We start from the raw sequence: 57,671 nt of genomic DNA, 5'->3' as shown, positions 1-57,671 counted from the left end.
ATCACCGTCGGTACGTCGTATTGCCAGAGAGTTCGGTGTAGACCTTACCCTTGTAAACGGCTCAGGTCCGAAGAACCGCATTCTTAAAGAAGATGTTCAGGCTTATGTGAAAGCAGAACTCGCTAAACCTAAGAGCAGTGGTGCAAGTGCGCCGGCAGGCGACAATGTGTTGCAAATTGTGCCGGTAAAACCTGTTGATCACAGCAAGTTTGGCGAAGTGGAAGAGCAAAAACTCTCGCGTATTCAGAAGATATCAGGTCCGTTCTTACACCGTAACTGGGCAACTATCCCCCACGTTACTCAATTTGACGAAGCCGATATCACTGACGTTGAAGCTTTCCGTAAAGAGCAAAACGCTTACCACGCGAAAGTTAAGTCTGGTCTTAAGATCACGCCGCTCGTTTTCATTATGAAAGCCGTTGCCAAAGCGTTAGAAAAATACGAAGTATTTAACTCGTCACTGTCTGATGATGGCGAAAGCTTAATCATTAAGAAATTTATCAACATTGGTATTGCGGTGGAAACCCCAGGCGGCCTTGTTGTTCCTGTTATTCGTGACGTGAATAAGAAAGGTATTGAACAGTTATCACAAGAGCTAATCGACACGTCTAAGAAAGCCCGTGAAGGCAAGCTTAAAGCAGCTGATATGCAAGGTGGTACATTCACTATTTCTAGCCTTGGCGGTATTGGCGGTACAGCGTTTACGCCTATTGTAAATGCGCCAGAAGTCGCCATATTAGGTGTGTCTAAGTCTGAGATGAAGCCTAAGTGGAATGGTAAGGAATTTGAGCCCCGCTTGATGGTGCCACTGAGCCTGTCATATGACCACCGTGTTATCGATGGTGCAGTAGGTGCAAGATTCTCTACAGAGGTTGCGGCAAACCTAACTGACTTACGCAGAATCATACTTTAAGTAAAAGGTCGAAAAAGTTTACAATATCAGTAACATTTTCGACGATTTTATCGGCCCATTTAGCGGCATTTAGGTTATGCTATTGCGCATAAGTAATAGCATAACCCTACAAGAACAGGATTGAGGTTCACAATGAGCGAAATAAAAACGCAATTGGTGGTACTGGGCGGTGGCCCTGGCGGTTATTCAGCAGCTTTCCGTGCAGCTGATTTAGGTATTGAGGCAGTAATCGTAGATTCTCGTGACACCCTAGGTGGCGTTTGTCTAAACGTTGGCTGTATTCCTTCTAAAGCCCTTCTTCACGTTGCTAAGGTAATGAAAGAAGCGAAGCACCTTGCAAGCCACGGTGTATCGTTTGGCGAGCCTACCATCGACTTAGACAAAATTCGTGAATACAAAGACAGTGTGGTTAAGCAACTAACCAATGGTCTTGGCGGCATGTCTAAAATGCGTAAAACCAAGCATGTAAAAGGTTACGGTAAATTTACTGGCAGCAACACGCTTGAAGTAAAAAATGGTGACGACGTTACTACTATTACTTTTGAGAAGGCCATTATTGCTGCTGGCTCTGAGCCGGTAAGCCTTCCGTTTATCCCAGAAGATGAGCGTGTAATCGACTCAACTGGCGCACTGGAAATGAAAGACATTCCAGAAAAAATGCTAGTACTAGGCGGTGGTATCATCGGTCTAGAAATGGGTACAGTTTACGAAGCATTAGGTTCAAAAATTGACGTAGTTGAATTCTTAGATCAGCTTATTCCAGCTGCTGACAAAGACATCATGAAAGTATTCATGAAAGACTACAAAGACAAGTTTAACATCATGCTTGAAACCAAGGTAACGGCGGTTGAAGCAAAAGACGACGGCTTGTATGTTACCTTCGAAGGTAAAAAAGCACCTTCTGAGCCAGTGCGTTACGACAAAGTATTGGTTGCTGTAGGTCGTAAGCCTAACGGCAAAGTTATTGGCGCAGATAAAGCTGGCGTAAACGTAGATGAGCGTGGTTTCATTAACGTTGATAAGCAAATGCGTACTAACGTTGATCACATCTTCGCTATTGGCGATTTGGTAGGTCAACCTATGCTTGCGCACAAAGCGGTGCATGAAGGTCACGTTGCGGCGGAAGTTATTGCCGGACAGAAACACTACTTCGACCCACGCGCTATTCCTTCTGTTGCCTATACTGAGCCAGAAGTCGCTTGGGTTGGTTTAACCGAGAAAGAAGCGAAAGAGCAAGGCGTAAGCTACGAAACTGCAACTTTCCCTTGGGCAGCCTCTGGCCGTGCTATTGCATCTGATGCAACTAACGGTATGACTAAGATGATCTTTGATAAAGACACTGGCCGCGTTATTGGTGGTGCAATGGTTGGAACCAACGCTGGCGAAATGCTCGGTGAAATTGGTTTAGCTATTGAAATGGGTGCTGATGCAGAAGATGTGGCATTAACTATCCATGCTCACCCAACGCTTAATGAGTCTATTGGTCTTGCTTCAGAAATATTTGAAGGTAGCATTACCGACATGCCAAATCCAAAGGCGAAGAAAAAGAAATAAGTTAGCCGTGTAGGTTAATTTGTCCAAAAAGGCCTGCTTATATAAGCAGGCCTTTTTTTATTTTCAGAATATAGGCTTAGAAGCGAATCGATAAGTGTGATGATTGTGCTTACTGCTACGCCGTTATTTTCGCTTCGCCTTCGTGCTCGCGTAGCGGTTTTTCTGATTGTATATTAGCCGGGGTAAATTCACTCGCCTCTATCGTTCTTTGGGCTATTAAGCGTTTAACTGTATCTGGGCAGTAGGCTTTTCTGCAACACTGAGATAGCAGCATATCGTGGCGTTGTACCCGTTCACGAATAAACTTCACCACTAAGCCCCGCAACCACTGCAACCCGGCATCTTGGTCTTGGCGCTTGTGCCACATAACTGATAAGGGTGAGGTAACAATTTCCACGGGTGTTTCAAACACGGCAAGTTCACCGGAAAATATCTCTTTTTCCATTACAAGTGAGGGCGCTACTGCAATTAAGTCTGTTTCTTTTAATAGAGCAATGGCATTGTGAAACTGATTAACAGACATGGCTACACGCCGTTTAAGGCCTAAGTTTGCCAACGCTTGGTCGGTAGGGCCTGTTACATCGCCGGTAACCGAAACCAAGAGATGATCGGCAGCAAGAAAGTTGTCTAAGCTGAGCCGCTGTTTCGCTAATGGGTGGTTAGGGCGCATCACTACAACCCATTTCGCATCAAGTACGTGCTCTGCCCGAATAACAGTTCCGGGCTCTTGGTACTTTGAAAAGGTAAGTTCGGCTTCGGCATCCTTTAAAATTTTATCCGTGGTCATGTCGTAATTAGGGATAGCATGTATGTTGATACCCGGTGCTTCGCTTTCTATTACTTTACGTAGCGGCCCCCAAACCATAGAAACGATGCTGTCATTCGCGGCAATTCTAAACGTGCGCTTTGCGGTAGCAGGATTAAATTCGGTAGGGTTCACCGCTACTTCAAGCTCACCTAATGGCCCTTGAATTTGGCTCCATAGGTTTTTAGCAAAGGAGGTGGGTTGAATTCCGCGACCATCTTTCACAAAAAGCTCGTCGTTCCAAGCAGTACGCATGCGCGATAGGGCATTAGATACCGCTGGCTGGGTCATTGACAGTCTATCTGCGGCACGTGTAATTGCGCCCTCTGTCATGATGGCATCGAATATCATAAGCAAATTCAAATCATGTGGACGCATCTTCGTCTCCTACTTGTTGGCTTTACGGACAATCGGTGAGGCCGTTAGGCGAAATTGCTTCGTAAACACGCCGTAAACCCATCAATAGAGGCTCTTCTACCGCGTCCATGCGGTAGAAGGTTTACTTCGCGCTTGCGCCCATCTCCCTCTCTATTAGCAGCATAATCATCTGTATTGCTAACAGCGATGGTTTCGGGTTGCCGCATTGTAAAGCGTGATTGCCATAAACCGTCGGTTGTTCAAAACATGGATAATTAATCTGCTTCTTAATATATAACATCATGTGATGTGTTGCATATGAAAAGATAATTATTTTTATTGTTTTGAGGTGGGCATAATGCGCGCCATCAAACTTTAAATCAATTTTAAGAGTATCTTGCAATGAAAACTTTTACCCGTTTAATGGCACTGGTAATTCTTACTGCACTCGTCGCTGCATGCGGTGTTGATGAGCAGGATCCTAGTCAGTCAATGCAGGCGAATACTGGCGTACCTGTAGATGTGGCTACGGTATTATCTCAACGTTTGACCGAATGGGATAACTTCACTGGCCGTTTAGAGTCGCCGCAAATTGTTGCATTACGCCCGCGCGTTTCTGGTTATATCGATCTTGTAGCCTTTGATGAAGGCGAATATGTTAAGCAGGGGCAAACCTTGTTTCTTATTGATAACCGAACCTTTAAAGCAGAAGTTGCTCGTTTAACAGCACAACTTGAAGAAGCGAAAAGCCGTGTTCAACTTGCCGAGCAAAACTATAATCGTGCGTTTAAACTTCGTAAAACCCACGCGGTTTCAGAAGAAGTGCTAGACGCCCGTTTAGCGGAAAAGAATCAGGCCTTAGCGAGCTTAAATCAAACCCAAGCTGAACTAGATGTTGCGCGGTTAAATCGTAGTTTTGCCCGTGTTGAAGCGCCTATTTCAGGGCGTATTTCGCGCGCGAATATTACCGAAGGTAACTTTGTTAGCGCAGGGCAAACCGAACTTACCCGTATAGTATCAACAGACAGCTTATACGCGTATTTTGATATCGATGAACAAACCTACCTTAATTATTTGTCGGTAAAAAATGACACGTCAACGGCGGTTAGTGAGCAACCTGTGGCTATGCGCTTAGCGAACGAGTCTGACTACAACCACTGGGGACAAATCGATTTTATCGATAACCAAGTGAATAGCAGCACAGGTACGCTTCGTGTACGAGCGGTGTTTAACAACGCCGAAGGGCGTTTAATTCCAGGATTGTTCGCTCACTTAAAGTTAGCCGGCGATACCAATGAAGAAACTATTCTCATAAAAGAAAAAGCCATAGGTACAGATTTAAATAATAAGTTTGTTCTTGTGGTAAATGAAGAAAACAAAGTGGAATACCGCGCAGTAACCTTAGGCGATAAGGTGGGTAGTATGCGTATTATTAAACGTGGTTTAAACGCTAACGATACCATTGTAGTTGACGGTTTACAGCGTGTTCGCCCCGGTGCGGTAGTGGCAGCAAACGAAGTGTCTATGGGTGATGAAGACGCCTTGGCTAATTTGTCTAACTGGCAGTCTCGTGTAGATGGTGCCACTCAGTTTTCCCAAAATATGACACAGTTTGATGACGTATTAGCAGGTGGTTCGGTTTCAGCGCCTACGGTTACGGCAGGTCTTAAGTAATGAACATTTCGCAATTCTTCATTAGCCGCCCGATATTTGCGGGTGTACTGTCGTTGCTTATTTTTATCGGCGGGGCCATTGCTGTGTGGCAATTGCCCATTACAGAATACCCTGAAGTGGTACCGCCCACCGTTGTTGTGACGGCAAGTTACCCTGGTGCCAACCCTGAGGTTATCGCAGCTACCGTTGCAACGCCGTTAGAGCAAGAGATTAACGGTGTGGAAGATATGTTGTATATGTCGTCGCAGGCAACCAGCGATGGCACTATGACGCTTACCATCACCTTTGCTATCGGCACCGATCCTGATGATGCCACTACGCTCGTTCAAAACCGTGTGAACCGCGCCACGCCCCGCTTGCCTGAAGAGGTACAGCGCTTAGGTGTTGTCACTGAAAAATCATCGCCAGATTTAACCATGGTGGTGCATTTAACCTCGCCAGATAACCGTTACGACATGCTGTATTTGTCTAACTATGCTGATCAGTTTGTAAAAGACGAGCTTGCCCGTATCAATGGGGTGGGGCAAGTGCGTCTATTCGGCGCTGGGGAATTTAGCATGCGCGTGTGGCTAGACCCTAACAAGTTGGCTGCATTACAACTAAATCCTGGCGATGTAGCCGCGGCTATTGCCGATCAAAACCAGCAGGCGGCCGCAGGAAGTTTAGGCTCTCAGCCTACGGGCAAAAGCGAATTTCAGTTACTGATTAACGTTCGCGGGCGTTTAAAAGATGAAACCGAATTTGAAAATATTATTGTCAAAACGGGCGGAAACGGCGAAATAACCCGTCTTAAGGACGTGGCCCGTGTGGAATTAGGGGCAGACAACTATTCGCTGCGTTCACTATTAAATAACAAACCGGCTGCGGCTGTGCCTATATTTCAAGCGCCGGGTTCAAATGCTATTCAAATTTCAGACGATGTTCGTACCCGTATGGCCGAGCTATCGCAAACATTTCCTGATGGTTTGGAATACGACATCGTTTACGACCCCACGGTGTTTGTTCGAGGCTCTATCAAAGCCGTAGTCGACACCTTGCTGGAAGCCGTATTGCTGGTTGTATTAGTGGTAGTGCTGTTTTTACAAACCTGGCGTGCGTCTATCATTCCTCTTGTTGCAGTGCCTATTTCATTAGTGGGAACCTTTGCGTTCATGCAGCTTATGGGCTTTTCACTTAACGCTTTATCATTGTTTGGTTTGGTGTTGGCAATAGGTATTGTGGTAGATGACGCTATTGTGGTGGTGGAAAACGTAGAACGGAACATTGCAGAGGGTAAGTCTCCTTTTAATGCCACCGTGCAAGCCATGAAAGAGGTGACTGGCCCTATTATTGCCACAACCTTAGTGCTTGCCGCGGTATTTATTCCTACTGCATTTATGAGTGGCTTAACCGGGCAATTCTATAAGCAGTTTGCCCTTACTATCACTATATCCACCGTCATATCTGCGATTAACTCGTTAACCCTTAGCCCGGCACTGTCTGCGCTATTGCTTAAGCCTCATGGTAAAGCCAATGATTGGTTAACCCGTGGCATGGACAAAGTGTTTGGCCGTTTCGTGTTTGCCCCGTTTAACCGCGTATTCGAGCGAGGCTCAAAAAAATACACCGGCGCTGTGGGTGGGTTAATTCGTAAAAGCGGTATTGTATTGGTGTTGTATGCAGGTTTAATTGCGCTTACCTATAACCAATTTGCGTCTACGCCCACCGGTTATGTGCCAGGGCAAGACAAGCAATATTTGGTGGCGTTTGCACAGTTACCTAATGCGGCAAGCTTAGACAGAACCGAAGAGGTCATTCGTGAAATGTCACGGATTGCCATAGCGCACCCAGGTGTGTCTGACGCCGTGGCGTTTCCCGGGCTTAATATCAACGGTTTCACTAACAGTCCAAGCTCAGGTATTTTGTTTACACCACTTAAACCCTTTAATGAACGCCAGTCACCCGAGTTATCAGCAGGGGCCATTGCAGCAAAGTTAAATCAGCAATTTGGCGCAATCAAAGGGGCTTACGTGGCTATATTTCCGCCTCCGCCAGTGATGGGGCTTGGGACTATTGGCGGCTTTAGACTGCAAATTGAAGACAGAGCCAATCTTGGCTTTCAAGAACTAGAGCGGGTCACTCAGGAAGTGATTGGCAAAGCGTGGGCCCACCCAGCCTTAACTGGGTCGTTCACCAGCTTTACCGTGGCGGTGCCTCAGCTTGATGTAGACGTAGACCGCGAAAAAGCGGTAAGCCAAGGAGTAAACATAGACACCTTGTTTACTACTATGCAGGCGTACCTAGGTTCGCTGTATGTTAACGACTTCAATCTGTTTGGCAGAACATACCAGGTGAACGTGCAGGCCGATGCGCAATATCGACAGGAAATTGGCGATATTACGCAATTTAAAGTGCGTAATTCACAAGGCGAGATGATCCCCTTAGGCTCATTTTTAAATGTTGAGCACAGTGCCGGCCCAGACCGTGTTATGCACTACAACGGGTACGTGACGGCGGAAGTGAATGGCGCACCAGCAGCGGGCTATTCTTCTGATCAAGCCAAAGCGGCCATTGAAGAAATTTTGGCAGAAACCCTACCACTGGGTATGACCTACGAATGGACCGAACTAACCTACCAGCAAATACTGGCGGGTAATGCCTCAGCCTTTGTTTTCCCGTTGGTGGTGCTGTTGGTGTTCTTGGTGTTAGCGGCGCAGTATGAAAGCCTACGCTTGCCATTGGCTATTATTCTCATTGTGCCTATGACCCTGTTAAGTGCTCTTATTGGTGTGCAAATTTATGGCGGTGACAACAATATCTTTACCCAAATAGGGCTGATTGTATTAGTTGGTCTTGCCACCAAAAACGCCATTCTTATTGTGGAATTTGCCAAAGAGCTACAAGACAGTGGTATGGATGCTCTGTCGGCGATTAAAGAAGCCAGTCGCTTGCGTTTACGCCCTATTTTGATGACCTCTATTGCCTTTATTATGGGGGTATTGCCAATGGTTCTCTCAACCGGTGCGGGTGCAGAAATGCGTCAAGCCATGGGGGTTGCCGTATTCTCCGGCATGATAGGTGTGACCTTCTTTGGTTTAATTCTTACACCGGTCTTTTACTACTTGCTAAAACGCAAAGGTTAACTCTCCCGTCTACCCAAGCGTTGCCCTCTTAAGGGGCACTTTTAGGCCACTCAATTGAGTGGCCTTTTTTTTGCCATTATTCACGCATATTTCATCGTTAAATGGCTATACCTAACGCCTTCTTATCATTTAGAGTGTGATCGTATCAGTACAGTACGTTTATTAATGATGCTTTCGCTTTAGGGAAAAACCATGAAAACACTAGCTTCCGCCATACTCGCCACCGGTATTATCGCTGGCCTCGCTTTATTTGGCTTTCAAATTAGCCAAGCGTTAAGCGACATGAAAACGTGGGATAGGGTAGTAACGGTAAAGGGCTTATCAGAACGAGAATATCTTGCCGACCAAGTTATCTGGCCTATTCAGTTTGTCGACGCGGGCAACGATTTGGTTAGTTTATACGATGATATTCAAGACAATAGTACTGCGGTGGTGGAGTTTCTAACCAGCAAGGGTATTTCCTCAGATAATGTAACCATCGGTAAGCCACAAATTACCGATAAGCTAGCCCAACAGTATGGCGGCTCTGAACGAGCGAAATACCGATATACTGCCACTCAAACAATTACCGTATACTCTGATAATGTAGAAAAAGTACGTGAAATTATGCAAAAAATTGGTAGTTTGGTTAAGCAGGGTATCGTACTTTCAGATCAACGTTATCAAGCTCAACCCGACTATGTATTTACCCGCTTAAATGAAGTAAAACCAGAAATGATTGAAGAGGCTACGTTAAATGCACGGGAAGTGGCACTAAAGTTTGCGAAAGACTCGCAAAGCACATTGGGCAAAATTAAACGTGCCAACCAAGGACGCTTTTCAATTAGTAGCCGTGACACTCATCACCCACACATTAAAAAGGTTAGGGTGGTATCCACCATCGACTATACACTAGTAGACTAGCGATAGCGTTTGGCAAGTATGAAGATATTCACCTATGGTTACAGCATATAAAAAGCAGTTTCTGTCTATATTTTCTGGCAGTAACAGGCGCTATAAGGTTTAATTGTGCTATCAGCGTTCCATATTTGACATTAGGGTACAATGGCAGATCACTATCGACAGGGGCAACAGCTAGAATTTTTTGATATTCCTAGCCCCTGCATTGGTGTATGTGAATCTGGCCCAAAGGGCTATTGCAAAGGCTGCTTTAGAAGCCGTGAAGAACGTTTGTATTGGTTAAAAGTAGACGACGCAACACGCCGAAAAATAAACGTAGCATGCCAGCGACGTAAACGTGCTGCGCTTATTAGGCAGCGCCGTCTTGAAATTGAAAGTAGTAATACTACGGCGGATAGTCAGCAATTAGGTATGTTTGAAACACCTGATGAGAAGAAAGCTAACGCTAAGGACTAAGCGAGGCTTGCCCGTGGTATATTCAAAAAGGAATAAAGAGTTACATGTTGTCGTTAAATAAGTACGTGGCCTTTGCGGCTAAATCATTTTCTATGCCTGATATTTGTTTGCGTCTTCGCAAACTTATTGACGATCCTCGTTCAAATGCAGCAGATATTGCTCGGTTAATTTGTATCGATCCTTCACTTACCGCTAAAGTGCTAAGACTTGCAAACAGTTCGCTATTTCGTTTTCCTTCAGAAGTAGAGTCTATTGAAAAAGCCGTGAATATTATTGGCGGTGAAGCTTTATATAACCTGGTAGTAGCCGAAACCACAAATAGTGCTTTTAGTTGTTTCAACAGTGAGTTAGTAGCGTTAGATGAGCACTGGTACAAATCTGTTTACTGTGGGATGGTGGCTAAATCGTTGGCGCGCCATTTACAACTGCGCGGCAGTGGGCGCTTTTTTGTTATGGGTATATTATTAAATTTAAGTGAGTTGGTGGTGGCCAAGTGCTCGCCACAGGAGTATCTGGTCTACCGAGACAAAGAGAGTTCAATGCCAACCCATGAAAGACAGCGGGAACATTTTGGTTTTACCTTTTCTTACTGTAGCGGTACCATATTGTCTAATTGGAAATTGCCGCTAGTCATTTATTATCCTGTAATGAATGTAGACGATAAGAAAAAACAATTAATCGATGTGGACGTTGGCCTTTTAGCTCTCGCTTCGCGCATTACAGAACTGCGGCATGACAAAAAATATAATAACGAAATTGAACTTTTCTGTAAGGAAATACCCAATAGTGTAAATGCAGACATGGACGCTATCGCGAATGCTATTACTTTTGCTGAAAAGGAAACTGCGAAGGTGTCGCAACTTATTCACTAAGCAGTATAGTGGTTCTTTCCAGGGATTGGCGTATTAGAATGTTGGTGGGGAAACCTACAAACGTAAAATAAAATAAACTATAAACCTGAATAGTACTATGCTTACTCTTTTAACGCGTATGGCGTTGTGCAGTGCACTGTTGTGCGCGGCGTGCGGTGCTAAAGCCACCGACCGCGACCTTATCCAAACCTTGTATCACGCTGACTTTACGCAAAGTGTTGATGACGAGATCCCGCGATTTAACCTCGACGGTGAACTTGGTGTACTGGTGAATACCGGTAATACCTCTGCAGCTAGCCTCAAAGCAGGCATTAATGCCGATCATGAAACCGAAAATTGGAGTAGCCTCTATTTTGCTGAAATGCTGTACAAAGAAAGCACAGTAGATAGTGGCGAGAGAGAAGTTACCGCTCAGCGTTTCTATGGTAGTGCCCAATTCGACTATAAGTTAAATATGCCCAATCGCCGGGTATTTATGTATGGCGACTACGAAAACGATAATTTTAACGGTTATGACCATCGTGCTTCATTAGCCGCAGGTTGGTCGCAGCGCGTGTGGCGAGACGAAGAAAGTGAGTTTCGTTACAGCATTGGGCCGGGCTACTCGTTTGTAGAAGCTGAAGACGACATCACTGGCGCGGTGAATAATGGTGTTATAGTGCGCGCGTCGGCTGAATATAAATATAACTGGGCATCAGGCGCAAAGTTACGTCAGTTTGTAAGTACTGAGTCGGGCGCAGAGAATACTAAATCGCGTTCTGAAACCTCACTATCGGCGAATGTTTTCGGCTCTTTGGCTATGAAGTTATCGTTTATTTTAAGTCATGAAAGTGACTCTACCGAGAACGCTGAGCCCCTTAGTACGGAAACAACTGTCGCCCTAGTATATCAGTTCTTTTAACTTGCCATGCTAAGTCGAAATTGGTCGGTACTTTTCAAAAAGCTAGAGTGTAACGGCTATTTACACCAAGAATATGGGTTATTGTTTAAATAATAGATAAGCTTTATTGACTGAAAGAGTGAGGTAGGTAGTATTGCGCTCAGAAATTTAGAGCCATGCGAGTGCTGTAATCGGCGCATGGAAAAGGAATGACCATTATTAGGATTGCTAATGAAAAAACACCTTCTTGCATCACTTGTTATACTATCTGCTTCTTCAAGTGCGCTAGCACAAGACGACGTTAAACCTTTTACTATGGAAGGTGAGCTTGGTTTTATCGCTACTACCGGTAATACCGAAACCACATCTATTAGTGCTGGTATCACGGCGCATCAAGAGCTTGCAATGTGGAGTAACGACTACGCCATTGAAGGTTTGTATAAAGAGGAAACCGTAGAAAACGACGGTATTGAGGAAGAATACACCTCGGCGCAAAAGTTCTTCGCGTCAGCCCAGGGTAACTATAAATTAGAAAACCCAGACAATCGTCTTTTCGGTTTCGCATCATATGAAGATGACAAGCTAAGTAACTTTGAATACCAAGCCACCGTTGCTGCTGGTTGGAACCAAAAGGTACTAGAGAACCAACGTCATACTTTAGAATACTCAATCGGTCCTGGTTATTCATTTGCTGAAACCCAAGAGGGTGAAGAGCAAAACAGCATGATTGTTCGTGCGTCTAGTGCCTATTCATGGAAAATTTCAGATACGGCTAAATTCACGCAAACGGTAAGTACCGAAGTGGGTTCTGACAATACTAAATCCCGTGCAGAATCTGCACTTACCGCCACGATTAGCGGCAACCTGTCTATGCGTTTGTCGTTTAAACTCGACCACAACAGCAATGTGTCTGACGGTGTAGAAAAGCTAGATACTGAAACTGCAGTAAGCTTGGTATACAACTTCTTCTAAACGCATAATATTGTGTGATAAGTAATAAAAAAAACGCTGCCGAGGCAGCGTTTTTTTGTGGCTAATGAAAACCTACTTACCGCACCATTAGTGCAAGATACGGGTTTTAATTGTACCGTCAATTTGTTGCAACTGTGCCAAGGCGTCGTACGCTCTGTCTTGTTGCACGTCTACCACTACGTAACCAATATCAGCGCTGGTCTGAAGATACTGCGCTTCAATGTTTATGCCTTTTTCGGCAAATGCTTGGTTAATTTGCGTTAATACACCAGGCTGGTTTTTATGGATATGCAGTAGGCGAGAGCGACTAATATGCTCTGGTAGCGATACTTCAGGGAAGTTAACCGCAGATAGCGTTGAACCATTATCACTGTACTTCGCAAGCTTGCCGGCAACCTCGATACCAATGTTGGCCTGCGCTTCTTGCGTGCTTCCACCTACGTGAGGCGTCAAAATTACATTATCGAACTTGCGTAAAGGCGATTGAAATTCTTCTTTGTTTGATTTTGGCTCTACCGGGAACACATCAATAGCCGCGCCGTTTAAATGACCACTTTCTAGTGCGTCAGCAAGCGCATCAATATCAACCACGGTGCCCCTTGAGGCGTTGATCAATACACTGCCTTTTTTCATTTGAGCAATTTGTTCACGGCCAAACATATTTTGTGTTTGCGCTGTTTCAGGTACGTGTAGCGACACTACATCGGCGTTGTTAAGTAAGGTTTCTAAAGACTTAACTTGTGTTGAGTTGCCCAGTACCAGTTTATCTTCAATATCAAAAAACTGAACGCGCATACCTAAATGTTCAGCTAAGATACTAAGCTGAGTACCGATGTGCCCGTAGCCTATAATGCCCAGTGTTTTACCGCGAGCTTCATAAGAGCCGTTAGCCGTTTTTTCCCATTCGCCGCGATGTGCTTTGGCGTTTTTACTTGGCACTTGGCGAAGCAATAATATAATTTGTCCAAGCACTAATTCTGCCACCGAGCGTGTATTAGAGAAGGGGGCGTTAAATACGGGGATACCACGGCGCTGACAAGCGGCCAAATCTACCTGGTTGGTACCAATACAAAAGCAACCTACAGCAACAAGTTTCTTAGCCGCATCCACTACTTTTTCAGTAATCTGGGTACGAGAACGAAGTCCAACAAAATGGGCATCTTTGATTTTCTCAATTAGCTCATCTTCGGGAAGCGATGTTTTGAGATATTCTATGTTTGTATAACCGTTATTTTTTAAGGTTTCTAGAGCGCTTTGGTGAACACCCTCTAACAGTAAAATACGGATCTTATCCTTCTCAAGTGAAACTTTACTCATGGATTTGCTATCTCTCGCTGTAGTAAACTTTTTAAGTACGCTAAGTTGGCAACAGTCGCAGGGGCAAACGGTATTCACCAACACATGGTCACCGTTTTCCTTGGGCACTTTACCACCACATCTATGCGATGAAGCGTTTGCTTCGGCCCTTCTCCCTGCCACTGCCCCGCTATATATAATATCTAACGTGGGCTACCCTATCGAATCAAAGGTTGAAGCCCGTTTGAAACGAAGAGACTACACCCGTCTAGCACCGGCCTTAATTATCTTAAAGGCCATCTAGACGTCTAAACGGAAATCTAACAGAAATCACCGTAACTTGAAAGCTATTATTTAAAGGTATCAACACCTGTTTCGGTTGCTGATAGCACGATATCGGCGCCACGTAATGCGAAAATGCCGTTCGTCACGACTCCTGGAATATTATTGATGGTTTGCTCAAGTTCGCGGGGGTTTAGTATCTCAAGATTATGAACATCTAAGATAACGTTTTTATTGTCAGTCACTACGCCTTGACGATATTCTGGATCGCCACCAAGCTTTACTAATTCCCGGGCAACAAATGAACGGGCCATGGGGATCACTTCAACAGGTAGGGGGAAGCGCCCAAGTACCGGAACGCGTTTGCTTTCATCTACAATACACACAAAGGTTTTTGCAGCGCCGGCCACTATTTTCTCACGGGTAAGGGCCGCACCGCCGCCTTTAATCATATGTTTGTGTTCAGTGACTTCGTCGGCCCCGTCGATATAAACCGAAAGGTTGCTCACTTCGTTAAGTTCGAACACCTCAATGCCTAAGGCTTTAAGTTGCTTAGTTGAGGCTTCAGAGCTTGAGACTGCGCCTTCAATTTTATCTTTAATTTTGCCGAGTTCTTCAATGAAAAAGTTTACCGTAGAGCCAGTTCCAACCCCTACAATGCTGTCGTTTTCAACGTATTGAATAGCGGCTTTCGCTACGGCTTGTTTTTTTGCGTTTTGATCCATGGGTTCTCTCCTATCAAGATTACCTCAGTCTAACAAAAAAGCACCGATTGCACCTAAGGTTGCATGGCACAAAGTGTTATTTAAATTGCGAGGTGAAAGGCAAAACGCGAGTAGGGGTAACTATAGCGTCTAAAGGCACGTCCCAGCGCTGGATTGGTAGACTAGCAACCTGTTGGCAATCGTGCGCAATACCTACAAGTAAAGGACGCACGCGGTAATCGTGAATAGACGCTAATGTTCTGTCATAAAAGCCGCCGCCCATGCCAAGGCGATTTCCTTGGCTATCAAAGCCCACTAATGGCATAAGAATAACGTGGTGTTGGCGCGTGGGTATGACATCGGGGCAACGCAATACCGGTTCAGGTATGCCAAACGTATTGTTATTCATCTGCGTTTTAGCGTGGTATTGCAAAAACAACAAGTGCCCTTTACATACAGGGTGTAATACGGGGAGAGAAAGCGTAGGGTGCGCCTCTGTGGCTGCAGCTTGCCAACAGAAGTCAATAAACGGGGTAAGGCTTACCTCACCATCGTTGGGGAGGTAGCAGGCGACATGGCTTGCCTGTGTTATTTGCGGTAATAGTTGAAGCTGGTTATACACCTGCTGGGCGGCCTTTTGCTGCTCGGTTGGGCTTAGTGATTGGCGTTTAAGCCGTAGCTCTTTTCGAAGTGTTTGGCGTAGTGTGCTGCTAACCATGTTTAAAGGGTATCTTATTTTAGCGGGTTAAATATTTATTAAGTGTGTGTACAAGCACTTGCCTGTCAATGGGTTTGTTTAGTGCATCATCAAAGCCATCGTCTACTAACGACGCTTTAACCGCAATTGCATCGGCGGTAAGTGCCACCACGGGCAAGTGTGGGTATAACGTCTTTATGCGCTTGGTAGCCTCTTTGCCATCTATACCCGGTAAGTTTAAATCCATTAACACTAAATCTACCTCATGGGCGTTTATATAGTCTATACCGTCTTCCCCTGTGCCCGCGATAATAACGGTTAAATTTAGCCTTTCGAGAACCTTTTTAATAATAACTTGGTTAATATAATGATCTTCAACCACTAAAATATTGGCCTTAGTAGTAACCATGGCCGTGGTGCTAGTTTCATTCTCATTTGGTTTTAGTTGAGAGGCATTAGGGGAGGTTGAATTAGCATGCCAAGGTTTTTTGCTCCGGGGTATCTGCACTGGTATTTGAACCACCACATGGGTACCTGCATTCAACTGGCTATTCACTTTTATATTGCCATGTAACAGCTCAACCAACTGTTTAGTGATGTTAAGCCCTAAGCCGGTTCCTTTAAATGTAGTGGCGTTGTCCATGCGTTCAAAGGGCGAAAATAGCTTATATTGCTCGTCTTCGCTTATGCCTATACCTTCATCTTTTACGCTTAAAACAAGGTGCTTTTGTCTGTATTTTACTTTTACTGAAACCGTCTTGTCAGGGCAGGTAAATTTAATGGCGTTGGATATTAGATTAAGGGCAATTTGCGACACTTTTGTATCATCAAGTTCTAGCTTTTCTGGTACTGACTTATCTACTGTGGCGTGAAAGAGAACACCGCTATCTTCTGCGCGAATATTTGAAAGTGCGAACAAATGCGCGAAAAAATCTTCACTGTCCACAGAGCGGGTTACCACTTTCATTTTTCCCGCTTCAATAGTATTGATATCTAGCACAGAATCGACAATTTCAAGCAAACGTTCACCACTGGTTTTTATGTGTCCTAGTGGTTCGGTAAACGCCTTGGTTAGCTCTTCTTTTTTGGCGTCTTCCACCAGTAGCTTACTGAAGGTATTTATGGCGTTTAGAGGTGTACGTATTTCGTGGCTTATATAAGATAAAAAGTCAGATTTATACTTACTAGTGCGAGCAAGGGCGTTATTCTTTCGCTTTAGCTCTAAGTGGGCCATTACCGAATTACTCAGTGTTTGGAGTGCTTCTCGCTGCTGGTCGGTTAATTTTTTGGGCTTATCGCCAATAGCGCAAACTGTGCCAATAGCTTGGCCAGAAGGAGTGAGTAAAGGTGCGGCTGCATAGAAACGAATATTGGGGCTGCCGGTCACCAGTGGGTTGTCTGCGAAACGTTCGTCTTTTAAGGCATTGGGAACTTCAAAGACTTCTTGCTGCAAAATAGCATGAGCGCAAAAAGCAATATTACGGGAGGTTTGTTCAGCATCTATGCCAACACGAGACTTAAACCATTGACGATCAGTATCAATTAAACTAACTAGTGCGATAGGCGTGTCGCAAATTTGCGAAGCAAGCTGGGTTAAGTCATCAAATAATTTTTCAGCTTCAGTATCAAGTACATCATACCCAAATAACGCTTCAAGTCGTTGCTTTTCATCATTGGGGAGCGGCGCTGATTTCATCTAGGGTTTGTCCTACTGCTAACGATAAAGCTAAGAGCGGTGCAAAACACCGCTCTTAAGTGTTTATAGAGCGTAGGTGTTTATAAACAGTTGTTCCAGTTTTGCGTGGTCAACTTTGGTAGCAACGTTAATGGTATTGGCTTCATTCCATAATGGGCTAGGTGTAGTTCCCATTGGCGCCACCACAGTTTGCCCGCGGTCTAAGGGCCCTGTACCCACACGTACATGGCCTTCAGTCAGTTCAAATAACTCAGGGTGAGTTAGATGCGCAATCGGAAACGCATCATGGAAGAAACAGACTCTGTCTTCGCGGTTCTGCGAGTAGAAATCCATGTAGAACTGTGCCGTTTCCTGAACAAAACCACCGAGCTTGGCATTCTTTTCTGCTAATACATCAACAAAAGAAGGGGCAAAAGGCACATCGTTGGTAACATCGAGGCCAAACATCGTTAGGTTCCAATCGGCTGCAAATACAATTTCTGCCGCAAAGGCATCATTCCAAATATTTGCTTCTGCTACTGGGGTTACGTTACCACGAACAAACGCCGCGCCACCCATTATGCTCACGCCCTTCACAAGCTTAGGTAGCTCGGGTTCAAGACGCAGAGCTAAGGCTAAGTTGCCAAGCGGGCCAATTGCTACTAGGGTAATTTCACCTGGGTATTTACGCGCCATATCAACAATGAATTGCGCAGAGCTACGTGGGTCAAGCTCACCTTTAGGCGGCTCTGGCTTAATGTGGCCAAAACCATAGTCACCGTGAACAAAATGGGCATACGTAGATTCTGCACCTACCCAAGGTCTACCTACCCCTTTAGTAACTGGAATATCTTTACCCGCCATTTCGCACAGCGTAAGCGCATTTTGCGCAGACATGCTAACAGGCACGTTGCCAAACACAGTGGTAAGCCCTAATACTTCAATATCAGGAGACTGAAAGGCGAAAAATATTGCCATTGCATCATCGATGCCCGGATCTGTATCTAAAATAATTTTGTGTGTCATTTCACTCGTACTCTTTGCGTCGTGCTATTTGCTGTTTTTCGCCAAAAAACGATCCACTTCTTTTTGAGATGGAATACTTTGCGCGGCACCTTCGCGGGTAACGGCAATTGCAGAAGCCGCACAGCCGCGTGTTAATGCCCGCTTAGCATCGGTATGACTGCTATAAGCTGACAAGAAGTAGCCAATAAAGGTATCACCTGCAGCAGTAGTATCAACCGCATCAACACTAAATGCGCTAACTTCTATACATTCCTCGCCTTTGAGCATCATAACCCCGGCTTTGCCTAGCGTAATGATAACCTCGCAGTTGGACCAGTGCTGTTTAAATTCAGCCACAATCTCATCAAGGGTGTCTTTTTTAGTTAGTGCAGCGGCTTCAGTTTCATTCACAATAAGCAAATCGATACAGTCAAGAGGAAGTCTGTGTACCGAGTCGCTCATAGGCGCAGGGTTAAAGGCTACCTTTAACTGCTTTTCTTTTGCTTGTCGAAGTACTTCGTCAATGCTGCTGGTTTCGTTTTGCGTAAGTACCCAATCGGATGAAGATGCATCGTCCAAGGCCTTTGCAACCGTTTTTGGGGTGATGGTTTGATTCGCGCCACCAAATAACACAATGGCATTTTCGCCACTTGGGGTAACTTGAATAATTGCATGCCCTGAGGGAGTTTCAGAGCAGTGAACACCACGGCAGTCCACGCCTTTTTTAATTAGCGCTTGCTTAAACGTTGCGTCGTTTTCGTGAATGCTACCTACGTGGCGAACGTCTGCACCTGCTTGGGCAAGCGCAATAGACTGATTTGCACCTTTACCACCTAACAGTTGGTTATAGTGGGTAGACGCAATGGTTTCGCCAGGTTGCACGAAGTGGTCGACCTGATAAACGTGGTCGATATTGATAGAGCCAAAATTTATTATTGCCATTTCTACTTCCGTCGAAAGAGGGCGTCTCCCAGAATGCCGCTGTTCATCGTTCGCCCGTGAACCGAAAAGTTCAGGGCGGAAGAATCACAATAGCCGTAGGCTTCTCGATACGAGCCGAGCTTGCGCAATAGCTATCGTTTCAACTTCCTAGGTTTAAAGCATCGGCCAGGGACAAGAGTGAACTGGCGAACATCCCAGGAGACATTGTTATTGTGTAACGCAACAGGGTATATCAAACGCGCTAATTCGTGAAGTGGATCACCGAACCGGCTACTATACTTTTGCGTAGTGAATTAACATTGCTAAGAGAAGGGTATTCCTAATCTTGACCAGTTGGTCAGCAATTATACACGCATATGATGGAAGCTCAATGATCATACTGTTGCAAAGGAAAATCCGTATTCCTTAAGTCCGATCATAGAGCAATTGACTTCAGGTTGCCAGCATAAACCTACGTGATACTGGCTGTTCGGATAGTGATTGAACAATTCGCGAAAAGTAGGCTTTAAAGCATGAATTTGCTAGTATGAGGTATCACCTTAAAAGGAACTCTATTTGTGGAAAAACAGCTCGATTATGACAGCGTAAGCAACAAATTATCGCAACAAGGTATTATTGTTGATGGCGCTGAAGTTCATGGCATCTTGGTCGGCATGTTGTGTGGCGGTATGTCGTTAACCGATCAGAAGTGGCTAACGATACTGAGTGAAACCATTAACCAAGGCGATAATTTTAATGACGCCACTACGTTTTTGCTAACCAACTTATTTAATCAAGTTAGCCAACAGTTATTAGAACCAGAATTTGCCTTGCAATTATTGGTGCCAGATGACCAAACCCCTATTAACGACCGTGGAATGGCGCTAATAAACTGGGTACAAGGGTTTATGTTAGGGTTTGGTTTGCATCAACAAGACTTAATGCAGTGCTCAGTTGATGTGAAAGAAGCGTTAGAAGACTTTGCCGACATAGCGCGTATGGAAGAGCCTATGGATGCTGACGAAGAGTCTGAAAAAGCCCTTTTTGAGGTTATGGAATATGTGAAAATTTCAGCGATCTTATGCTTTAGCGAACTGGGACAGTCGTTACTTGACGACCAACAAGAAAACCCGTCAATTCACTAATATAAAAGGCCGACGAAATGATTAGTGCGCAGGAGTTTATTGCTCGCCAAGACAGGCTACTGGCTCAATGCCTAGAAAACAGTGTATGTCTTATTCCCGCCGCTTCAATGGTAACGAGAAGCCGAGATACCGAATACCTGTTTCGACAAAATAGCGATTTTTGGTATTTAACAGGGTTTAATGAACCTGATGCGTGGCTAATATTATCGAACCACCCCCGTTATGGCGCGAGTTACCGCGCCATGGTGGTACAAGCGAAAGACGAGCAAGCGGAGATATGGCAAGGCAGACGTTTAGGTGCGGAAGCAGCGCTAGCCCAATTTAGTTTAGATGAGGCATTTGAGTTATCAGAACTTGAGGAAGCCTTAATGGAAACCCTGCAAAATCACGACAACGTGTATTTTGCATTGGGGGAGAACAACGCGCAGGATAGCCTGCTAACAGGGGCGCTCGATGCGCTTCGCCAAGCGCCTAAAGCATCTCTTGCACCCCATGCCATTCAAGACGTGCGACCTATACTGCACGAAATGCGCGTATTTAAGTCGGCCTGCGAAGTGGCCGTAATGAAAGCCGCCGGGGAAATTTCAGCCCACGCGCATAAACGCGCCATGCAATTTGCTAACCCCGGTTGTTTTGAATACCACATTGAAGCCGAATTACATCATGCCTTTGCAATGGAGGGCGCACGCTCTCCCGCCTACAGTACTATTGTAGGAAGTGGCGAAAATGCCTGCATTTTGCACTACACAGAAAACAGCGCCCAAGTTAAAGATGGCGACTTAATTTTGGTGGATGCTGGGTGTGAATACCAAGGCTATGCCGCAGATATTACCCGTACATTTCCCGCAAATGGCACGTTCACTGAGGCTCAGCGAGAAATTTATGCGCTAGTACTTAAAGCGCAAGAAAGCGTATTGACCACCTTAGGGCCGGGCAGCACGTTAAACGACGCTATGATGCAAAGTGCAGAAGTGATAACCGAAGGGTTAGTATCGTTAGGAATACTATCGGGTACCCTGGCAGATAATTTAGCACAACAGACCTGGCGCGATTTTTATATGCACGGTGTGGGACATTTTCTTGGGTTAGACGTACATGATGTAGGTGACTACAAAATTAATGGTGAAGATCGGCCGCTTAAACCCGGCATGGCTCTCACGATAGAGCCCGGCATTTACATTGCTTCTCACCATAATGTAGAAGACAAATACAAAGGCATAGGCGTACGTATCGAAGATAACGTGGTAATTACCGCCACCGGCGTTGAGGTATTAACCTCTGATGTACCAAAAACAATTGACGACATTGAAGCATTAATGAAAGGCGCATAGGTAGTGAAACAAGCAGACGTACTGATAGTGGGGGGCGGGATTGTAGGCTCGGTATTGGCAAAAGGCTTAATCGAACTTACCTCACTGTCGGTGGTGCTAGTAGATGCACAAGCGCAAACCAATCAACAAGGGGTTAATCCGCGAGAAGACAAGCGGGTAATTGCACTGGCGAAGCGTACCGTAAATGAACTTACAGCTATGGGGGTGCCGCTTCAAACACTGGCGGAGCAAAACCCAGGTAAAATTGAACATATTGAAGTAAGTGATAAAGGCTGGCTTGGAATGACCTTGCTTGATTGTGCCACGTTTAATTTAGACTCTTTTGGGCAAGTTGTGTCGCTAGCGGCACTTACCCAGCAGGTGGAAGCGCAAACAGCTAACGACAAAGTGACCCACATTGCACCTGCCTGTGTTACTGAAATACACAGAACCGCGGATCATGTAGACGTAAGGTTAGATACTGGCGATTTATGGCGAACCAAACTGATTATATTAGCCGATGGTGGTCATTCTCCCTTAGCCGAGCAGGTAGGTATTTACCGGCAAAAAGAAAGCTATGAGCAAGTAGCTATAGTGGCCAATGTACATACACAAAAGCCGCACAATAACCGCGCATACGAACGTTTTACCCCTAATGGCCCCTTAGCGTTTTTACCCTTCGATAGTGATATCGCTGGTAAAAAAGCGAAAGGTAATGGCTTCTCAGTGGTTTGGACGGTTACACCAAAAACCGCACAATCGTTGTTGGCGCTGCCACAAGATGAGTTTATGGCGCAACTGCAGCAAAGCTTTGGCTATCGGCAAGGTGTTATTACTTCAGTGAGCGATGTAGTAAGTTATCCATTGTCATTAAGCTACACCGACAGTGTGTACGCCCATCGAACACTCGTAGTAGGGAACGCCGCGCAAACTTTGCACCCTATTGCGGGGCAGGGGTTTAACCTAGCACTACGCGATATTGTTACCGTGGTTAATCAACTCAAAGGCAGTGCCGACCCAGGAAACTATTCTATATTACGGGAATACGGCAAGCTGCGTGATGCTGATAGAAAGAATACAATAGCGTTAACGGATACCTTAGTACGTACGTTTTCAAATAGTCATTTTCCCTTGGTGTTAGCACGCAATTGCGGGTTATTAGCGCTTAATATAGTGCCGAACGTTAAGCGCGCCTTTGTTAAACAAACTACGGGTTTTGCAAGTAAAACCGCTAACGCTGCTGGGTAAATGCGACGGGATAAAGCCACGTGGCTAAAAAGCTTACTGCCTAGTTAGGTTGAAAATAACCCTATCTGTACTTAACGAGCCGTTGATTTAAACGCAAGATGTAATTAATAAAAAAGCGAGAAAGCCTTTATGCAACAAGTTGATATCGCAATTGTGGGCGGCGGGATAGTAGGCCTTACTCTTGCGTCAGCGTTAAAAGATGCGCCCTGTACTATAGCTGTGGTGGATAAGTCTGACCTATTTGTGCCATTAAGCGATAAGCCAAGCCCACGGGTTAGCGCTATTAATCAGGCGAATATTGATGCGCTAAAATCGTTAGGTGTATGGCGCTTTATTAATAACGAAAGAGTAAACCCGTACGTTGCTATGCATGTATGGGATAAAGACAGCTTTGGCGACATTCACTTTAATTGCGATGATATGGGCAGCGAGTCGCTTGGTGTTATTGCTGAGAACGCTGCCTTGGTAAATGCGTTGGCACAAAGTGTTATGCAACAAGCAAATGTAACCGTTGTAAGCAGTAAAATTGAGCGCCTTTTATTGGGCCCGCAGCAAAGTATGCTGATGCTTGAAAATAACGATGCTTTATCGTGCAAGTTGTTAGTAGGCGCCGATGGTGCGCAGTCTAAAGTGCGCCAACAAGCAAACTTGCCTATTACGTTTCGCGATTATGAACATACCGCGATTGTTGCCAATATAAAGACCCAGCTTCCCCATGACAATGTAGCGCGCCAAGCCTTTACCCCTAGCGGCCCGCTAGCGTTATTGCCAATGGCAGAGCCAGACGTTTGCTCAATTGTATGGTCGCAAACGCCCGACGAAGCCAGCGCTTTACAACAGTTAAATGATGAAGACTTTTGCCATGCACTTGCCGTGGCAAGCGATATGAAATTGGGTACGATAAGTTTAGAAACACGTCGGTATGCGTTTCCGTTGACCATGCGCTATGCACGAGAATGGGCAAAAGACGGCGTGGTTTTAGTTGGTGATGCCGCACATACCATTCACCCACTGGCAGGGCAGGGCGCAAACCTAGGAATGCAGGACGCGCTGCACTTAGCCGATAATCTTTCGCAGCTTTTAGAGCAAAACAAAGACATTGCTCAACATCGCTATTTACGCCCTTATGAGCGCGCACGAAAAACAGAAGCCATGAAAATGATAGCCGCTATGGACGGATTTAAGTTTTTGTTTGATGGCAACGACCCAGTTAAAAAGTTTGTTCGCGGTATAGGTTTAGCCGCCACCGACAAAGTAACTACTGTAAAGCAAGCGTTTGTGGCCCATGCAATGGGCCTGTAGCGGGCTATTTATAGTTTCTAACATAACCGTGCATTGCAAAAAAGGAGAGTATGTTGAGTTGGGTGCTATTCACCTTAGGCGCGGTGTTTTTGCAAACAGGGCGCAATGCACTACAAAGTAGATTAAGCGCCCATGTAGATACGCTAGGGGTAACCCTGTCTCGGTTTTTATTTGCCCCTCCGATTGCACTGGCCTATCTGCTTATTCATTCTTTGTTTATTAGCAATAGCCACACGGCTATGGGAGACCACAGCCTTACACTGCCATCATTCCCGCTGCGTTTTATAACGCTGGTGGTACTGGCTGCTGTGCTACAAATTGCCGCAACCTCGTTTATGGTAACGCTGTTTAAACAACGCAACTTCGCAATAGGCGCCGGGTTGGCGAAAAGTGAAGCGTTGGTTGCGGGCATATTAGGCACTTTGTTTTTTGGCAGTTATTTGTCGGTAGTGGGGTGGCTTGGCATCGTACTTGGCGGCGTAGCCGTATTTATTTTAAGTATTGGTAAAACCCTACAAACGGGGAAAACCGCCCGCATAAACCCTAAAACCTTGGCTATTGGCTTAGCCAGTGGCGGGTGCTTTGCATTAACGTCTTTATTTGTGCGCGAAGCTTCTCATACGTTAACGCTTCCTCTTACCCAAAGTGCCGCATGGGTATTGCTATGGGTGCTTGGCATTCAGGCCACTGGGCTTAGCCTTTATATTGCATTAGTAAAACCAATTATTTTTAAACAGCTTATGCGTCATATTCGCACCGTAGTGTTAATTAGTACGGTAAGTTGTTTGGGGTCGGTGTGTTGGTTTACCGCAATGGCGCTTCAGCATGTGGCCTACGTTAAAACCCTAGGGCAAATAGAGGTATTGCTTACCTTAGTACTCGCCCATTTTTGGTTAAACGATAAAGTGACGACCCGTGAGATAGTAGGCCTTATACTTATAGGTGTAGCCGCTACTATGGTGATGTGGGCCTAACAATTTAAGCGTATAAAACGGCTTAGCCAATAGCGAAAATAAAATAAATAAAGGCGTAGCACGCCATAATTCGACAGAGAATAACCATGAATAAACGCGAATTTTTAAAGATAACCGGCGCAGGTTTAGCGCTTTCTCCTTTGGCAGCCTTAGCGGCGGGCAGCAACAGCAAACAGGCAGAAGACTCTAGCCTTGACGGGCTAAGTGCTATTACATTAAACGTTTCTGCTATTAGTGTACAAGAGCGACAAGCACGAATAGAAAAAGCCCAAGCGCTAATGAAGCAGCATGGTATGGCGGCTATGCTCATTGAACCAGGCGCAGCCATGGACTATTTTTCGGGTATACAATGGTGGCGTAGCGAGCGGTTAACGGCGCTTATTATTCCCCAGCAAAGGGGATGTAGCGGTTGTAACCCCTTTTTTTGAAAAGCCCAGTGTACTTGAAAGTTTAAAAGTGGGCGACGATGTGCGGGTATGGCAAGAGCACGAAAGCCCGTTTGAGGTAGTATCGGCAATATTAAAATCTCGCGGTATAACAAGCGGTAACATTGGTTTTGAAAGTAGCGTACGCTACTTTGTGGTTACGGGGATCGCAAACGCATTGCCCAATATGAACATTGTGCCCGCTGAGCCTGTAACCCTAGGCTGTAGAATGTACAAAACCGCCGCCGAATTAACCCTAATGCATAAAGCAAATGAAGTAACGCTGCGCGCCTATGAGTATGTGTTCAGCCAGCTTAAAGAAGGCATGAGCCAAGCTGATGTAAAAGGCTTAATGAATGCGGCGCAACGAAAATTAGGCGGCAGTGGCACCTGGTGTTTAGCGTTATTTAATGACGCAAGTGCCTATCCCCACGGCACGAATGCTAAGCAAACTATAAAACAAGGATCGGTAGTGCTGCTAGATAGTGGTTGTAGCGTGCACGGTTACCAAAGTGATATAAGCCGAACATTCGTATTTGGACAGCCATCGCAGCAGGTACAAGATGTATGGGCCACAGTGCGAGAAGGCCAAAACGTAGCGTTTGCCGCCGCTAAAGTGGGGGCGCCGGCTGGCCAAGTAGACGATGCAGTGCGTGCCTATTATGTGGCTAAAGGTTTTGACAAAGACTATGCGCTACCGGGGTTAAGTCACCGCACTGGGCACGGAATAGGTATGGAAGGGCATGAAAGCGTAAACTTTGTACGCGGCGAAACGACGCCACTTAACAAAGGCATGTGCTTTTCTAATGAACCGGGATTGTATATTCCAGGTAAATTTGGCGTACGCCTAGAAGACTGTTTATATATGCGTGAAAGCGGCCCGCGCTATTTTACCGAGCCACCAGAGAGTTTAGCTAAGCCATTAGGTAAGCTTATTCCTTTAAAGGTGTAGTAGCTGGGTAAAGCGGTGAAAAGCGTAAAGAGGCAAAGAGATAATCGCATCTTTTTGCCTTTTTGTGCGCTACGCCTTAGCTTGATTTTAAACGAGAAACAAAAAACTCCGCCAGCGTTTTGCTTATTATGGGGTGTTGCGTATCTTGGTTAAACAAGCAGATATTTACCTTACCTAATTTAGGCAGGTGCGGGTGATTTAATAGTGTTAGGCTACGAGGCAAACTAGAACGCGCCAGTGCAGTTACGCCTAAACCTTGCTGAATAGCCGCCGTTAGCCCGCCCAAATCGGCATTGGTATAGGTAATTTTCCAAGCAAAAGTTTGCTGTTTCAGCTGGTCGATAACGCGGCTTCGGTACATGCAGCCATCGGGAGCCAACACCAAAGGAATACTGCTGCCAACTAAAGGGTGAGCACTGTCGCCAACCCATACCACATCATCTTCAAGCACTACTTCCCCTTCGGTTTGTTGTTCAGGATTTACCAATGCCAAAATAAGATCAAAATGGTCGCGCTGACCGGGATGCAACAAATCTCGACTAAGCGCAGAGGTAACTTCAAGTGAAACATCCGGATAGCGTTTTGAAAACTCACCAATTAAGCCAGGAAGCAGGGTAGAGGCAAATTCATTAGGAATACCTAAACGCAAGCGGCCACTTAATGGGGCAGGGGTGAGGCTTTTAAAAATATTATCGTTAAGTTCGAGCAGCTCTTTCGCTTTAGGGTATAACCAATTACCGTCGGCGCTAGGCAAATGACGCTGGCCTACTTTAGTAAACAACTTTCTATCTAGCTGCGACTCTAACTTCTTTATTTGTAAGCTAATAGCTGGCTGAGAACGGCCCAAAAAGTCGCCCGCTTTTGCATAGCCACCCAGTTCGATAACGCTAACGAAGGTGCGTAAATTATCTAAAGAAAGCTGCTTCATGTAGATTTGCATTCCTAATGTAGTTAAGCGCATACATTATAATCTTAAATGTATTGATAAGAAATTCCAATTTGTTACCTGTGGGCTCGCTTACTATACTCATTGGCGTTTTCTATCTTTATAACAGAGAAAAGTGGAATGACTAGTACCACCGCCCTACACGCTAAACACCTGGAAGCAGGTGCCAAAATGGTCGATTTCTTCGGCTGGGAAATGCCTATCAATTATGGCTCTCAAATTGAAGAGCATCACGCAGTGCGCCAAGACGCAGGCATGTTCGACGTATCGCACATGACTATTGTTGATATTAAAGGCCCACAAGCTAAAGCCTACTTACAATATTTATTAGCCAATGATGTTGCCAAGTTAAAAGATAAAGGCAAAGCGCTTTATAGCGGTATGCTAAATGAAGAAGGCGGCGTGGTTGATGATCTTATCGTGTATCACTTCGACGAAACCAATTACCGCTTAGTAGTGAACTCAGCTACCCGTGAGAAAGACATGGATTGGCTAAACGGCTGCGCCGAAGGCTTTGACGTTACTATTACAGAACGTTCAGAGTTTGCCATGATTGCGGTTCAAGGCCCTAATGCAAAAGAGAAAGCGGCCACCCTTTTTAGTGCAGCACAAAAAGAAGCGGTTTCCGGCATGAAGCCATTTTTTGGCGTACAAGCAGAAGACTTGTTCATTGCCACTACGGGCTATACCGGTGAAGCAGGCTATGAAATTATGGTGCCAACAGCACAAGCGGAAAGCTTCTGGCAAAGCCTATTAGACGCAGGCGTAACACCCTGTGGCCTAGGTGCACGAGATACGCTTCGCTTAGAAGCGGGCATGAACTTGTATGGCCAAGATATGGATGAAACCGTATCTCCTTTAGCGGCCAATATGGGCTGGACAATTTCTTGGGAACCAGCAGAACGTAATTTTGTTGGCCGCAAAGCATTAGAAGCCCAGCGCGAAGCTGGCACCGACAAGTTAGTTGGGTTAGTGATGACGGAGAAAGGCGTATTACGCCACGGCTTAAAAGTAAAAACGGCTAACGGCGAAGGGGTTATCACCTCAGGTACCTTTTCACCAACATTAGGCCACTCAATTGCGATGGCACGTGTACCTCGCGATGTAGGTGATACCGTGGAAGTGGAAATGCGCAAAAAGTGGGTTACAGTAAAAGTGGTTAAGCCCTCCTTTGTTCGCAATGGAAAAAGTGTTTTATAGGCTATCAGGCCCAAGTTAACAGAGACTAACAGGAACGATTATGAGCAATATCCCAACTGATTTACGCTACGCCGCTACCCACGAATGGGTTCGCCCTGAAGGAGACGGTGTATTTACCGTAGGTATTTCTGAGCATGCACAAGGTTTGCTTGGCGATATGGTTTTTGTTGAGCTGCCAGATGTAGGCGATGCAGTTAGCACAGGTGACGATATTTGTGTTGCTGAGTCGGTTAAAGCTGCCTCTGACGTTTATGCGCCAATTTCAGGTGAAATTGTAGCGGTAAACGAAGAACTAGAAGACTCTCCAGAACTTGTAAACTCAGACCCTTTTGGCGACGGTTGGTTATTTAAAATTAAGGCCGACGACGCAGAAGAAGTAGAAGGTTTACTTGACGCAGAAGGTTATGAAAACAGCATCGACGAAGACTAATTCGTATCGCTGTAAGATAGTTTCATAGTGAAAAGGGGCCTACGTATTAGTGCCCCTTTTTAACTTTAAGATTTAACGATGCCCTTGCGGCAAAAAAATACGAGTGCTTATCAACGTTATGTCGAATACCTCTTTAACATTGGCTCAGCTAGAGCAAAAAGATACATTTATTCGTCGCCATATTGGCCCGGGTAAAGGTGAAATTGAAGAAATGCTGTCTGCAGTAGGTGCAAGCTCATTAGATGATTTAATTGAGCAAACCGTACCGGCAGGTATTGCGCTACCAGAGCCATTAAAATGTGGTGAAGGGGCGACAGAAGTTGAAGCATTAAATGACCTTAAAGCCGTTGCGCAAAAGAACAAAATCAATCGTTCTTTCATTGGTATGGGTTACTACGATACCCACGTACCAAACGTTATTCTTCGCAACGTGCTAGAAAACCCAGGTTGGTATACCGCGTACACTCCTTATCAACCAGAAATTGCCCAAGGCCGTTTGGAAGCTATCCTTAACTTCCAACAGGTAACTATCGACTTAACTGGCCTAGAGCTAGCATCAGCATCACTGCTAGATGAAGGTACAGCAGCGGCCGAAGCTATGGGCCTTGCCAAACGAGTATCGAAAAACAAAAAAGCCAATATCTTCTTTGTGGCTAACGATGTTCACCCGCAAACCCTTGATGTTGTAGCAACCCGCGCTGAAATGTTTGGTTTTGAAATTGTTACCGGCCCAGCAGAAGAAGCGGCCGAGCACGACTTGTTCGGTGCGTTGCTACAGTACCCCTCATCTACTGGGGAAGTGAAAGACATCAGCGACATTATTGCTGCGGTACAAGCGAAGAAAGGCATAGTGGCGGTAGCGGCAGACCTAATGAGCTTAGTTATGCTTAAATCGCCAGGCGAGCTAGGTGCTGATGTGGCACTAGGCAGTGCGCAGCGCTTTGGTGTACCTATGGGGTACGGCGGCCCCCACGCGGCATTCTTTGCAACACGCGACAGCTACAAGCGTTCACTACCAGGGCGTATTATTGGGGTAAGTAAAGACACCCGCGGACGCCCAGCACTTCGCATGGCGCTACAAACCCGTGAACAACACATTCGCCGTGAAAAAGCCAACTCGAACATTTGTACTGCGCAGGTATTACTTGCCAACATGGCAAGCTTCTATGCCGTTTACCACGGCCCGCAAGGCTTAAAAACTATTGCTGAGCGCATTCACCGCTTCGCCGACATTTTGGCTACAGGGTTAACCCAAAAAGGGTTAGCACTTAAACATAGCACCTACTTCGACACCTTAACCATTATGGTTGACGATAAAGAAGCGGTACTAAACAAGGCCTACGAACAGGGCTTAAACTTACGTGCCGACCTTGAAGGCGCGGTAGGTGTGGCGTTAGATGAAACCACCACCCGTGAAGATATTCACGCACTATTCGATGTGCTTCTAGGTGAAGAGCACGGCCTAACGGTTGAAGATTTAGACGCTGAAGTAACCACACAAGGCGTTAAGTCTATTCCTGATACGCTAGTTCGCACCAGCGACATTTTAACTCATGAAGTGTTCAACAAGTACCACTCTGAAACAGAGATGCTTCGCTATATTAAGAGCTTAGAAAACAAAGACTTGGCGCTTAACCACTCGATGATTTCATTGGGTTCGTGCACCATGAAGCTAAACGCAACGGCTGAGATGATACCGGTAACTTGGGCTGAATTCGGCCAGCTTCATCCATTTGCACCACTAAACCAAGCACAAGGCTATCAAGAAATGATTGCCGAGCTGGCAGAATGGCTCATTAACGTAACAGGTTACGACAACCTTTCAATGCAGCCGAACTCAGGTGCACAAGGTGAATACGCCGGCCTATTGGCCATTCAGCGTTACCATGAAAGCCGCGGCGAAGGCCACAGAAACGTGTGCCTTATTCCAAGCTCGGCACATGGTACTAACCCTGCCTCTGCGCAAATGGTTAGCTTAAAAGTGGTAGTGGTAGCCTGTGACGCCAACGGTAACATAGACCTTGACGACCTTCGCAAGAAGGCTGAAGAAGTGGGTGAGAACCTATCGTGCGCCATGATCACGTACCCGTCTACCCACGGTGTATACGAAGAAACAATACGCGAAATTTGCGACATTATTCACGATCACGGCGGCCAGGTTTACATGGACGGCGCTAACATGAACGCGCAGGTGGGCATTACATCACCGGGCTTCATTGGTTCAGACGTATCGCACCTTAACTTACACAAAACCTTCTGTATTCCACATGGTGGCGGCGGCCCAGGTATGGGCCCCATTGGTGTTAAATCGCACCTAGCGCCATTCTTACCAAACCATACTGTGGTGAATATTGAAACCGCTGGCAAAGATTGCGGCGCCGTTTCAGCCGCGCCATGGGGCAGTGCGTCTATTCTTCCTATTAGCTACATGTACATTAAAATGATGGGCAGCGCTGGTTTACGCAAAGCAACTGAAGTAGCAATTCTAAATGCCAACTATGTAGCTAAGCAGCTAGAAGGGCACTTCCCTGTGCTTTATAAAGGCAACAACGGCCGCGTAGCACACGAATGTATTATTGACCTTCGCCCGCTTAAAGAAGCAAGCGGCGTTACCGAGCTAGATATTGCGAAACGCCTTAACGACTACGGCTTCCATGCGCCAACCATGAGCTTCCCAGTAGCGGGCACGCTTATGATTGAGCCAACCGAGTCGGAAGCCAAGTACGAGCTAGACCGCTTTATTAGTGCCATGATTAGCATTCGTGAAGAAGTGGCCAAAGTAGAAAGCGGCGAGTGGGATGCCACAGACAACCCGTTACACAATGCACCACACACACTAGCTGACATCTGTGATAGCGATTGGAACCGCAGCTACGACCGCATGCTAGCGGCGTACCCAGCGCCAGAAGTGCACAGAAACAAGTTCTGGCCAACGGTTAACCGTATTGATGACGTTTACGGCGACCGTAACCTTATCTGTTCTTGCCCTAGCATTGAGAGCTATGTTGAGGAGTAGGTTGGTTGTGTGATCATGTAATTAAGTGGGTTAACGCTTTAATTAAGATGGTTAACTTATTTAAGTTGGTTAACACAACTTTCAAAAGGTGAGCATTTTGCTCACCTTTTTTGTTTTGACTATTAGATATATTATTCTTTACTTCAATGTAGTTGGTTCGAGTTCACGGCAGAAGTAAAAAAGCACGTTTGGTGCCAATTAGTTTGCGAAGATGAGAGTGGTTAGCTTTCTACATTGGTAAGATTCGCCCAATGTTTGCTTTCATCGGATCTGGAAAGGCACAGTATGTGAAACTAGCAGGATTTGGCCGTACTGGCGCGTGCCATTTATACCGTCACAACAACGCGATCACGATGTTAGATAATGTCGAAGATCTTCGTCCCATCCAAGAAATGCTAGGCCATGACAGTATTCTCACCACATAACTTTGTACTCATGCTAGCCCTAAAAAGTTGTCTGAAGTTTATGGAGCTACTCACACTTCTGCTGAAGGTGGTAGCGGGTTGTTTTAATCCATAGATATCAGCAACCAAACTTTAAAGAATACAAGACATCTATCAAAGAGATACATGCTAATAAGTATTTGTAATAAAAGTATAAAATCGATACCTTAGTAAAGGGATAATGATACGAAATTACAAGGTTAATGTTTGTTATGAACAAGCCAGATAGAGATAGGGTTGTATTTCACTCGATACACGACATGTCGAGTGGTCATTACTTATCAAAAGCAGAGCTGTTATTGAATAGCGAAATAGCAAACGATTTAGACGATATAAACGATATACTTGAACTGTACAATATATCGCTGTTTTTCGAAAACGGCATATACCTTAAAAGTTGGTCAGATACAGATATTGTTGCTTACAAAGAAAAAGTTAATACGTTTAAAAATTTAATTAGGAAATTCATAACAAATATTGATGATAGTAACTTTCAGTCATATTTTGAAAATATAGATTACGGTTACTATGATAGTTTCTGGTTATTAATAAATAACTATCAACAATATAAAAAGATATCGCCTTCTCAAATAGAAGAAGTTTTAAATAACTCCCCCCATCAAGTGAGGCACTTGTTGAGCCATAAAAATTTGGTGGATAAATATAAGCTTGTTCTCTGTGAGTTTTTAAAAAGTGACCAGCAAAGTGCAGAGATCCTGCTTTCTATATATGAAGTCGAAAATAGTTTTAATAAAACGAAGTTGTACCTACCTAGTTGTTTAACTATTCAAGATAAAGAAAGCATAATTGTTTCGTACATCGACTCAGAGCATTGCAATACTAACTACCTGCCAATAATACAAAATGCTAAAAAACATAGTGACTTCCGAATCTCAGATAAAACTAAATTAGCAGCTAAGAGAAAATACCAACAGTCTGTTAAAGAGTTTTTCGATAGTGGTTCTAGTTCATCATTTAAATACGGGGTAGCTATCAGTTATCCCGAAAATGCTTCTAAAATTAAACATGCTTGGATTGAACAGGGTACAGTCCATTATGAATTTAGCTTAGATTACATTAAAGAAAATAATCACCCAAATATTCTGTACAGAAACTTCGAGACACTTTTTGAGTACGTGGATGAACAGAATATTGTAGCTCTAACCAGCAAAGAAAATCAGCTTGGAGTTTTAGAAAGAACTTTAGGTGTTAGATCAAAAACTGAATACGTTTTTGGTGTAGCGTTCACACAATTAGAAATGGCATCTATGGGCCAAATTTACACATATTCCAACGTACTAAAAGGGCTTGGGTATTCATTAGAAGATATTCTAAAAACAGTTTTCACTAATACTCTACCGGAATTATTTGACTTACCTAGTAACGCCAATTTTACAATTCCTACTCAAAATGCTTCTGCTTTAGAGAAAATAAGAACAATCGCACCTGAGTTCGAGTCGATATTGAAGCAATACAAATTATTTGTAGAAAATGGACATATTGATTTTGAACTTCTACAAATGTCATCTGGCCCTACGGCCATCAAAGACATTCCAAGCTTAAATAGCAATAAGTACATATATATCAATAAGGGTGACCAAGGAGTTAATTTTCTAACTTATCTGCTATTTTCGGATCAAACTCTGTTGACTTATGTTGACCCGTTCAAAGACAAGCAATATAGAAACTTTGTTGATTTATTGGTGAATGAAGAAGAAATCAATTTCGGAAATTATGAAGAACATCAGCATGAGCATTTAAATTATTTAATAGATAACAATTATATATCTGTAGATGAAAATAATTGCGTTCAAGTTACAAATTGGAACCGAATTTTAATTTTAAGAGATGTTTTTGAAAATGAGGTCGCCTCGTTACATCATTATCCAGCCGATATTCAAGACGAGGTTATGCATATGAGTAATGATGGAATAGTGTTTTTTGGAAGTTCACTTTTCGCAATACCTGAGCAAAATTACTTCAATTACTATTTAAACAAAAGTGAGTTTACAAACGGGCACGACTTAAGAAATAGCTATTTACATGGCACACAGGCAAATCCAACAGAAATTCATCTACATGAAAATTCCTATTTACTTTACTTAAAGCTTTTAATCTTAGTTATTTTTAAAATAGAAGATGATCTGTTTATTTATAAAAAGCTTAAGGCGGAAGAAGAATAACAGTTAGGAAGGATTGTAGTTCGTACTAATTTATATGTAGGCACGACACTATGATCCAGAGATAGGTCGTTTCTATTCGAAATTCGTCATTGTGCAACCACTCACATGCTTGAGGGCAGAGCCGAGATTTGCCAAATCTAAGAATATTTAGGTCATGCCGACATCTCGACTAGGATGATTTATACCCACGTAACCAACCATAAACTTGAACGCGCTTACGAGTAATCGACCCCTGCTGCTAGATAACATCAATGCAAATTTAATGCTTGCTTTAACGGTATATTTTTTAAGTAAAATATAGGAAGATAACGAGCAAAATAATAAATTTAAATTTGGACGATTCATATATAGATGGAACTAGAAAACGAGATCCCCTCCCCAAAAAGTGCAAATGCTCCCTTGTCGGCAGTATCCGCTTTAGCTGGCGAAGTCATATCGCCATTAAAGCGGTTACAGCATATGGACGAAGGCGATTGGGAAGAATTTACTTGCGAACTAGCAACGTATTGGAAAAAAAAGTATTTGCGAGTCAATCGGGTTGGGGGAGCTGGCGATATGGGGCGTGATGTTATTGCTTACACTCCAGATGGAAGTTGGGAAAACTTTCAGTGTAAATATTACAGCTCACCATTGAATTTGACAGATGTTCTTTTAGAAATTGGAAAGCTTTGCTACCACTCACATCAAGGGCATTTTTCTATGCCTGCAAAATATTACTTTGTTGCTAAGAGTGGCTTAAATGGCGTTAGCCTTAATGCCCTTAAAGATTCAAATAAGCTGAAAGCAGAACTCATTTCTGGTTGGGATAAAAAGTGCAAAGACAAAATCACCAAGAAAAAGAGTGTAAGCTTAGAAGGCGATTTTCTTAAGTTTGTTGAGCATGATATTGATTTTACAATATTTGATCAAATTCCACAGTTGAAGCTTATCGAATTACATAAAAATCATACTCCTTATTACATAAGAAGATTTGGAGCATTAGAGTTTGATCGACCAGCCCCTGCAACACCTCCAAATGATATTCAAAGCAATGAATTGAAATATATTGCAGAGTTACTAAAAGCAATAGAATCTATAGAATCTCAGGTGAGTTCTGTTGATGATTTAGAAGCCTTTCCTGAGTTTTTGACGGAACTAAAAAGTGCGCGTAAAAACTTCTATTCAGCAGAAAGCTTAGAAAAGTTTTCCAGAGACTCAATGCCTCCTGATACATACGAAAATTTGCTCGAAGATTGTTATGAAGCCATTTCTAGCCTCGTTCTGATGGTTCACAACAATGGCTGGGATAAATATTTGGTTATCTCGAATCACGTAACACTAGTTTCATTTTCATCGCATCCATTAAATCTATACATGAGTAATCGTGATAAGAAAGGCGCTTGCCACCAATTGGTGAATAAAGGATCTTTAAAATGGAACAAGTAAAACTTAAAGTCCCTCAGATATTTAATAGTGATGTTGAATTGGCAACTAGAGCCGCACTGATACTGTCGAGTATGGAAGGGGAGAAATTCGACATAGATGAATTGGTCTTATTAGATTACGCGCTATTGTATTCAAGCGAATTTAATGGGCCATCAAACCTTCATCCTGCTGTCCCAAATCATTTGGCAGAAATTGCACAACGGAGAGAGCTGCTACCTCAGTCGCTTTTGTTTTTTATTAAAAAAGGGCTAATTGATGTTCACTATGATGAAAATGGAAAATCTTTTTGTGCGAATGAAAATACAAATAGCTTTGTTAGCTGCTTAAATTCAAGCTATTTCATCAAAATTTGGGAACGATTAAGTTGGTTGTCTGAGCATTACAATCGGATTATCCAGATACCAATAATGGAGTTAAGAAAAGGAGTATCGAGTTCGGTATGATTATCAAAAGAATATCCGTAATAGGAAAAGGTAAACCGAAGGCTGAACTTTGCTTCGATAAAGGACTCAATGTTGTTGCTGGTGCATCTGATACTGGTAAGTCGTATGTCATAAAGTGTTTTCAGTATATTTTTGGTGGTGAAGAGCCTCCAAAAAATATTGACGAAGCTAAAGGCTACAATACCGTTGAAACAGAAATTCAAGTTGACGAAAATGAAAGCTTTATTCTTCGAAGGGAGATATCGGCTACCAAACCTAAAGTTACTCTAATTGAACTTGAGCCAGATGGTAGAGAATCAGAAACAATTGTTTTAAATCCAAGCCACAAAGGAAAAAATAATCTATCGGCACATATACTCGGAAAATTGGGCTTAAACGACAAAGTATTAGTAAACGGTGTACAGAGTTTAAAAACCTCTTCTTTGACATTACGCGTACTGAGTAAATTATTTTTGGTCGATGAAGGACGGATAATTACCGAATCTTCACCTCTAGGAGAAGGCCAGCGAGAGTATACTCAAGAAACATCACTACTTAAAACTTTACTCACTGGTGCAGATGATTCAGTGGTTAAAGAATTGAAGCAACAACAAGATACAGAAGGAGCTGTAGAATCGCGTGTCAAAGCTTTGGAGGAATATGTTGCCAAGAAATTTTCTAACCATGAAGAAGTAAAGTCTACAACAGAAAAGCTAGACTCAGAACTGAATGAGTTAGAGGAATCTTTATCTAAGGCGCAAGACGAACTAACCGCACTGGTTGAAGCCAATAGTGAACTTGATTATAAAAGAAACAAATTCAGAGGGGAGCTAAGTAAATTACGTGAAACAGAAAAAGAAAACCTTCTACTACAGGGGAGGTTTAGCCTTTTAATTGATAAATATAACTCAGATTTGGAAAGGTTAGAGGCAGGAGCTGAAGCCGCTTCTTTTGTTGAGCTATACGAGATGGCGAATTGCCCTACTTGCGGACAAGAGTTTGAACAAGAAAAAGGTGTAAAAGAGCTAAAGCAATTAGTGCAAAGCACTGAGGCGGAAATTAATAAAAATAAATTTCAAGTTAAAGGGTTAACTGATTCAATTGAGGATCTAAAGCAAGAGTATCAAATGCTTGCAAAAGAGGTAGTTCAAAAAGAAGCAGCAGTTAAAGAGCTATCAGAAATCATCGAAGGGAATATATCTTCGAAGCTTAAGGACTATAACGTAGCTATTCGGCTATTAAATAGTAAAAAGAATGAATTTTTGAAACAAAGAGCCATAGTGGATTCTCGTGAAAGCTTGTTAAAAGAAATTGGTGAATTGCGTGTCCAGCTTGAAGACAGAACTGAAAAATACGTCTTTCCTGATTTTAGTGCCGAATTAACAGCCTTGTGTAAGAACATTAGTGCAATCTTACAGCGTTGGTCATTCCCCGGAAATGAAGACGTGTCTTTTGATATGAAAAGTAGGGATTTAGTAATTGGTGGCAAGCCAAGGTCCCATTTTGGTAAAGGATACCGAGCAATTTCGTATGCAGCTTTTTCACTAGGCTTAATGGAATACTTGTCTAAGTTTGAACGCCATCCAAAATTTGTAATTCTAGATTCTCCTTTGACCACTTATCGAGCTGGTGACAATGACGAGAATGATGATGAGGTTCAACTACAAAAAGATATGATTTTTGCTTTCTACATTGATCTATGTGATTCGTTTAAAGATAAGCAAATAATCGTGTTTGAGAACCAAGAGCCAGATGAAGATTTGAAACCAAAAATGACTTACTACCACTTTTCTAAGAACAAGGAAATTGGTCGATATGGCTTCTTTCCAGTAGCATAATTTAAGGATCGTAAATCCGCTGTATCCATATGAACGGTCGGATCTACGATCCAATGCTGGTAGGTTCTTGCAAGCAGATCCGTTTATACAGGCTCCGACTAACTGCTTATCATACATAACAGCAACAATGTTCCAATCTTTTAACGTAGTGTTCATAAGCCACCTTAGCTTTTTGCTTGATTACTTATGGTAGATAAATATGGATATGAAAACATATCTAATGCGTGGGTCTCATCTTGAAGTTTTTCAGGTTAAATGCGCCACTATGATACTCGGCATGAGTAGATCGTGATACGAAATGTATTTATTTAATCAATATTTGATCTTTAATCGATAACTACGAGAAATATGCATATTTGTATACTCAAAAAATATCACAAAATATTTTATGTTTTTTCAGTTGTTTATGGGGTCTAAATAATTAATAGAAAATTATAATATTTATTTTTATAAATATTAATTCCTTACTTTTCAGTGTGTTATGCATATTTGCAAGTTGAATTGATCAAAATTGAGATCTACGATCACATTCGTGTTTAAACGAATTTGAGTAGACAAAATGATAAACATCAAACTTCCAACTCTAAGTTATTTCATTCGCCAAATTTATATTTCCCAAGCTAGCAGATGTACGTGGGTAAGGCGGAATGAATGCTTTTAAAATTTAATAAGGCCCTTAAAACGCTGGATAAATGGCATGATGCGTTAGACAAGAAGCAATACGAGCCTCTAATCAAAGTGTGGAGCGGTCCTAAGGGGACAAGAAGACATTTGTACAAAGGTGCTAAGAGCAAACGCAATCACCATTTCTTGAGCGATGGTGAAAGACGCTTAGGCATCATAAGAGATTCCTTGCCTGAAACCGTTAATTACTTTGAGCAATATCCATTGTGGGACTTGGAGCTATGTGTTCGTATCGCAATCGATATGGGTATAAAGTATCCGTGCGATGAAGAAGGCGAAGCCTATGTGCTCAGTACTGACTTCTATTGTCTAGAGACGGATTTAGCCGACAACAACCTCGCAACAAAAAAGGTCGCCAGAACATATAAAACGCTGGATTCGCTGGATAGAGAAATCAAGCACCCTGTATCGGTTACGCGTACTTTGCAAAAGCTTGAGCTGGAAAGACGATACTATGAAGAGAAACGGATACAGTTTGTTTTAGAAACTGACCACAACGTCAGCGTTAACTGTGCATACAATTTAAAGTGGTCCAAGGGGTGCTTGAAATACATTCACGAGATTAAGCACCATCAACAGCCATTTTTTATGGCGTTTGTTGAGATGGCAAGCCTGTACTTTGAAACACCGTTACAAGAGGTTATTCAGCGTGTCAGTCATCATTTGGGACTCAGTTACGACGATGGCTTCGGCCTGTTCCAGTGGGGCGTATGGTCTCATCAATTACCGATTGATTTAGATATAAAAATTAATGTGTTTAAGCCAGTTCCTTTATTGGAGGTCGCTTAATCATGTTCCGTAAACATACAGAAATCATCACGCCAACTGGCTCACTACACCTGCGTATAGTCCATGCAACCCGCGATAAGGTCGCTTATTACGATTTGAATAAATCGGTGGTTAAACGCAAACCGAGAGTGGACAAACCCTTACAAAAAAGACGCTCACGCCTTCAAAGCAAACCACTAACAATGGATGCACAAAAGTTAGCCGATATGTTGTCGCATTACCAATATGAAATCCGTGGGATTGAATATGACAACGGCCTTTACGTACCGCGTAGCAAGTCTCCAAATGAGCAGCTAGAAATCAAACTAAAAAGGCGGGATAACGCTCGATTTAACTATGACCTGATAAAGCCTATTGTTGAGGATTCAGAAAAAACCTATGAATACCTGTATACCGACAGAGGTACTGAACTTATCAAGGAAATCAGCGCTGAAAGTGGCGTAAATGCAGCGCAAATATCCAGATTACTTGCACAGTACTTTTATCGTGGTAGCTGTTTCAACGCGATGTATCCGGATTATCGAAAATGTGGCAGCAACTTTGTGCTACCGCTTGTCCCGACTGAGGGAATGTCTAAGCGTGGCAGAAAATCATCAGATACCTATTTTCGTGGGCGCACCAAGCTAGACGAAGACAATATTCTCAAGCACTTGGAAAGATTAGGTAAAAAGAAATTCAAGCGAATGCCTCATACCAAACAGTATGAGGTGTATGACTTCTATTTTCAGTCAAAAAAAGAGAAGTACATTGATGAAGACGGAAAGGAAATAGTCGAGCGTAAACCGCTGGAAGAGAATGAGTGTATTAGCTATGACCAATACTATACCTTTGTTAGAGCGGCTGAAAAAGAAGGGCGACTGAAGTGGCAGCAAAAAGGTGATAAGCGGTATCTATCTGAATACCGGGCTAAGCTAAAACGTGCCCGTTCAGATGTGCCGGGTCCCGGATTTCGTTATGAGGTAGATGCCACGATTGAAGATGTTTATCTTATCTACCCGTACAACAAAAAAGAGCGCTTATCATCTGGCAGACCCACTGTATACCGTGTGATGGATGTGGACTCAGGGATGACGGTAGGCTTTCACGTTGGGATTGGTGGCCCCAACTGGCGCGGAGTCATGCAGGCACTTTACAATGCTTTCACAGATAAAGTGGAATTCTGCAAACAGTTTGGTGTCGATATCACGCATAAAGATTGGCCCTGTAACCTGCTGTGTACGGAACTTGCCATTGATAATGGTGTGGAATATCCCAAGAAAAACATGATGCAGTTGCTTGATGAGAAAATGGGCATTGACTGTATCAACTATTTGCAAATTTATGCTGGTTACACCAAAGGTACTGTGGAAGGTGAGTTTCAGCATACCAAAAACGACATCATCCAATTCATGCCGGGACTGGTTGAACGCATACCCGAAAAAGGCGATACGCACGCTTCGAACCTCGCAGTGTATGACTACGACAAGTTTGTTCAACTGCTGATCATTAACACCATTATTAGAAACAACTTTGTGCCAAAACCGAGAGTATCTAGTAAGGCAATGGAAGTTGAAGGTGTGCGTGCAACCTCCAGAGCTAGGTGGAACTTTGGGCTGCGTCATTACATGAATAATGGACGAGGCATGACTATGAAAAAAGAAGATGTCATGTTCAAGCTACTACCTCGGAGTCGTGCAGCAACTACCGCAAAAGGGATTAAGTACCGCAACGTTTACTACCACTGCGAACATGCGGCACGACAAGGCTGGCTTAATGCAAACCCAAAACGCCCAGTGAAGAAATTAGACATCCGTTACTTTGATGGCTCTACTGACAAAATTTGGTACAAGCATGATGGCGTTGTTTATGAAGCAACACTCAACACCGAGCAGGACGATACGTTTGAAGGTGTTACTTGGTTCGATGTGTCACATAAACAATCTCAGAAGAAATCGGATCTAGTTGAACAACAACGCGAACTAAGGCAAGCCCGCTTCATACAGAAGAACAATACGCAACGGATCACCAAAGAAGCGTTGGATGCGCTTAAAGGTTTAACAAGACCGAACGCCAAATCATCGCAATCTACGGTTAAAGCGTTGAAGGAAATTACCAAGGCGAATATGGATAGACAGACTGCCTCCATGATTAGCACGTTGATGGTAGGTGAGTCAAAATCCAAAGAAGAAACAGTATCGATGGAGACGTTGCAGTCTTCAATGATGCGCCAAATGCAGCAGATGTATCCCACATCAGGGCAAAATCAATAGGAAAAATTAACCATGAAGGAGACAAGATTAATTAGAAATAAGGTAAAAACATGCAAATTCTAGAAACACAATCAGTGGCTGTAAAAGCGGAATATATTCCTCACAACATCACCGCCTATAACAACAACCCGCTAATTGAAGCGATTCGACCTGCAAAGAGTTTGGAAGCGTTCACTCAGGCGATTTTGGTCAATCATGACGTTGATGCAAGCGTTACTCAGATGAATGACTTTGATAGGGAGTTAATGATTGAATTAATTCCACTTACCTTTGTGCCATCGCCTAAGACGTTTAAAATTTATCGGCACATCGTTAAAGCAATTATGGTGGGGTATTTACATAGAAGACCTTTCACTATCGATTACAACATCATGCAAAGTGAAGTTGGGAAAGGTAAAGACTATGAAATGCCAAACGCGATTAATTTATCAACGTGTATCTCGCATATCGGCATTAGTGGTGGGGGCAAAACCAAGACGATAGATAAGTGTTTGAGCTTACTGCCACAGGTTATCGAACACAATGAATATAAAGGTAATCTGTTTCGCAAGGAGCAGGTTGTTTATGTCAAGTTTGAGGCTCCCGCGACTAAAACCAAAAAGGGTTTTATCCTCAATTTTTTCTTCGCAATCGACCAGCTACTAGGCTCTAGCCATTACGAGCTTTGGAAAGGTTCCAAGGCGAATAATTCAGCTTTTGTGATTGAGGCAAAGAAAGTGGCAATGAAGTACAACATTGGCATTGTTTTCATTGATGAAATACAGCGCTGCGTCTATGACAGTAATGATGCTAAAGATGAAAACCGCTCAACACTGAATTTTATCGACGCGTTTTTTAATAGCATTGGCATTCCGATGATTGTGGCAGGCACCTATGCCTCGTGGCCTTTATTCCAAACTACCATGTCTACCTCTAGACGTATTTCATCAGGTATATCTGAGCGTTGTGATGGAATTGAGACAACTGTGTATGATCCTATTACCAAAAAACACATTGCCAATCCGTTTTGGAATTACTACGTGCAGTGCTATTACAAGCCTCACTTGCTGCGGAATCCGTTCACGTTCACTGATGAGATAACCTCAGCGTTAAATTTCTATAGTTGCGGTATTCCCGCACTATTCATTCGTCTGATAAAGCTTTGCTATGAAGAAGCGATTTACTCTGGATTAGAAACTATTTCAGTAGATCTTATTCGTGATGTCTATGCCGATCAATTTTACCTGTTGGCGGACGCACTTCATGCGTTGAGGGAAGGTGAAGTAAGCACATTTGAGGATTTGATTAAACCGCATATCAAGCTACTTAACCCTGCAAAAGCGGGTGAAGATATGAGTACAGCGGACGTTGTTGAAAAGTATTGTATTGACAGTGATGTACCTAATCCACCGGGTATGAGTGATGAAGGCGTAGTGATTGATATGCCATCGGCTAAAAGTACGTTGATACCAGCAGATGATTTTAGAAATTTATCAGGATTAAGTCGGCAGGAAATTGCTGCCAAGCTGGGTGAAGTGAAATCATGAGCAGTGTAGTACGCAAACCACAAATCAATGCATATCCGTTTGAGGGTGAGCATGTCATCAGCTTGATGGTTAGACATCATCAATATTCAGGTATTAGGCGATGGGATAACGCGACCAACCCCATCTCAAGTGATTATAAGACGGTGGTGCCACATTATGTATTGAGGCCCCTATATCGAGATGTTTACGATGCATTTTCGCCTAGCATCGACTATGAAACGTTTTTAGGAAGACACACTCTTTATCAGTATTACGCTCCATTCTTACCAGCAACACTGTTAAAACAATCTGGCGATAAGCCGTTGTTTGTTAACAATATCAATCGCGTTAAGTATGCTGCCCATTGGCGGCATTGCTCGGAGTGCGTTAAGGAGGATATGGACACTATTGGTGAAACTTACTATCACATTGAGCATCAATTAGCTGGTATGAGTTATTGCGTTAAGCATCAGACACCGTTGTTTATCGCTTGTGATAGATGTCATGATTCTGGGCGCTATCTCAATAGTATTGGTTTACCGCATGGTAGCAACTGTCCTAAGTGCGATATGGGCTACGATAACCTTGATGGTTACATGGATGATGATATCGATTGGGTATTAAGGACATCCGCAAGGCTGCTCAAACATGAGTTTCCAAACTTGAACTTGCAGCGACTGCAACGCGCCTATCGGGACTATATTGGATTAGATACGTTCACAAACGTTTCTTCACGCAAGGACACCCTAATAATTGCTGAGGCACAACGAGCGTTGGATAACTACTTTGCACCTGAGCTATATGAGCGTCTTCTGATACTTGACGGTTATCAGGGAAACCGAAAATTCCGAGAATTATTCGTGTCGTATTTAGCATACAAGGACAAATTCACGTTACCGATATGTCACTTGCTGATGATAAGGATGTTATTTGGTGAGATTGAAAATATCCCGAATTTGATGAGCTAATCAACTATGAGCTATCCAGTTTATTACCCCACACCAATTAAAGGTGAAACGGTTTTTAGCTGGGTAGCGCGTGCGCATAGTTACTCTGGTTATCCGAGCTTTCGCAACCAATCGTTAAAAGCTCTTCAGATAAAAACCGAATTAGCCAGCACCGAATTTCCTTCCTATATCGCAAAACTGGCACAAAGCTCTTGTGTGGATGAACAATGGATCGTTCAGTTCATGACCGGGATTAACTACTACCGACCTTTTCAAACCCAAGCCCAGTACCAGCAACTTCAAACTGATTTACTCAGTGGTAATACTGCCTATATGCACTCCCGTTATGGCATGGTAGCAAACCGCTTGTTAACAGAACCTGTCCTTAAATCGTGCCCTGCCTGTGTGACGTATGATGAAGCACAGCATGGATTTGCGTATTGGCATGTAATTCATCAACTGGCAGGTGTGACTTGCTGCCCTCTGCATGGCCTAAAGCTTCACTCAGAAAAACGTATACGTTCCTTTGCTGCGCAACCAGAGACTAGTGAGATTGTTGATGCCAGTATAAGTGAGTTCAACCTTTCTACTTGTATCGCAATGACGTTTATAGATGAGCCGATTTTTTATGCAAAAAGTGACTTAGTGCGCGTGCTTAAGAACCGATTATTGGAAATGGGCATGGTGACGGCCTGTGGCAATACTAGAAAGCGATTGCTGGTGCCACTGATGATTGAAGAGTTAGGAAAGCTTTCAAATTGTGCCCATTTTAAACGATTAGCGTGCGGCTTAAGGCGCGGTAGCTATCCTGCGAATCTATTTTATCAGCCGCATAACCAGTACCATCCACTGAAATACTACTTTCTTATTCACTGCTTATTTGGCTCGTGGGAAAGATTTAAAACTGCGATGGAGGCTCAACCTGCGAAAGAGCCTAAAACGCCCAAAGAGCAAGTTCAGAGTCCTTCCTCACTCATTGATAACTCACTCATCATCAAATACCTAAAAGATGGTGGTAGCATGAGAAAAATCGCAGCACAAACAGGCAAAAGTATTGCTTACATTAAAAAAGTTGCAGCTAACAACCAGATTGCAGTGGATAAGCGCCCCTCAAAGATATTTTCTGTAGATGAGCGAGATATTTGGCGCAAGCTGATGGTTGGTATCCCAACAGAAGTAATTGCTAGGGAACACGGTATTTCACAAGGTGCAGTTGAGCTGATATTGGGTAAATTCAGCGAGTTGGTAACATTGCGAAAAGCTATCCGATTGAACAAGAAAAGGCAGCAGTGCAGACAAGAAATAGACGCGTTTTGTCAGTGTCATCCTCAATGTAGGCAAAAAGAAGTAAGAGCGAATTGTGGTGCTTCTTATATATGGTTGTATAAGCATGATAAGTGTTGGTTGGAACAGCACCTACCTTCACCGATCCCGCGAGCTTTGCGATACTTAGGTAAGTAGCAGATGTACTTGAACAATCGCCTTTCGAATTTAATGCAGTTGATTGGGATGAGCTTGATTCAATTCTTCAAGTCTTCAATTTGTTGTGGGCTAAAGCCATGCCGGAGCAACTCAAAGTCTTTTAATAAAATCTGACATCTAGTGCCTTCACCTAGAGTTTGATAGATACTGCCGCTAGCGGTTTTAATTAACTGCTCATTTGTTTTTACGATCCGAGATGTACAAACGTAATCTCCTTTAGAGAATCGATGGGTCGAATCATCAACACAAATTCCCCAGAGCACATCTCCAACGAGGTCGCCTTTGTCAAAAACAGAAACTATTTGCCAGTCTTTCACGATTGTATTCATGAGTATGCCCTTATAGATAGCCATAACTCATGGTAGTTAAAAACGATTTAAAACAATACTAAAAGCATGGAGGTAATCCTGAGTTTTTGCATTAATTGTCTTAATAGTTCACGAATCCTATCTAACTTGTTATATTTAATAACAAAATTTTGATGGGGAATCGGATGTCGTTTAGGTTAAAAAAGTTCAAATTGGACGAACCAAAAATTCAAACATCTTGGGTTAGGCTTACTGACAACAATGAAAGCAATGACAACTATTTTACCGTGGTCATTGGTAATAACGGGACAGGTAAAAGTAGATTTCTGCGTGGTATTGCCACTGAATTCAGGAAAAAGGGTAAAGATCGTTATGGTCTATTTAATGAGAATGGTAGTGGTGATGAACCATCTAAATTGATTGCAATTACGACTAGTTTATCGGACAAGTTTCCACAGGAGTATAACTTCAGTCGGTTTGATAAAGAGAGTAATCTTGAAGACTACTATTGCTATTTAGGACCAAGAGGTAGAGTTGGCGGGTCTTCAAGTAGAGCACTAATGGATAGAGCCATTTCTTCATTAATGGCTAAATCGAACAATCACGATTTATATCATCAGTACAATGAAATTTTTGATTACTTGAAGTACGAGCCAGTAATTAAACTGGAATATCGTTTATCAATACCTAAGGAGTTTAACGAATTAGTTGGAGAGTTGAGTGGGGCAGAATTAAAGTCCTTTATTCGTAAGAGAAGCGAATTAAGAAGTGGAATTAGGCAGGGTACTTACAATAAATTTCTAGGATTTGATGACGAATACTGGAGTGAGCTTGCAAATGCATATACTTATGCTATCGAGAATAACTATTTAGGCGGAGGGAGAAAATTTAGTTTTGTAATAAATTTTTCATCAGAAAATATTGGAAGAAAAGGTCAAGTAATTTCTTCATCAGAATTATATAGGTATGAACTTTTTGATGATCTAAGAAAATTAGATCTAATGAAGAATATGCGAGTCAAATTGTACAAAAAAGGAGGGGGGGAGTTTGACTATACGGATGCAAGTTCTGGCGAAGCTAGTATTCTATCAACTTTGATAGGTTTGGTTCCAAACTTGGAAAATGATTGCCTTATCTTGATTGATGAGCCTGAAATTAGTCTTCACCCATCTTGGCAATATAGATATATAGAACTATTAGACAGGTTATTGAAGTCGGTTTGTGGCTGTCACGTAATCATAGCCACACATTCGCATTTCCTGATTTCAGATTTACCAAACCACAGGTCTAGTGTCGTTCACTTTAAGACATCAAAAGGGAATCATATTGATGTTGAGTATTATAAAGGTGATACGAACGGCATGTCAGCAGAGGACATTTTGCTAAATATCTTCGACTTGCCATCGACCAGAAACTATTACCTTAATGCGATTGTTACTGAGCTACTTGAGCTATTAGCGGAAGGTAAGAAAGGAAATCCACGTTATATTCAGCTTAGTCAGAAAATAAAAGAGATTAAACCGAATTTAAAATCCATTGACCCATTGTTTGATGTTATCCAAAAGTTAATTGAGTTGGGTTAATTTATGGCAGATAAAATTATTTCTCCTTATTGCTTCAGTACAGCAGAGAAAAAAGTTATCAAGGATTCATTCAAGAACCATAGTGACTGGGATAAATCTTGCTTTGATGACATAAAATCTGCATTGAAAGAAGATCTTCGTCCCAAACAAACAAACTCGTGCTGTTATTGTAAAAGAGAACTCGGCTTCGATATAAAAGAGGTCGATATCGAACATATTGTACCCAAGAGTAAATATGAAAAATTTACATTTCATCCCAAAAATTTAGCGCTCTCTTGCCCCGGATGTAACACTAATAAAAGTAACCAACCTGTTTTACATAAAGAAATCAAAATTTATCCTAGATCTGGCATTAATCTTACAATTGTTCATCCTTATTTTGATTGTTATAGCGAGCATATAGAAATTCATGATGGAGCCATTTACGAAGGATTAAGCTCTAAAGGTTGTGAAACTATAAAACTGTGTAAACTATATAGACTAAAGAAAGTGTTAGAGAAAAAAAAGGAAGCAAAATCCAAGTCGTCGCCAATCGCTCAATTAGTTTCAGACTTAGCAAATGCAAGTGATGCAGAAAAACAGCAAATCGTTGCAGCATTAGGTTTGCACACTAATCAGTTTCGGGGCAATTAGAAAAATTAACCAACTTAATTAAAATTGGTCTTAATGGGTAAATGAGTTTTTCAGTAAATTAACCATCTTAATTACAAATTATGGTTTTAAAATGTTTGATTGGTGTGAATCGAGTTAACCCACTTAATTCCGAGATCACAGGTTGATGGCTGTTAATTAAGTCTGTGACTATTTTAATTAAGTTTGTGACCGTAATTAAGATTGTGACTGACTAAGCTGTTCATAGATTTGAAAGGCGAGCCTTAAGTGCTCGCTTTTTTTATTTTGGTAAAAATTGGTAGTTAGTGTAACAAGCGAAATATTTTCACTAAATATTTATACAGAAACTGTGATAATAAACAGTTGCTGTTGGTTGGTAACAAAATTTGTAGTTTTTTATTACAGTGCAATTTTTTACAATCGGATGTAATTAATGAAATTCAATGGTTTATGTTTATTTCGTTATCAAAGTAATGAAGTTTGTTATTGATAGTTAACTAAAGAAGGCGAGCCTCTCGGGTTCGCCTTCTTTGCAGTTGCAATTGTTTAGTAAGTTATAAATGACTATATTGTTTGGTAGTCTTCAGCAACCTCACTATTAAACAGTGACTTTGCATCTGTTGCTGTGAATATAGCCTCTCGAACTTTTGGAACAGTTAAATCTAGCAGTCTGAATTGGCCTTTGTTAGTTGGATCCGCAATAGATTCAATGCGTCTAAATATACTTTTGTGATTTTCAGCATATTTAGCTAATCCACGTAATTTTGGCAATGCGTCACTTAAGTGAATGCCGTGAGGATCTACGATATCTACACCAATACTTCCATCAGGCTTTCGCACAAAGAATATGAAGTCAGGGCGCAGCAGTTTGTATTCGTCTGCCTCCATAAATGCGATGGCCAAACTGTCTTGGCTAGCTCTATCAGGATTTCTATACCAAGATTCAAAACCAGGGCGAGACATCTCAGTTTCAAGCACTTTCAGTTCCCATTGGTTTAATTCAACGGGGAATAAACCCTTATCGTCACTCATCAGGTGGCTTGAGTAGGTGGGCAAAGGTGTTTCGCTTCCATCAACCTCTAGGGCTGTTGTAGGCAGCATCCAAGCTCTAGGTTTTAGAATATCATTATCTTGAGGCTCTTTACTCATTTCTTTTATTTGTCGATACACGTCCTGGCGTTCATCGCTGAGATTTCTTATTTCTACTCGATATTTATCTAACCATTTTACCGTTAAGTCATCGGCTTCTTTATTCAGGTTCTCGGTAACTTCATGAACAAGACCTAATGCCGCTATATCTGTATGGGAATCTAGTAGCGCTTCTTCTCGGTCATAGGCATCTTCATTGTTATCGGCGAGATGTTCAGCGTATGTACGAGACAAATCTGGGCTTAGAAATCTAGCTGCCCTTTTAAATGCATCTTCAATAACGGCAAAATCAGCTTGTTCTACAAATTGATCAAAAGACATTTTCTTATCGCATAAATTAGATCGTAAGCTGACACCTTCTACAGTAAGGACTTCTTTACGTGCAGTTGATATCTCATCCTTAAAACGCACAAAAGCGGCATCAAGTACCTTATGCATTTCAGAATGCGCTTTTTTACCGGCGTCAGGTAGCAGGTTATCTTGAGCAAGTTCGTGCGCTAAAGCAGTGAGACGTTTAACAGGCTTTGCAACACGTTGAGGCAATAATTGTGAAGGTAGATTTGTAAAAGAGTTCCACACATCATCTTTTATTGATGGATTTGGCTCAAGATTAACTGGATTAATTAGTACTCTACGACCATGCATGGTTGGCTCGGAATCTGACCCTCCGCCATGCATTAGGCTGTCAGCAACGGCCTTTACGTTATTTTTATCATAGAATGGGAGTAAGCAATGAACAGCATTCAGGCGCTCATTACCTGGAATTCGCCTAGCCAACGGTGTGCGAACCATTCTTCCAAGAAGCTGTGTAATATGGGTTTTATCCTTGGCTGGTCTGAAAGAAACCATGACTTCTGCTCTTGGGCAATCCCAACCAGTGGAGATAGCATCTTTCGCAAGCAATATCTTTATTTCCTGCTCGTCTTGTACTCGCTGAGGTTCTGTATAAAAGACTGTGTGATTACCCAGTTTTAAATTAGTTCGTTCACCAAATACATGAGCTATATTACTACTTTTTAATTCAGGCCAATGCTCAAACAGCGTATCAAGTGCATTGCCAAGATCGTTTAAATTTGGCTTGTTTGGCACCTGTAGAACCATGAGAGGAACGACAGCCTTTAACCCTTCAGCTTCACAGTATGTTTGCCAAGCTTCTGTTGATTCGCGTAATTTGTCGGCACCTCTTCGAAGTAGCACAGTATCAAATTGTCCTGTTTCATCCGGTATATCAAGTACAATAGTATCTTTTAGCAAGCCAGAATCCTGTACTCGCTTAGAGTCAACTTCTACGTTTGGAAGCAAAGTTCGACCTTGAGCTACCTGCATGGCTTGGGTGAAGCGCTCCACTGTCGCAGAAATTCCCCATACAATTGGAATTGCAGGTACTGAGCCAGCCCCGTTAATAAGGCGTTTAACAACAGTTGACTTCTTACTAGCATCAGATGCAGTAGCCCCCATTCCTCGGTGAGCTTCATCGAGTACAAGGTAAAGAGTTAATTGAGAATCTTCGATGGTGTTTTTTAGTACTTCCCAAATAGTGTGGGAGCGTAAATCTGGCTTTGCTTGAGAAAGTAGATTTCCCTGTCCAGTTTTTGCTTCTTCTGCATCCGGATCGTATCCACGAACAAGCAAGCTGTTCTTGCTTAATTTTTGGGTGTTTAAAAAGTAAATTTTGCCAGGCTCAAAGCGTTCAAAACTGAACGTATTTTCTACTACCACCAAATCACTAAAGTTTAGCTTGTCTGACGCTTCTAATAACCTAAAACGTGTTTGTTCATTTAATGAAGGATCATCGCTAAACCATATGACAGTAGCTGTCGGGTCTGGCTCAAAATCAAAGTCGTCTTCACCATAAAACAGCGCCTCAAACACAGCAGCAGCCATAACTGTTTTACCTGCGCCTGTTGTCGCTGTGAGCGAAAACGCCTGAGTATCAGTATCTTCATGCCAGCGTTTTTTAGCTTTGTGTAAGTTTTTAATTACGTCAGCAACGGCTTCAGTTTGGTAATCCTTTAATGTAAATTTCACTTCTTATTCTCCATTTGCAAACTGAAAATTGTTTAGATAAGACTCATAAAGGCGAACAGGTTCAACCCCATCAGGAAGAGTGCGTGCGACAGCTTGAAAACGCCTATCATCGTTAGTCACTATGTAGGCAAGTTTACAGGTGAGGGTACTTTTGATTTTTGTTGTGAACTCGCTAGCTTTATCAAGATCGATAAGAACACCATAAGCGTGTACTACTTCCCAACCCACTGATGGGATTGCATCAATTCTTTTTCCTATGCTTCCAGCTTTCAGCCACAGCAAAGGCGCTATTCGACCAAAAGCAAGATTATGATTTACAGCTATTGGTGATTCATAAGTTAAAGTAAAGAACTCTGCATTTTCTTTGAAGCCATCGGCCATAGGAAATTCATCAGTGAATTTATAATCACCCTTAATATTTTCACCTGAGGGTGTTTTTCCGAGAATTGCAGCTTCGATCCTTGGTTTTGTTATGTAATCACAAATACCTAGAGACTCCCACTCATCATCTCCTTGTCTATAACCTTGCTTAAGCAGGTTTGTTTGTTCTTCAGCAGCTACTTCATTGTTAGTTATTGCTATACACGACCTATTACCACCGTCTTGCTTGTTCAATCGCAATATTGCATGAACAGTTGTACCTGAGCCGGAGAAAAAATCTAGAACCTTTGCCTCTTTGTTTTCTTTAACAAAGAATCTCAATATATCCTCTACATTATAAAGTGACTTAGGAAACGGGAATACTCTACCGGGTAATAGTTGTCTTAAGAGGTTCGAACCATAGCGTGATGCGTCATGAGAAGGCAAAGTCCAAATTGTTTTAGGTGTAGCTGTTTTAGCTCCTTGGATATATTCAACAATTGCACTACCTTTTTCATCGTAACCGGTAATTTTCACTTCGCCGCTTTGAATTTTATCTAATGTGCCAGATTGAAGATATTTAAAAGAGTAACGGCCACTCTTTTTATTGTATTTACCAACTTTGATAAATCCTTGCTCATTTAGCTCACTGCAAGTGTCAGCAATCGCACGCCATCGACCATCTTGACCATCAGGCCTTTTGGGTGGCCAAACAGCTCTCGTGCCCTCTGGTGGAACAAAATCACTGGGGTTTTCATCCCAATCTAGAGCTCTTCCTACGCTGTGAATTACCTCTTCTTTTATATCTACGTAAATTGGGTAGAACGCTCCAGGGCTATTTTTTCTACTGGCGTTACCACCGTATCTTGCAAAATCTGCCCAACGAACAGTTTTATCTTCGGAAACATCGTTAGCTTCTTTTTCATTCTCAATCATTGAGCGAGTCCAAGGCGTTAGCTTGGCTTCTCCAAAAGTTAAGCAATGTGTATATTCATGAACACGTGAAAACTCTCCTGTTCCAGAAGTTATTCCTTGAGGATTTATCAAAACTGACAACGATTGAATTCTAGCTTCAGGAAACACCTGCTCAAGAAGCAAAAGTAAGCGAGCATTCTCTTTTTCATCGATGGTTGCAATCAATACTGAATTTTTGGGATTGAGCAATGTTTTAGCTATTATCAACCTTCTTTCTAGAAAGGCTAGCCATTTTGAGTGACGATATAAATCTTCACTTTCTACATAATCGTTATTATATTTCCAATCTTTAGCTCCAGTGTTATATGGAGGATCAATGTAAATAGCGTCAATTTTTCCTCTATGCGTATAAGTAAGTGCCTTTAACGCATGAAAGTTCTCTCCGTTTATTACAGAGTGAAAAGGCTTGTCGCCTCCACGTTCTACTTTTCCAGTGCTTATCAGGCCGGGATAAATCTTGTCTCTAAATTCAGCGACAACCACCAAGTCTTCAATAGGTACGTCTAGATTTTCAGGTTCGGAAGCAGAAAGCTCAACTAGAGCAGCGATCCACTGTCCAGATTCTTGGCGGATAGTTTTAACTTGCCACAGGCGCTGATCGCCTTTCTTTGTCTCGCCTCTGGGCGGAAGAACACGAACTTTATCCCCTTTCCGCACTTGGCGATTAGGCAGCTCAACTGTTTCTGGACGGTGACGCTCAAAGTTCAAACCGAATGAGCGACGAGAAGATAAAGCTTTAAACTCCCTCTCTAGGTCAGCTCCCATCTGGGGGTCTTTAGCTTTAGCTTGGGCAATTAAGTCAGTAAGCCGTGACACATTTTCTCCTTTTTATCATCACGTTACCTCTTGGGTAATTAGAAAATTTGTACTGGCACAAGTGACGAAGCGAAAGTGCCAAAAAATTACAATAGAATACCTTTTTTAAAGAGATCTAGCCATCAGGTTGCAAGTTTAGTGCGGATATTTAGTCTGTTTTATGGAGTCCAATCAGCGTTGATGTGAAAGAGTATCCAATTCGATGGTAAGTTTTGCTCCCAAGGAGCAGAAGACGATAATAAAGTTAGATGTTAGCTCATTTTTGAACGCTAACTTCTGAGGATTATGGTGCTGAGCTATCTTCAATTTATGAACGGCTATTGAAATGGTTTCGATTGAAAGGAAAAGACAAGATAGTCTTAGCTTGGTATTGAATGGCCTACAAATTTCTCGCCAATCAGCCCATATTTTTAAAATTGGTCTACAGCGCTTTATTGATTTCAATTTAATGGCCGCAAGCAAGTTGCGAAGGAAGCCAGGGAAGTGATGTAAGAAGTGAATAGCGATGGAGTAATGAGTTTTTTTTGCCGTATCTCTCACCAAAAAAGCCGTTGAATTGTTCTCAAATAAGAGAATAGGCATTCTAAAAAAATTTGCAACCCCAAATTGGCTAAGTCATTGATTTTGGCTGTTCGTTTGCTCACTTTGTCACCGAAATGGCCAAAAAACTGCTTGGCAGGATTTGGCGAGAAATCTGAAATTGGTTGATAAATCAAGGGGTTATGTGAAATCGGATGCAGTGAGTTGGGGCATTAACCCGGCCACACCCTACCGCTGCGTGCTGGCCTTTAAAGTCTACTCAAAACCATCCAAAACGCGCCTTTCGTGCCGATTTCGCCACTCAAGGTGAAAACCTCGCCCATGGCGCATAATCCGAGATTATGGTGAATACGTTGAGGTTGCCTTACTCGGCCTGCTCGTGACTTGTTTGCTCCGGCTTTTGGGATGTTGGGTCGGATTATGGTCGGCACGGGCCTTTTTTCGTTGTTTGGATTGTCGACAGGGGGGCCTTGCTTACCGTCCGTGCCATGTCGTTCGCCACTTCGGCACGGTGTGGGGCTAGGAACAGGCATTTTGCACCGCTAGGCTAGATGACATCAACGGGTAAGCGTTCAAACACGGTGACGTGTTGGGCATGCTACGTCAACCACCACCATCTGAAATATACACAACGCATCCCGATGGCTGCTATACTGGTGACCTCCTTTCTCCGATAGCGAACGGTTTTAAGTGGCCATGCAGAAACGTGTTGATAGTCAGCAATCTAATGAAAAAACGGCTCGCGATGATGAGGCCGCCGCGCTGTTGGCATTAGTTGTCATCGGTGAGCAAGGGATCGCCGAGGAGCCACTGTCGTTTGACGATGTCATCGCGTGTTTGGCAGAAATGTAAATTAACCCACCCATTTGATATGGCTTCTTTACGCAAGCGTGCTCAATGGAGTCTGGTTGCACGTCACGTAAGATGGCCTCGATAGCCAGGAGCAGTGATTGATACTTTGTGTCTGAATGGCTGGTTTGTACGCAGGCTGTGTGAAAACTATTGATCACCTTTTGGTCTAAGCAGACTTTTTATATGATCAATCGGTCTTAAGTATCGGTCCTCAATTGATATCTGAATTGGTACAATAAAACTATCAAAAAATTGATATGTTTCAATCACATGTCGAGATTTATCGAAGGCCAAAGCCGAACACAAAGCACGCTGTTCCCCGAAGTTTTAGATGACTACATCCATGAAGATAATCCGATTCGTGCAGTCGATATGTTTATCAATTCATTAGATTTATCTGACTTGGGTTTTGCACGTTGCCAACCAGCCAAAACAGGTAGGCCAAGCTATTCTCCGGCAACCATGCTCAAGATTTACCTTTATGGTTATCTTAATCGCATTCAATCAAGCAGACGTTTAGAAAAAGAAACGCAGCGTAATGTCGAGTTGATGTGGCTGGTTGAGCGTCTTACCCCAGATTTTAAAACGATTGCTGATTTCAGACGTGACAACGGCAACGCGATACAACAAGTCTGTAAGCGCTTTGTGTTGATATGCCGTGAACTCAATATGTTTACGGATGCCATCGTGGCTATTGACGGCACTAAGTTCAAAGCGGTTAACAATATCGCTAAGAACTACTCACGTGGTTTGATAAAGACGTGTATCGAAACAACCGAAAAAGATATTGCCAATTATCTTATGGAGCTCGATAGAGCAGACCGCCAGTCCCGCACTGAAGACGCAGAAAAATTGAAAGGCAAGCTCGCTAAACTGCAAGCGCGTCTGGTAAGCGAGAAAACAATACAGCAAGAATTGGAAACCTTACCCGACAAACAAATCTCCTATACCGACCCCGACAGCAGGCGAATGGCACTAAAGCATAAAGGCGTATTAGTTGGCTATAATATTCAAGCGGCTGTCGACACCAAACATCACTTGATACTTGCCCATTACGTGACTAATAACCCAAGTGACAGACACCAGCTTGTCCCGATGAGCCAGCATGTGCAACAAGCGTTAGGTAAACAAGACATTACCATTCTTGCTGATAGAGGTTATGACGATAGCACGAGCTTTAAGACTGTTCATCAGGCAGGCGTTACTGCAATTGTTCCGAAGATCCGTACTTCGGCTAATCGAAAAAAAGGACTGTTTACCAAAGAAGACTTTGTCTATAACAAAGAAAAAGACGTCTATGAATGTCCTGCTGGCAAAGATATCCCGTTTAGCTTTGTTTCAACTGACAAAGGAAAACCGCTACGCGCTTACATGTCGGTCATGACCTGCAAAGGTTGTACTATGAAATCGCGGTGCACAACATCACCAGCAGGAAGACGGATCCGAAGACTCGATGATGAGGAGCATGTTGAACGCGTGGCACAAGCTTATAAAAACATGCCAAACGCAATGATATTGAGGCATCGAACCGTCGAGCATCCCTTTGGCACAATAAAGCAATGGGCAGGAACGCAACAACTACTGACAAGAACATTAAAACATGTAAAAACAGAGGTAAGTTTGCAGGTCTTGGCATACAACTTCAAAAGAATGATGAATATCATGGGCGTTAGCGGTCTCATATCTGCAATGAAGACATGAGAGTTGTGGAAACACTCATTCAAAAACTATAGTGGACTTAGAATTTCTGTATTATTCAATTTAAAAACAGCAACCATAAATATGAGTTTTCACACGGTCTGTACGTATAGCGGACATTCTATCTTTCCCATGAAAACACTGGGAATGTTTTTTGAATGGGAACGAGTATTACTATGAAATCTCAGTAATAAGCTATTGGGTGCATGTTCCGGCCCATTCCGATCATCCATTTCGGTTCAAACCGATCAGCGATTTCGGTCTAATCCGATCGCTTATTTCGGAGTTATCCGATCAAAAATGACGTTTTTCCGAAATCACTGATCGGAATCCCGAAATCTTCTTCTTTTTCTCACTAAATCAATTGGTAAGCTCAACTTCATCACTTGATTGAAGGAACGAGTTGCCATGGCGAGAAAGAGAACCGATATGAGAAAGATTAAAGACGTCCTGCGTCTCAAATTCGAAGTAGGATTAAGCCATCGAGACATCGGCCAATGTTTGAGTCTCGGCCCTTCAACCGTGAGTGAAATACTCTCGCGCTTTAAATCCAGTGATTTATCGTGGCCGTTGCCCGAAGCGCTTAACGATAAAACGCTCGAAGCTCAGTTGTATAACACTGAGCCAGTTCAGCGCCAAAAACGGCTGCCTGACTTCATGCTTATGCAGCAAGAGTTGAAGCGCAAAGGCATGACTAAGCTGTTACTGTGGGAAGAGTATTGCGCCGAAGATAGTGCGTCAGCTTATGGT

44 protein-coding genes, 1 other RNA gene and 2 pseudogenes (1 of these 47 running past the window's edge) are annotated in these 57,671 nt (G+C 43.0%); 34 read left to right on the top strand and 13 right to left on the bottom strand.

The genetic code is table 11. The annotated features are described in order from the left end of the window. Together aceF and lpdA are read left to right on the top strand one after the other, a co-directional pair. On the top strand, positions 1–913 hold the end of the coding sequence (gene aceF / locus GTH32_RS03010) for a pyruvate dehydrogenase complex dihydrolipoyllysine-residue acetyltransferase (RefSeq protein WP_163083761.1). Its footprint begins 1,106 nt before the window's first position; the window shows 913 of its 2,019 coding nt (coding positions 1,107–2,019); its start codon lies off the left edge, out of view; the stop codon is at positions 911–913. A gap of 132 nt (positions 914–1,045) precedes the next feature. Beyond that, positions 1,046–2,467, top strand: coding sequence for a dihydrolipoyl dehydrogenase (gene lpdA / locus GTH32_RS03005; protein ID WP_163083760.1), 1,422 nt, complete (start codon positions 1,046–1,048; stop codon positions 2,465–2,467). A gap of 115 nt (positions 2,468–2,582) precedes the next feature. Here the strand turns inward: lpdA and GTH32_RS03000 are convergent, their stop codons facing one another. Further along, on the bottom strand, positions 2,583–3,650 hold the full coding sequence (locus tag GTH32_RS03000) for a LysR family transcriptional regulator (RefSeq protein WP_163083759.1): 1,068 nt from the start codon (positions 3,648–3,650) through the stop codon (positions 2,583–2,585). Positions 3,651–3,694: 44 nt separating this feature from the next. Then, positions 3,695–3,856: a hypothetical protein gene (locus tag GTH32_RS02995; RefSeq protein ID WP_163083758.1), complete on the bottom strand. Its 162-nt coding sequence runs from the start codon at positions 3,854–3,856 to the stop codon at positions 3,695–3,697. Positions 3,857–4,031: 175 nt separating this feature from the next. Here GTH32_RS02995 and GTH32_RS02990 point away from each other — a divergent pair, with 175 nt between their 5' ends. From GTH32_RS02990 to GTH32_RS02960, 7 genes are all read left to right on the top strand, one after another. Further along, positions 4,032–5,303, top strand: a complete 1,272-nt coding sequence (locus tag GTH32_RS02990; protein ID WP_163083757.1) for an efflux RND transporter periplasmic adaptor subunit — start codon at positions 4,032–4,034, stop codon at positions 5,301–5,303. Then, entirely contained in the window at positions 5,303–8,425 is a 3,123-nt protein-coding gene (locus GTH32_RS02985) for an efflux RND transporter permease subunit (RefSeq protein ID WP_163083756.1), read from the top strand. The genes GTH32_RS02990 and GTH32_RS02985 overlap by 1 nt, the downstream gene beginning before the upstream one ends. Before the next feature lie 192 nt (positions 8,426–8,617). Further along, complete coding sequence (locus GTH32_RS02980; protein WP_163083755.1) at positions 8,618–9,328, top strand: SIMPL domain-containing protein; 711 nt, start codon at positions 8,618–8,620, stop codon at positions 9,326–9,328. Between the two features lie 141 nt (positions 9,329–9,469). After that, complete coding sequence (locus GTH32_RS02975; protein ID WP_163083754.1) at positions 9,470–9,781, top strand: DUF1289 domain-containing protein; 312 nt, start codon at positions 9,470–9,472, stop codon at positions 9,779–9,781. Between the two features lie 44 nt (positions 9,782–9,825). Beyond that, positions 9,826–10,653 (top strand): HDOD domain-containing protein, encoded by an 828-nt coding sequence (locus tag GTH32_RS02970; RefSeq protein WP_246223123.1) that lies wholly within the window; start codon positions 9,826–9,828, stop codon positions 10,651–10,653. Positions 10,654–10,771: 118 nt separating this feature from the next. After that, entirely contained in the window at positions 10,772–11,554 is a 783-nt protein-coding gene (locus tag GTH32_RS02965) for a DUF481 domain-containing protein (protein ID WP_246223130.1), read from the top strand. Positions 11,555–11,764: 210 nt separating this feature from the next. Continuing rightward, a complete protein-coding gene (locus GTH32_RS02960; RefSeq protein ID WP_163083752.1) occupies positions 11,765–12,505 on the top strand; it encodes a DUF481 domain-containing protein in 741 nt (246 codons plus the stop codon). Between the two features lie 87 nt (positions 12,506–12,592). On the opposite strand, the gene serA is transcribed toward GTH32_RS02960, so the two are convergent. Beyond that, positions 12,593–13,822, bottom strand: coding sequence for a phosphoglycerate dehydrogenase (gene serA / locus GTH32_RS02955; protein ID WP_163083751.1), 1,230 nt, complete (start codon positions 13,820–13,822; stop codon positions 12,593–12,595). Here serA and GTH32_RS02950 point away from each other — a divergent pair. Next, on the top strand, positions 13,821–14,105 hold the full coding sequence (locus GTH32_RS02950; protein WP_163083750.1) for a hypothetical protein: 285 nt from the start codon (positions 13,821–13,823) through the stop codon (positions 14,103–14,105). The two genes, serA and GTH32_RS02950, sit on opposite strands and share 2 nt — an antisense overlap. A gap of 46 nt (positions 14,106–14,151) precedes the next feature. Here GTH32_RS02950 and rpiA read toward each other — a convergent pair whose 3' ends face one another. The 6 genes from rpiA to ssrS all read right to left on the bottom strand — a co-directional run bounded on the left by rpiA (position 14,152) and on the right by ssrS (position 19,310). Continuing rightward, complete coding sequence (rpiA, locus tag GTH32_RS02945; protein WP_163083749.1) at positions 14,152–14,808, bottom strand: ribose-5-phosphate isomerase RpiA; 657 nt, start codon at positions 14,806–14,808, stop codon at positions 14,152–14,154. Between the two features lie 76 nt (positions 14,809–14,884). Continuing rightward, positions 14,885–15,505, bottom strand: coding sequence for a 5-formyltetrahydrofolate cyclo-ligase (locus GTH32_RS02940; protein ID WP_163083748.1), 621 nt, complete (start codon positions 15,503–15,505; stop codon positions 14,885–14,887). 19 nt (positions 15,506–15,524) lie between these two features. After that, positions 15,525–17,180: an ATP-binding protein gene (locus tag GTH32_RS02935; RefSeq protein ID WP_163083747.1), complete on the bottom strand. Its 1,656-nt coding sequence runs from the start codon at positions 17,178–17,180 to the stop codon at positions 15,525–15,527. A 63-nt stretch (positions 17,181–17,243) separates the two neighbouring features. Further along, complete coding sequence (locus GTH32_RS02930; RefSeq protein WP_163083746.1) at positions 17,244–18,185, bottom strand: nucleoside hydrolase; 942 nt, start codon at positions 18,183–18,185, stop codon at positions 17,244–17,246. Between the two features lie 24 nt (positions 18,186–18,209). Next, the gene (locus GTH32_RS02925) at positions 18,210–19,106 is read right to left on the bottom strand and encodes a ribokinase (protein WP_163083745.1); all 897 of its coding nucleotides are present in this window, start codon (positions 19,104–19,106) and stop codon (positions 18,210–18,212) included. Between the two features lie 21 nt (positions 19,107–19,127). Continuing rightward, positions 19,128–19,310, bottom strand: a non-coding RNA gene (ssrS, locus tag GTH32_RS02920) — 6S RNA. Between the two features lie 353 nt (positions 19,311–19,663). Here ssrS and GTH32_RS02915 point away from each other — a divergent pair. The 6 genes and pseudogenes from GTH32_RS02915 (at position 19,664) to GTH32_RS02890 (ending at position 26,441) form a co-directional block, all read left to right on the top strand. After that, entirely contained in the window at positions 19,664–20,230 is a 567-nt protein-coding gene (locus GTH32_RS02915; RefSeq protein WP_163083744.1) for a UPF0149 family protein, read from the top strand. A gap of 17 nt (positions 20,231–20,247) precedes the next feature. Next, entirely contained in the window at positions 20,248–21,561 is a 1,314-nt protein-coding gene (gene pepP, locus GTH32_RS02910) for a Xaa-Pro aminopeptidase (RefSeq protein WP_163083743.1), read from the top strand. Positions 21,562–21,564: 3 nt separating this feature from the next. After that, a complete protein-coding gene (gene ubiH, locus GTH32_RS02905) occupies positions 21,565–22,788 on the top strand; it encodes a 2-octaprenyl-6-methoxyphenyl hydroxylase (RefSeq protein ID WP_163083742.1) in 1,224 nt (407 codons plus the stop codon). Positions 22,789–22,917: 129 nt separating this feature from the next. Further along, positions 22,918–24,090, top strand: a complete 1,173-nt coding sequence (locus tag GTH32_RS02900) for an FAD-dependent monooxygenase (protein WP_163083741.1) — start codon at positions 22,918–22,920, stop codon at positions 24,088–24,090. A 53-nt stretch (positions 24,091–24,143) separates the two neighbouring features. After that, a complete protein-coding gene (locus GTH32_RS02895; protein WP_163083924.1) occupies positions 24,144–25,064 on the top strand; it encodes an EamA family transporter in 921 nt (306 codons plus the stop codon). Between the two features lie 86 nt (positions 25,065–25,150). Next, a pseudogene (locus GTH32_RS02890) lies at positions 25,151–26,441 on the top strand (M24 family metallopeptidase). A 76-nt stretch (positions 26,442–26,517) separates the two neighbouring features. On the opposite strand, the gene GTH32_RS02885 reads toward GTH32_RS02890, so the two are convergent. After that, entirely contained in the window at positions 26,518–27,369 is an 852-nt protein-coding gene (locus GTH32_RS02885; protein WP_163083740.1) for a LysR family transcriptional regulator, read from the bottom strand. A 138-nt stretch (positions 27,370–27,507) separates the two neighbouring features. On the opposite strand from GTH32_RS02885, the gene gcvT reads away from it, so the two are divergent. From gcvT to GTH32_RS02820, 13 genes are all read left to right on the top strand, one after another. Then, on the top strand, positions 27,508–28,587 hold the full coding sequence (gene gcvT, locus GTH32_RS02880; RefSeq protein ID WP_163083739.1) for a glycine cleavage system aminomethyltransferase GcvT: 1,080 nt from the start codon (positions 27,508–27,510) through the stop codon (positions 28,585–28,587). A gap of 40 nt (positions 28,588–28,627) precedes the next feature. After that, positions 28,628–29,017 carry a glycine cleavage system protein GcvH gene (gene gcvH / locus GTH32_RS02875; protein WP_163083738.1) on the top strand — a complete coding sequence of 130 codons (390 nt, stop codon included), beginning with the start codon at positions 28,628–28,630 and terminating at the stop codon, positions 29,015–29,017. 118 nt (positions 29,018–29,135) lie between these two features. Further along, positions 29,136–32,033 carry an aminomethyl-transferring glycine dehydrogenase gene (gene gcvP, locus GTH32_RS02870; protein WP_163083737.1) on the top strand — a complete coding sequence of 966 codons (2,898 nt, stop codon included), beginning with the start codon at positions 29,136–29,138 and terminating at the stop codon, positions 32,031–32,033. A gap of 287 nt (positions 32,034–32,320) precedes the next feature. Further along, positions 32,321–32,458, top strand: a complete 138-nt coding sequence (locus tag GTH32_RS19345; RefSeq protein WP_203565341.1) for a hypothetical protein — start codon at positions 32,321–32,323, stop codon at positions 32,456–32,458. Positions 32,459–32,688: 230 nt separating this feature from the next. After that, positions 32,689–34,659, top strand: a complete 1,971-nt coding sequence (locus tag GTH32_RS02860; RefSeq protein WP_163083736.1) for a hypothetical protein — start codon at positions 32,689–32,691, stop codon at positions 34,657–34,659. Between the two features lie 351 nt (positions 34,660–35,010). Then, entirely contained in the window at positions 35,011–36,084 is a 1,074-nt protein-coding gene (locus GTH32_RS02855) for an ABC-three component system protein (RefSeq protein ID WP_163083735.1), read from the top strand. Beyond that, positions 36,072–36,527, top strand: coding sequence for an ABC-three component system middle component 2 (locus GTH32_RS02850; protein ID WP_163083734.1), 456 nt, complete (start codon positions 36,072–36,074; stop codon positions 36,525–36,527). The genes GTH32_RS02855 and GTH32_RS02850 overlap by 13 nt, the downstream gene beginning before the upstream one ends. Further along, on the top strand, positions 36,524–38,344 hold the full coding sequence (locus GTH32_RS02845; protein ID WP_163083733.1) for an SMC family protein: 1,821 nt from the start codon (positions 36,524–36,526) through the stop codon (positions 38,342–38,344). Before GTH32_RS02850 ends, GTH32_RS02845 begins: the two co-directional genes overlap by 4 nt. A gap of 651 nt (positions 38,345–38,995) precedes the next feature. Then, positions 38,996–39,817: a TnsA endonuclease N-terminal domain-containing protein gene (locus GTH32_RS02840; protein WP_163083732.1), complete on the top strand. Its 822-nt coding sequence runs from the start codon at positions 38,996–38,998 to the stop codon at positions 39,815–39,817. Between the two features lie 2 nt (positions 39,818–39,819). Continuing rightward, positions 39,820–42,066: a hypothetical protein gene (locus GTH32_RS02835; RefSeq protein WP_163083731.1), complete on the top strand. Its 2,247-nt coding sequence runs from the start codon at positions 39,820–39,822 to the stop codon at positions 42,064–42,066. Positions 42,067–42,116: 50 nt separating this feature from the next. Beyond that, the gene (locus GTH32_RS02830; RefSeq protein ID WP_163083730.1) at positions 42,117–43,592 is read left to right on the top strand and encodes an AAA family ATPase; all 1,476 of its coding nucleotides are present in this window, start codon (positions 42,117–42,119) and stop codon (positions 43,590–43,592) included. Continuing rightward, on the top strand, positions 43,589–44,539 hold the full coding sequence (locus GTH32_RS02825) for a TniQ family protein (protein ID WP_163083729.1): 951 nt from the start codon (positions 43,589–43,591) through the stop codon (positions 44,537–44,539). Before GTH32_RS02830 ends, GTH32_RS02825 begins: the two co-directional genes overlap by 4 nt. Before the next feature lie 6 nt (positions 44,540–44,545). Then, positions 44,546–45,979 carry a TnsD family Tn7-like transposition protein gene (locus GTH32_RS02820; protein WP_163083728.1) on the top strand — a complete coding sequence of 478 codons (1,434 nt, stop codon included), beginning with the start codon at positions 44,546–44,548 and terminating at the stop codon, positions 45,977–45,979. A 59-nt stretch (positions 45,980–46,038) separates the two neighbouring features. On the opposite strand, the gene GTH32_RS02815 is transcribed toward GTH32_RS02820, so the two are convergent. Beyond that, complete coding sequence (locus GTH32_RS02815) at positions 46,039–46,329, bottom strand: hypothetical protein (protein WP_163083727.1); 291 nt, start codon at positions 46,327–46,329, stop codon at positions 46,039–46,041. A gap of 164 nt (positions 46,330–46,493) precedes the next feature. Here GTH32_RS02815 and GTH32_RS02810 point away from each other — a divergent pair, with 164 nt between their 5' ends. Then, positions 46,494–47,891 carry an ATP-binding protein gene (locus tag GTH32_RS02810; protein ID WP_163083726.1) on the top strand — a complete coding sequence of 466 codons (1,398 nt, stop codon included), beginning with the start codon at positions 46,494–46,496 and terminating at the stop codon, positions 47,889–47,891. 3 nt (positions 47,892–47,894) lie between these two features. Continuing rightward, the gene (locus tag GTH32_RS02805; protein WP_163083725.1) at positions 47,895–48,524 is read left to right on the top strand and encodes an HNH endonuclease; all 630 of its coding nucleotides are present in this window, start codon (positions 47,895–47,897) and stop codon (positions 48,522–48,524) included. A 543-nt stretch (positions 48,525–49,067) separates the two neighbouring features. Here the strand turns inward: GTH32_RS02805 and GTH32_RS02800 are convergent. Then, complete coding sequence (locus GTH32_RS02800) at positions 49,068–51,680, bottom strand: DEAD/DEAH box helicase family protein (RefSeq protein ID WP_163083724.1); 2,613 nt, start codon at positions 51,678–51,680, stop codon at positions 49,068–49,070. 3 nt (positions 51,681–51,683) lie between these two features. Then, positions 51,684–53,831, bottom strand: a complete 2,148-nt coding sequence (locus GTH32_RS02795; RefSeq protein ID WP_163083723.1) for a DNA methyltransferase — start codon at positions 53,829–53,831, stop codon at positions 51,684–51,686. A gap of 1,236 nt (positions 53,832–55,067) precedes the next feature. On the opposite strand from GTH32_RS02795, the gene GTH32_RS02790 reads away from it, so the two are divergent. From GTH32_RS02790 to GTH32_RS02780, 3 genes and pseudogenes are all read left to right on the top strand, one after another. Then, positions 55,068–55,223 carry a hypothetical protein gene (locus GTH32_RS02790; RefSeq protein WP_163083722.1) on the top strand — a complete coding sequence of 52 codons (156 nt, stop codon included), beginning with the start codon at positions 55,068–55,070 and terminating at the stop codon, positions 55,221–55,223. A gap of 270 nt (positions 55,224–55,493) precedes the next feature. Then, complete coding sequence (locus tag GTH32_RS02785) at positions 55,494–56,924, top strand: IS1182 family transposase (protein ID WP_163083721.1); 1,431 nt, start codon at positions 55,494–55,496, stop codon at positions 56,922–56,924. Positions 56,925–57,329: 405 nt separating this feature from the next. Beyond that, a pseudogene (locus GTH32_RS02780) lies at positions 57,330–57,671 on the top strand (IS21 family transposase); the annotation flags it as partial.

It is taken from the genome of Alteromonas profundi, from assembly GCF_010500865.1.
In the GTDB taxonomy this organism is placed as follows: domain Bacteria; phylum Pseudomonadota; class Gammaproteobacteria; order Enterobacterales; family Alteromonadaceae; genus Alteromonas; species Alteromonas profundi.
The sequence above is the reverse complement of the archived record's forward strand: the minus strand, read 5'-3'. Positions and strand labels throughout refer to the sequence as shown.

Bases quoted from the DNA above. Each gene is read 5' to 3' on its own strand.
- lpdA (WP_163083760.1), top strand. From the start codon at position 1,046: ATGAGCGAAATAAAAACGCAATTGGTGGTACTGGGCGGTGGCCCTGGC.
- GTH32_RS03000 (WP_163083759.1), bottom strand. From the start codon at position 3,650: ATGCGTCCACATGATTTGAATTTGCTTATGATATTCGATGCCATCATG.
- GTH32_RS02995 (WP_163083758.1), bottom strand. From the start codon at position 3,856: ATGCGGCAACCCGAAACCATCGCTGTTAGCAATACAGATGATTATGCT.
- GTH32_RS02990 (WP_163083757.1), top strand. From the start codon at position 4,032: ATGAAAACTTTTACCCGTTTAATGGCACTGGTAATTCTTACTGCACTC.
- GTH32_RS02985 (WP_163083756.1), top strand. From the start codon at position 5,303: ATGAACATTTCGCAATTCTTCATTAGCCGCCCGATATTTGCGGGTGTA.
- GTH32_RS02980 (WP_163083755.1), top strand. From the start codon at position 8,618: ATGAAAACACTAGCTTCCGCCATACTCGCCACCGGTATTATCGCTGGC.
- GTH32_RS02975 (WP_163083754.1), top strand. From the start codon at position 9,470: ATGGCAGATCACTATCGACAGGGGCAACAGCTAGAATTTTTTGATATT.
- GTH32_RS02970 (WP_246223123.1), top strand. From the start codon at position 9,826: ATGTTGTCGTTAAATAAGTACGTGGCCTTTGCGGCTAAATCATTTTCT.
- GTH32_RS02965 (WP_246223130.1), top strand. From the start codon at position 10,772: ATGGCGTTGTGCAGTGCACTGTTGTGCGCGGCGTGCGGTGCTAAAGCC.
- GTH32_RS02960 (WP_163083752.1), top strand. From the start codon at position 11,765: ATGAAAAAACACCTTCTTGCATCACTTGTTATACTATCTGCTTCTTCA.
- GTH32_RS02950 (WP_163083750.1), top strand. From the start codon at position 13,821: ATGGATTTGCTATCTCTCGCTGTAGTAAACTTTTTAAGTACGCTAAGT.
- serA (WP_163083751.1), bottom strand. From the start codon at position 13,822: ATGAGTAAAGTTTCACTTGAGAAGGATAAGATCCGTATTTTACTGTTA.
- rpiA (WP_163083749.1), bottom strand. From the start codon at position 14,808: ATGGATCAAAACGCAAAAAAACAAGCCGTAGCGAAAGCCGCTATTCAA.
- GTH32_RS02940 (WP_163083748.1), bottom strand. From the start codon at position 15,505: ATGGTTAGCAGCACACTACGCCAAACACTTCGAAAAGAGCTACGGCTT.
- GTH32_RS02935 (WP_163083747.1), bottom strand. From the start codon at position 17,180: ATGAAATCAGCGCCGCTCCCCAATGATGAAAAGCAACGACTTGAAGCG.
- GTH32_RS02930 (WP_163083746.1), bottom strand. From the start codon at position 18,185: ATGACACACAAAATTATTTTAGATACAGATCCGGGCATCGATGATGCA.
- GTH32_RS02925 (WP_163083745.1), bottom strand. From the start codon at position 19,106: ATGGCAATAATAAATTTTGGCTCTATCAATATCGACCACGTTTATCAG.
- pepP (WP_163083743.1), top strand. From the start codon at position 20,248: ATGATTAGTGCGCAGGAGTTTATTGCTCGCCAAGACAGGCTACTGGCT.
- GTH32_RS02900 (WP_163083741.1), top strand. From the start codon at position 22,918: ATGCAACAAGTTGATATCGCAATTGTGGGCGGCGGGATAGTAGGCCTT.
- GTH32_RS02885 (WP_163083740.1), bottom strand. From the start codon at position 27,369: ATGAAGCAGCTTTCTTTAGATAATTTACGCACCTTCGTTAGCGTTATC.
- gcvT (WP_163083739.1), top strand. From the start codon at position 27,508: ATGACTAGTACCACCGCCCTACACGCTAAACACCTGGAAGCAGGTGCC.
- gcvH (WP_163083738.1), top strand. From the start codon at position 28,628: ATGAGCAATATCCCAACTGATTTACGCTACGCCGCTACCCACGAATGG.
- gcvP (WP_163083737.1), top strand. From the start codon at position 29,136: ATGTCGAATACCTCTTTAACATTGGCTCAGCTAGAGCAAAAAGATACA.
- GTH32_RS02860 (WP_163083736.1), top strand. From the start codon at position 32,689: ATGAACAAGCCAGATAGAGATAGGGTTGTATTTCACTCGATACACGAC.
- GTH32_RS02855 (WP_163083735.1), top strand. From the start codon at position 35,011: ATGGAACTAGAAAACGAGATCCCCTCCCCAAAAAGTGCAAATGCTCCC.
- GTH32_RS02850 (WP_163083734.1), top strand. From the start codon at position 36,072: ATGGAACAAGTAAAACTTAAAGTCCCTCAGATATTTAATAGTGATGTT.
- GTH32_RS02845 (WP_163083733.1), top strand. From the start codon at position 36,524: ATGATTATCAAAAGAATATCCGTAATAGGAAAAGGTAAACCGAAGGCT.
- GTH32_RS02840 (WP_163083732.1), top strand. From the start codon at position 38,996: ATGCTTTTAAAATTTAATAAGGCCCTTAAAACGCTGGATAAATGGCAT.
- GTH32_RS02835 (WP_163083731.1), top strand. From the start codon at position 39,820: ATGTTCCGTAAACATACAGAAATCATCACGCCAACTGGCTCACTACAC.
- GTH32_RS02830 (WP_163083730.1), top strand. From the start codon at position 42,117: ATGCAAATTCTAGAAACACAATCAGTGGCTGTAAAAGCGGAATATATT.
- GTH32_RS02825 (WP_163083729.1), top strand. From the start codon at position 43,589: ATGAGCAGTGTAGTACGCAAACCACAAATCAATGCATATCCGTTTGAG.
- GTH32_RS02820 (WP_163083728.1), top strand. From the start codon at position 44,546: ATGAGCTATCCAGTTTATTACCCCACACCAATTAAAGGTGAAACGGTT.
- GTH32_RS02815 (WP_163083727.1), bottom strand. From the start codon at position 46,329: ATGAATACAATCGTGAAAGACTGGCAAATAGTTTCTGTTTTTGACAAA.
- GTH32_RS02810 (WP_163083726.1), top strand. From the start codon at position 46,494: ATGTCGTTTAGGTTAAAAAAGTTCAAATTGGACGAACCAAAAATTCAA.
- GTH32_RS02805 (WP_163083725.1), top strand. From the start codon at position 47,895: ATGGCAGATAAAATTATTTCTCCTTATTGCTTCAGTACAGCAGAGAAA.
- GTH32_RS02790 (WP_163083722.1), top strand. From the start codon at position 55,068: ATGCAGAAACGTGTTGATAGTCAGCAATCTAATGAAAAAACGGCTCGC.
- GTH32_RS02785 (WP_163083721.1), top strand. From the start codon at position 55,494: ATGTCGAGATTTATCGAAGGCCAAAGCCGAACACAAAGCACGCTGTTC.